Below are 57671 nucleotides of genomic sequence, written 5' to 3'. Positions count from 1 at the left end.
TTTTCTCGACATGCAGGTTGAACAGCTTGATGACGGCTTCCGGATGGGCGGCGCCCTTGCGGACGGCAAAAAACCTCGTCGTGCTGAACTTGAGCGGAACCTTGGCCGGACCGCCGGACTCCGAGACGATCGGGAACGCGCGCCACTGCGCGTCCGGATCGCGGTCGATATTTAATTGGAGCGGCCAGATCGAGTTCCATTGCTGTCCGTACTCCATCCCGATCTTGCCGCTTGCGATAGTTTCCGATACTTTGCTGCCTTCCTTGACGCCGAATTCCGGATCGAGCTCCCCGTTTTTGTACATCGTTTGCAGCGCCTGCAGCGCTTTTTTGATCTCAGGCTGGACGCTGCCGTACTTCAGCTTGCCCGACGGGTCCTCCAGCCATATATTCGGATACGCCCCGTAGCCGGCCATAAAACCTTCCAGCCCCATCGAGCCTCCCCACAGATCCTTCGTGATCGCGAGGCCGAACGTGTCGTTTTTATGATTGCCGTCCGGGTCCCGCTCGGCGAAGGCTTGGGATATCGCCAGCACATCGTCCATCGTATTCGGCGGCTTCAGGCCCAGCCGATTCAGCCAGTCCGTGCGGATCCAGACGAACTGCGCCTGCTCGATCGCCGAACCGGTCTGGGGCACGGCCATCAGCTTGCCGCCGAACGTGGCGGCGTTGAACGGTCCCAAGCCGCCCTCGGATAGAATCTCCTTTAGCAGCGGCGAAGCGTAGGTGTCGTACAAGTCCGTCATATCCTCGATCTGATCTCTGTCGGCCAGCTGCTTGAGCTGGGTGGCGTTGACCGGAATGACGTCCGGCAGATCGCCGGAAGCCAGCATGACGTTCAGCTTCTGTACGTACGGGTCCGATGTGTCGTTGCCTTTGACCACCCAGTTGGACTTGATCTGAATGCCGAGCCGGTCGAAGAATAGCCGGGACCAGCGATTATCCTCGAACTTCTCGTCCTTCAGTACGCCCAGGACGTTGCTCTCGACGATATCGCTCAGATTGCGCACGGTCGTGAGCTCGATCGGCGGGTCGTACTTGCCCAGCGGATCGGCCGACTCCTTCACTGCGCCTCCCGACGGAGGGGGGCCGGACGGGCCGGTGGCCGTATGAACGCCGCCGCCATCGTTGCCGTCGCAGGCGGCCAGCGCGGCTGTGAGCATGATGGCCAAACCCCAGGCCAAGATCGCTTGCACCTTGCTGTTGTTCATCGCCAACCCCTCTTTTTATCGACTTTGCCGCCGCTGCCGCAGCAGCGTTGTCCTTGCTAGTGAACGGTCGTGAGCGGACCGCGCTTATGCCATTGCGAACGAGGCGAGGCTCGCGCCGCCCTCCCCCGTATACGTCAAATAAATCGCCTGAATGCCATCCGGGACGAGGAGATCCGCCGCATATTCCTTCCAGACGTTCGTGAAGTCCACCGGAATTGCGGCGAGCGCCGGGCCGTCCCGCGATATCCTGACCTCGAAGGCGCCTCGGCAGTAGCCGCGCACCCGGATGCGGACATTCCGGATGCCGTCGCAGCGAAAATACTTGAAGCCGGCTGTCGCTCCGTCTCTCATATTGGCAATATAGCCGGGTTCCTCGTCTCCGTCCCTGCCGTCCTGCGTGATCTTCGGGAAGCGGCTGTCCATCCACTCCCCGGGCGCGCCCGTATACAGCGCCTCGTCCCTGCAGAACAGATTGCAGGCGATATACGCCGGATGCTCTCCGCGGCCTTCGAGCGGTCCGCCGTTCGGACCGCAGGAGGTCATCTCCGCTTGGGCGATCGTGCCGTCGGCCCGGAATTCGAGCGGCTCGATGCAGCCCTGCCGGCTGAAGTTCGTTCCGTTTGTGTGCCGATGATAAAAAACGTACCATTTTCCGCGAATTTCTACAATGCTGCCGTGATTGTTGCCGCCGTAATACATCGGCTTGTCCGCCGGCTTGTAAGAGTCGATATGCAGATCGTTATTGCTGACGACGACCCCTCGATAAACAAAGCCGCGAGTCGGGAATCGGCTGGTGGCGTAGCAGAGCTCGTGCATGACGACGGAGGAATAGATCAGGTAATACGTATCGCCCCGTCTCCGGATCGAAGGCGCCTCGAAAAACGCATGGCCTTCAAAGCCGCTCCCCTGGCTGTAGGGCCCGCTCGGCAAGGCGAAAGCCGGCTCCTCGACGATCGTGAGCATATCCGGACCGAGCACCGTCGCCATGGCGCCGTGCCTCGAACGGTCCTCGGGCGCGCAGAAGCCGGTATAGAGATAGGTCCGCTCTCCTTCCGTCAGCACGCCCGGATCGAATTGAGGCTCGTCGCCTTGCCGCTCGCCCAGACGCGTGCCGTCGGCATAGCGGACATAGCCGTAAAATTCGTACTGGCCCGCCGGCCTGTCGCAGACCGCAACCGACACGACAGACACCTTGTCGAGCACGTAATAAAGATAGTAGCGTCCGTCGGGGCCGACCGTGACATCCGGCGCATACAGACACATGCTGCCGTCCGGATTCAGCGGATCGTCCGTCTTGCTGTAGATGACGCCTTCGCAGCGCCAATCCGTCAGATCCTCCGCCGGCGCCGACCAGCAGACATAGTCGTTCAGGCAATACGCATGTCCGTTGAACCGGTCGTGCGAGCCGTATACATACGCTCTGCCTTCAAAAACATAAGGCTCGCCGTCGGGAATGTACTCCCAGGACGGCAAATACGGGTTCCAGCCTTGTTTCTTTTTCATTCCGTCTCCGCTCCTCATGGTTGTAATCCTGTGTCTCTCCTGCCGTACGCGTCGTAGATGCGGTTCCTCGCAGTCCGCTCCTGGGGATCGAGCCGCTGCGCAGCCGCGATCTCATAGACGCCGAACGTGTCATACAGCCGCGATGCGGGATCGACCTCCACGTAGGTGCACCAGGGCAGCCAGTGATAGTGGCTGTGCAGCGTCTGGCTGGAGAAGTTGCCGCTCTCGTGTCCAAGACCGGGCATCACATAGCCGATGCTGCCGTCGGCATCGGTGGACTGCCTCGTATTGTTGTGGATGAACTCGGCAAAATCGAGATAGTGCTCGTCTCCCGTAATGACGTACAGTCTGTAATACGTATACGAGCAGGCGGCCATATACGCATCGGCGCCGCCGCCGATCGTGATGATGCTCTGTCCGCTGATCGAGAACTTGTTGAACGGATGCTTGGGCCATAGCGTGCGCACCGGGAACGTCCAGGCATAGGTCCACGTCTCGGTATAGTCCGCGGCGCCGATCGCCCCTTCGAGCCACCGCTCCTCGCCGGTCAGATCGTACAGCGCCAGGAAGCCGAACATCGCATAGATGCCCGCCTCTTTGTCCTGGATATCCGCATTGTCGCAGGTGCCGCCCCGGTATTCCAGACCGCGGAAATTATGTTCGAACGCCCATCCGCCGGCCCGGATGGCGGCTGATTTATAGCGTTCTTCGCCGGACGCAAGATAGAATTGGACCAGAAAGCGGATCACGCTCGGCGTGTTGGACTTCGAGTCCATGCGGATCGAGCCGTCCGCATGGTACGCCCGGCAGAAGCTGCCGTCTTCGTTCTGGATGTTTACGAGCCAATCGGCCGTACGCTGGCAGAACGCCAGCCATTCGGGCCGCTCGTCGCCTCGGCTGGCCATGAACAAATAGGCGTCCAGGATGGCTTCCATGCCGTCCGCCAGCATTCGGATATAGTGCGGATACGGCTCGAAGCCCCGGAGCGTCGGATTGTAGCACATTCGCGGCAGCCCGGATTCGGTCATCGCCGTCCTCACCCAAAACGCGATGACGCCGAGCCCTTTCTCATAGGCTTCGGGCACGTTGTCCTTGGCGCCGTACCTGAGCAGCTGGTAGCCGATGCCCGGCTGCTGGCCGACGAAGCCGAACTGGAAGGACACGCTTGAGATGTCCATGTCGGGCAGCTGGCAGGCAAAGGGCAGTCCGTACGAATCGCCGTAAGCCCGCGTATATCGGTTCAGAATGTTCATGCCGTGACGGTAATGCCGCTCGTTGTCCACTTCGAACAGCTTGTCGCGCAGCCGGTCGTAGGTGATCCGCCAGAGCGCTCTCATCATCGGCTGGAAGCCGTCGAACCGGCCGCAGTGAATGGCGACGGCGTAGCGCTGCTCGAAGCCGACCGTGACCGGATGATTGATGCGCTGGAATGCTTTCGGCTTCTCCCGGTAATCGAGGCCGGCATACGGATGCTGAACGGGCTTCTGGCCCTCGCTGCCCGGATATACATAATCGATCGACAGGCCGGCCGGCTCGGTCTCGAGCGCTTTGCGGATGCCGTAGCCGTAATACATATAGTTCAGCGTCCTGCTCTCGGGCCGGCTCATGCCGAGCGAGCCGACAGTGCATTTCGGATCTGTAATATTTTCCGACCTGACGATATCGACAGACGGCAGCGTGGCATCGGCGGCCCAGCGCGACAATGCCGCCGTTTCTCCCGTCGCGATCCGCTGCATCGCGAACAGCGGCAGGGCGCACCGGGTTTCCATCAGCCAGAAATATTCGTTATCCAAATCTTTGCCGATCGCGGAGTCGGGCGCAAATTCATTTTGCTTGTACCAGACGCCCGGCGCGAAGCAGTCGTATTCGCGGACGTCATCCGATTGCGCCATCGCCAAAGAAACCTTGGTAGAAAAGCCCAGGTCGTCTCCCGCTTGCACCACCTTGACGCGCCGGCTCACGCTGAACCCGGAGCCGACGCTTTCATATACGTCCGTGAAGGCAAACGCCGTGCCCGAGGGCACGGTCAAGGTGCCACGAGCCGTGATTTTCCCGTCGGACGCGGCGAGCTCGGCATAGGCGCCGTCGTAAAACTCGCTGATCGCGAACGCAGTCTTGACCGTCGCGAACATCGGCCGCCGGTTGACGTACAGGAGAGCGCCGTCTTTAAAAACTTCGATGCCTCCCTCGCTGAACTGCATGATGTAATCGCCGCATGCCAGTCTCATGGAACGTCCTCCCTTTGTCGTCCGTGTCGCCGGTTACGGCTGCGGCTGCGGCTGCGGCTGCGGCGGATTCCTTTTGAAGTATTGCTGCAGCAGAAACCGCATCAGCTCGCCCGGCTGTTCTGCGGCGAACGCTGCCCGGTCCGCAAACCGCATGCCGTAAGGCGCCTCCGGCGTATAAGTCTCCCAGCGCGGCAGGTCTTCCCCTGTCGCATCCTGCCCGTTCGGATCGCCGCTGCGAATGAAATTCGCCCAATAATTGCACATCTGCCGCGCAAGATCGTAATGTCTGCCGACGAACGGCCGCCAGCATTTGGCGAGCGTCTCGAAAAAAAACCAGAGATCGACCGAATGAAACGTGCCAGGATTGTCCCAGCCCGGAATGTCCGCATCGAAGCTGTAGTAGTAGAGCGGAAGGTTGGCGCCCGTATCGGCATTGGCCTGCCCGGCAATGCGGATCGCATATTCAATGCCGCTCGCCGAGGCCCGCTGCAGCACCTGGTCCAGACTGCCTGACAACGCCCCGGTCAGGGCCAGGAACGTCCGCGCATCATCGCCGAACAGCTCCGCCGCCATGCGCTTGATATCGTCAAGCGTACCGGCCTCGGGAACGCTGAAAAATTCGGAGGAGGTGTGGCCGAACAGCACGGGGACCGGCCAGCGCTTGTTCTGAAGAAACAGCTCGAACGCGTCGCCTACGCTGAACCTGCCGTCGACGACGGCGCCCCAGAACGCTCCTGATTCCAAATATTTGTCCCGCACGAACGCCGCATCGAGCTTGCGGGCTTCCGCGAGCGTAGTCACGCCGAGCGCTTCAAAAAAGCGAACGCCGTCCGCCTCGGCTGCCGCCAGATCGCGAAGAAGCCCGGGTCCGCCGGCGCCCGGATACAGCTTCGTAAACATGCCGCTCTGAATGATCGCCCGCTGGCACAGACCTTCGTTCTGCGGCGAGGCGAGCTGGTTCATCACGCTGAAGCCGCCTGCCGACTGCCCGCCGATCGTCAGGCTGTCCGGATCGCCGCCGAAGGCGGCGATGTTGCGCTTGACCCATCGCGTGGCGGCTTGCTGGTCGAGATGGCCAAAGTTCGCGGGCGCCTCCGGCGCTTCGGCCGTCAGCTCGGGATGGGCCAAAAATCCGAACGCGTTCAGCCGGTAGGCGATTGTGACGACCACGATGCCTCTGCGCGCGATGCGCTCGCCGTCGAACTCCATCTCGGCCGTATGGCCGACCTGCAGGCCGCCGCCGAAATACCAGACGAATACCGGCAGCTTCTCGTCTGTATGCTTGGCCGGCGTCCATATGTTCAGGTATAGACAATCTTCATCCATGGCGATGTCGGGCTCAACGGCCCATTCCCTGGTGTAGATGTTGCCCTCGTCGATTTCTTGCCGCACCTGCATCGGGACCGGCGCGAATTCGTACGCCTTAAGCACGCCCTCCCAATCCGCGGCCGGCTGCGGGGCGCGCCAGCGGTTGTCCCCGACGGGCGGCGCGGCGAACGGAATGCCCTTGAAGCTCGTAATCCGCGGATCGGCGGCCGGCAGCCCCTGCACGGCGCCATTTTCGACCTTCACGACTCTTAGCATCGCACAGTCTCCCTTCATTTTTGGCGCTCAATAAAATGCGGAGGAAGGATATCCCGTGGATATCCATCCCCCTTCAGCATGGCGAAACAAATCGATTTTACTTGCCGGCAGTCGCCTCGGCGCGCATTTTAACAATCTTCTCCGCCTTGGCCGTGTCCGCAGCCAGAACGTCCTTCCAGCCGAGGCCTTCCACATCCTTCTGCATCTTCGTCCACAGCTGATCGAATTCCGCCTGATTTTTCGCGAATACCATCTTCCAGGACGTATTCTTCACATAGTCCGAGATTTGGCTGCGCTTGTTTTTAATATCCGAGGAATCGGATCCCAGGCTCGTATTGATGTTCGGCACGACATCGATCATATTGTTTTTGAGGTAGTAGTCCGTCGCGTTCTCGGCATTGTACGTCTTCTGCCAATCCGTCGTCAGCGCCGTCTTGTTCGCCTCGATCGTCGCGCTCCAATAGTTGCTGTTGTAGAATTCTCCCGTATCCGGATCGATGACGAAGTCGCTCATGATCATCGAGTTGATCTTGCTCTGACCGTCCTGGTAGCCGCCGCCGCCGTACTCGTCCGGCACGGGCGTATTTTTCTGGAAGGCCGTCTGTCCGACTTCGGTCAGCTGGTACTTGCCGTCCGCCGTCTTCTCGTAGTTGAAGCCTTCAAAGCCGTTCGTGTAGTAGCGCAGTCCTTCGGGCGAGTTGAGCCAATCCATGAATTCCATGATGCGGTCGGGATTTTTAGCCTTCGCGCCGATGGCGAATACGCGTCCGTTGCCGTAGTAGGCGTCGCTGTTCTGAATGATATGCGAATCGGCGATCGGCACCGCTACGTTGCCGTCCCCGTTCCGGCCGCGCTCGATGGAGTTGTAGAAGCCGCGCTGCCAGGAGTACCACAGGAGCAGCACCTGCTTGTTGGTCAGCTTCTCGGCGACTTTGTTCCAGTCCTGGGTAGGCGAGTCGGGATCGACCAGGCCCATCTGATTGGCGTCGAAATAGAACTGCAAGATCTTCTTGTACATGCTGTTGTCGTCGATGATCGGTACGATATCGCCCTTCGCGTTCAACTGGATCGTCGTCGTGCTGTCCGGCTTCTCATAGCCGTACCAGTTGCTGAGCCAGCGCACGTTCTCCATCGCGCCGGTGCCGCCGTCCCAATCCTTCCAGAGCGTGATCGGCACGATCGGCTTGCCGTCCGGCGTCTTCGGATACTTCGCCTGCATCTGCTTGAGCACGTTCAGCAGATCCTGCAGATTGTTGAGCTTCGGAGCCCCGACGCCCTTGTAGTAGTCCCAGGGCATGATCGGGCTGGAATACGGAATCTCCTCCGAGAAGGTCGTCGGCGACGTGTCGGCTTCGAACGTCGGCAGCCCGTAAATCTTGCCCTCCGGATTAACCTTGTCGAAGGCGGCGTTGAACGGCTTGAAGTGCTTGTCGACGTATTGGGACAAATATTTCGTGTTCTTGAGCTTGTCCGTCATATCCATGACGAGACCGGCCGGAATCAATTCCTCCAACTGGCTGTTGTCGATGATCAGGAGATCGCCCAGATCGCCGGCCGCGGTGCGGGTCTTGTACAGCTGATCGCCGGCCACCTGCGGAGCGAGGATGTTCAAGGTGATGTTGAACTTGTCCTTGACCAGCTTGCCGTACCAGCCCGTCTGCTCGCCCTGGTAGTTGGCCGCATTGTCGAATACGGTGATCGTGATCGGCTTGCTGTGGTCGATCGCGCCGGCAGTCTGGGATGCGCCTGCGCTTGCGCCGGAGCCGGCAGGCTCGCTGGACGACGATGTGTTTTTTGAATTGCTGCTGCACCCGCTCAGTGCGGCGGATGCCAGAATCAAACCTGCCAGAGACACGGTCAACGATCGCTTCGCGACTTTCCTGCTGTAGCTCATATGAAACCCCCGTTTGGTCAATTTATTATAATGGCGCAAGCGCAGGTCAGCCCTTTACCGCGCCGATCATAATCCCTTTTACGAAAAACCGCTGGAAAATCGGATACACCAGCAAAATGGGCGCTACGACGATGATCGTGACCGTCATGCGGATCGAAGTTGTCGTCTGCTTGGTGGACAGACTGGCCATCGCCGTCGAACCGGCATTTTGCAGATTGACCATCGTGGAAAGAGAGCTCGCCTGGTTGATGTAGTTGTACAAAATGAACTGCAGGCTGTAGAGCTGGCTGTCCGTCACCAGGAGCAGCGTATCCTGAAAAGAATTCCATTGGTCCACGGCTGCGAAGATCGCGACCGTCGCCAGTATCGGCTTGCAGATGGGCAGCATGACACGAAAGAAGATGGTCATAACCCCCGCTCCGTCGATGCTGGCCGCCTGCTGCAGCTCCTTCGGCGTCGATTCCACGAACGTCTTGACCAGAATAATGAAGAAAGGAGCGACGATCACCGGCAAAATATAGGCGAGAAAGTTGTTGGTCAGGTGAAGCGACCGCATGGTCAAATACCAGGGGATAATCCCGGCGTTAAAAAACATCGTGATTATCGTAAACCGGTACCAGAATCTGCGCCCCCACATATCCTCCTGGGAAAACATGAAGCCCAGGAAAGCCGATGCCCCTACCGTCAGCGACGTCCCGATGACCGTCCTGCCCACGGAGATAAGCGCCGCATGGCCGAGCCCCGGAATCTTGAACACGTCGAGGTAGTTCTGGAAATGAATATGCTTCGGGAAAAAGACGACGTCGCCTCTGGCGCTAATATCGTTGGCGCTGATGGTGTTGATGATGATCGAGTAAAAGGGGTACACGCATATGAGCGCGAACAGAGAAAACAGCGTATAGATCAGAACGGAAATGAACTTGTCCGTCGCGCTCAGCTTGAAGCCCGACTTTTTGTCGACCCGGCTTTGATGCACCGGCTCGTGTACCGCCTCTGCCGTGTTGCGGCTCATACGATGCCCTCCCCTCTCAGCATTTTGGACAGGCCGTTCACCGAAAAGAGAAGCACGACGCTGATCAAGCTCTTCAGCATGCTGATCGCGACCGATACGGAATAGCTGCCGCCGCCCATGGCCAGGTTGTACACATACAAGTCCAGCACCTGAATGTGCTCCTTGTTGAAGGCGTTCTGGAACACGAAGTATTGCTCCAGCCCATTGTTCAGGAAGCTCGCGATCTGCAGCATCAGCAGCACGAAGTACGTCGGCAGCATGCTCGGCAGAATGACGTGCCGGATGACCTGCATGCGGGTCGCGCCGTCCACATGAGCCGCTTCATACAACGAATCGTCGATCCCCATGATCGCGGCGATATACAGGATGGCCGCCCAGCCCAGCGTCTTCCACGTCGTCCACATCCACATCGTGAGCCACACATGGTCCGCATTCTGGAGGAAGAGGATCGGCGAATCGGTCAAGCCCAGCTGCCGGAGCATGCCGTTGACGATGCCTTCGCTGGAGAACATGGAGAAGGCCAGCGAGTAGACCAGCACCCAGCTGATAAAGTTCGGAAGCGTCGTGACCGTCTGGATGAACTTGCGGAAGCGGACGGCCTTGATCTCCGTCAGGAAAATGGCGAAAATCATCGGAAGCCACGAGAAAAGCAGGCTGAGGCCGCTGAGGCCGAACGTGTTTTTGATAACCTGCAGCACCTGATCGACCTTGACCTGGTTCTCGACCAGGGATCGGAACCACTGGAGTCCGACGAACGGCGATTTGGACAGCGGGATTGGCGGCGTGTAATCGAAGAAGGCGTACACCCAGCCGTACAGCGGATAGTAAGAGAAGATAAACAGCAGAAGCATGAATGGGGATATATAGAGAAATTTCCGAAATGCAAGACCCCTGACACCGTATTTTTGCATGCGCGCTCTGTCTCCTATTCTGCAATGGGATTATGCCCTGCGGCATTCCGGCTCCCGGCGCGACTGTCGCGCATGCCGACCGTGAAGGCGGATGTAACGGGCCTTTATTTATCTGTCAGCCATCCCCCTTTAAAAGCAGCTCCCGAAACTGTTGACGCTTTCATTATAGGCAGCGGGCAATGCTCCCAACTACATGCATCTTTTTACTTGCTTAACGATCGTTTACGCATTTGTAAGCGCTATATTATCCATTCGTCCTCCGTTCAAAAAAAAGAGAGAATCCGATGGATTCTCCCTGATCAGAAATAATATGGATGAAGGCTTCGGCTTGGCGCTGCGGGCAGGGATCGCTCAGCCGCCCTTGCGATAGCGGAAATAATCGAAGTCCGCGAAGCCGCCGCGCTCGCGGGTCGCGTAGTTGAACAAGCCGATCCGGTAGCCCATAAAATGGTCCAGCGTGTACTTCAGCTTCAGCGGACTGCCGATCGTCCTCCACGCTTCGCCGTCGGCGGCATAAGCGAAGACTGCCGTATCCCGGCCGTCTCTGAAGTCAAATTGTATTCTGAGGCGGATGACCTCGCCAGCGAACGGCAGGCTGTCGACGATCCGCTCGCTGCCGTCCTCTCCCCGTACGCACATCGCGACGCGACGCTCGCCGCGCTCGCCGGCCCAGACACCGACCGTGCCGAAGCCGCTCTGCAGCGCGACCAGGCCGGCGCGGTCGCCCGGCTTCATCCCCGACGCGTCCAGCAGCGTCTCTCCCGCGCAGACCGGACCTTCCGTCCGCTGCGTCAGCGTGTTGCGGGCCCGCTCGATCCGGTCGGCGATCGCCCCCGTCGCCAGCCGCAGCCAGCCCGGGCGCTCCGTCACCGACCATAGCCGGTCGTCCGGATTATGGTTCCACTGCCAGTTCAATGCCAGTCGATTATCGGTATAATCGAATTCGTCGCCGATGACGAGCGGCTTCGACGCCGAGCCCGGCAGCGTCACCTCGAACGACTCGGGCACCCGTCCGTCCGCGCCCAGCACGGGCCAGTCGTCCTCCCAGCGCATCGGCACGACGCACGGCACCCGGCCGACGGCGTCGCGGTCCTGGAACAGCACCGCGTACCATTCGCCTGCGGGCGTATCGACGATGCCGCCTTGAGCGACGCCGTTGTTGCGGCAGCCCATGTCGTCGTCGAGCACGATCCGGCGCTCGTAGGGACCGAGCAGCGCCCGCGAACGGTAGACGAGCTGCCGCCGGCGACGATTGCCGCTGTTCGGCCATTCGATGAAGAACAGATAATAATAGCCGTTCAGCCTGTAAGCATGACAGCCCTCGCAGCGCAGGCCGATCCCTGCGCGCTCCGTCTCGAACAGCAGCCGGTCGACGCCCCCCTCCAGGGGAGCCGCTGCGCACGCCGTCAGCTCCCGGATGCGGATGTCCCCGTTGCCGTAGATGACGTAGACGCGGCCGTCCTCGTCGAACAGCAGGCCCGGATCGTGGTGCAGCCCCTCGATGACGGTACGCTCCCAAGGTCCGCGCTCGATATCCGTCGTGCGGTACACGTAAAACCGGTTCATATCGTTGCAGCTGAAGGCGACGTAGAACACGCCTTGGTGGTGCCGCAGGCTCGCCGCCCAGGAGCCGTTGCCGTAGATGCCCTTGCCGTCATTCAGCCGATGGGCGTCGTTGTCCTCCAGCTTGTCGAAGACGTAGCCGACTAGTTCCCAATGCATCAGATTCACGGACCGCATGATCGGACAGCCGGGCATCATATGCATGCTGGTGCTGACCATGTAGTAGACGGAGCCGACCCGAATGACGCTAACGTCCGGCACGTCGGCCCAGAGGATCGGGTTGACGACGGTTGTATGCATGGCAATCCTCCTCTGCCTTTATTTACGGATGAATGGCCGACGAGCTGCCTCTCACTTTGAAGTAGATCTGGAACGGCTCGTACCCGATATCCCGAATCCGCCTCATTTGAATCGCGGGGTCCTGATTTACCGTTTTAAAAAAGTAGCGCCAGCTTCCCCACTCGCGTTCATTCTCCAGCTCGATCTCGCAGTCGATGTCGTCCTGATGCGCACGCAAGATTCGCTCGGTCTCGCCGATGCCCGCCAGCACCTCCGGCCCGTACCGGAATGCTCCGACGCTGCTGTCGTCCGGCAGCGGCACGAAGCGGATTCCGATCGGAAAAATGACGCTGAAGCTATCCCCATCCTGCCAGACTCGGCGAATCGTATGGAACCGGCCGCTCTCCGCCGTCCGTCCCTGCACGCTGCCGTTGACGCAGATCGTCGCCTCCGCCATGAGCCATTCGGGAATCCGGCAGTGGATGGCGAATTCCCGAGGCGCGGACAAGCGCACAACAAAATCATGCTTGCGATAAGACGGCATATTCTCATGCAATACGGTCGTCTCATGAATGCCCTGAAAACCTGCCGTTATCGAGGAGCTCATCGTACTCCCGCTCATGCGATCCTGCGTTTGAACGATCCGCGCGGCGTCTCCTCCGATATCTGAGGTCAGCTCGGAATCGAAATATTGGCAAATGTACAGGTCGTCGTTCGCGTCCTGATAATACCCCCCTCGATTCCAAGCCGCGTTCGCCTGCACCATCGTGCCGTGGCAGCAGAAGAAGCTGTCCGTCTCCTTGCTCCAATCCTTGCGCAGACCCGCCTTCATCGGCAGAAAATACGTGAGCAGGCCGGTCGAAGGCGCGCCCTGCTGGCTGCCGGTCAACGAGTATTCCTGATAATACGCCTGCGCCATGATGCCGTTGTACAGATTGTACTCGATATATTGCGCATAGGCCGGATCGCCCGAATGCCGGAGCAGGAACTCAGCCAGACGATTCATATTGTAAACCGTGCAGTGCTCCTGGTTTTTGTCGCCCAGACGCGCCTTCATCTTGTGCTTGGGCATCCACACCTCGCCGGACGTCTGTCCGCCCGTCGCCAGACAGCCTCGCTCCGTCACCGCACACTTCCAATAGGCATTTACGATATCCATCCACCGCTGTTCGCCTGTAACCTCGTAAGCGCGCGCGCAGCCGAGCACCTCCGGAATCGTCGTATTCGCATGCATATTCGTCAGCGGGTCCTGGCCTGCGAGCAGGGGCTGGAACAGACGGCTGCGATAATACCGCCCGAGCAGCGTCCTGTATTTTTCCTTGCCGGTAATATGCAGCAAGTCTGCCCACACCTCCAGCATCCCGCCGGTTTCCACATCCAGAATGTCGTCGAAGCGCTCCCTTGAAAATCGGCCGCTCCAGTCCGCGAACCAGTCCGCGAACGAATCTGCGATGCCGAGCGCCGTCTCGTTGCGGCCGTATCGATAGGCGTCGACAAGGCCCATGAGCAGCTTGTGGAGATTGTACTGCGGCGCCCAGATCTGCTTGCCCTCGGCGATCCAGTGCAAGTATTTCTCCGGAATGGCGCCTACCCACTGGCCTCCGTTGTCCTGCTGGCACGCCGCCAACTCGTCCACGATAACATCCATCTTCGCCTTCAGCTCGGCATCCCCGGTCTCGTCGACATGCATGGCTGCCGCCGACAGCCAGTGGCCGAGGAAATGCCCCCGCAGCTGGCAGACCGGCGACTCCCATCCGCCGTGCGCGTCGTGCGGGATGCCGCGGCCCGCGTAGCGGCCTGCCTCCAGCCGGTAATTAAACAGCAGATGATCGCTGTCCAGCTTCATCAGGTAGACACGGTTCGCCGCTTGTCTTCGCCTGATCTCCTCGTCGCGCATGAGGACATTTTTTCCCTTCAGTGCTCCCAAGAGCCGATACCCCCTCCAAAAAGCGAATCAAATGCCTCCGCCGGTCCCCTGCGCAAAGGGTGCCGTCAGCTTATAGCTCCGCCCCGCCTCGACGGGCAGCTCGAGCATGTCCGCGCCAAGTCCCCGGATGCGGCAGACGCCGGTCCGGGCGGCGGCGATGACGACCCGGCTCGGGCGGCCCTTCGCCCACTCCATATCCACCGTGTAGCCGCCCCGGGCCCGAAGCCCGCGCACCCGTCCGCCGCCCCAGGCCGCCGGCCAGGCAGGCAGCAGATGCAGCACGCCCCGATGGCTCTGCAGCAGCATCTCGGCGATGCCCGCCGTCCCGCCGAAGTTCCCGTCTATCTGAAACGGCGGATGGTTGTCCAGCAGGTTCGGCAGGGTGGAGTGGCCGAGCAGCGCGAGCACGTTCTCGCGGGCCTTGTCCGCGTCCTGCAGGCGCGCCCAGAAGTTGATGATCCACGCCCGGCTCCAGCCGGTATGTCCCCCGCCGCTGGCGAGGCGCCGCTCCAGCGTGACTCTGGCCGCATCGGCGAGCTCCGGCGTCTCCTCGGGGGTGAACTGCTCGCCGGGATACAGACCGAACAGATGGGAGATATGCCGATGGCCCGGCTCCGCCTCCTCGTAGTCCTCCATCCACTCCTGAATCTGGCCGTGCTTGCCGATGTTCGTGCCGGGCAGCCGGCGCAGGGCGTCGGACAGCGTCCCTCCGAACGCCTCGTCGGTCCCGAGCAGGCGGGCGCTCTCGAGGCAGGCCTCGAACAAGGCGCGGATGATCTGAAAATCCATGGAAGCGCCGGCGCACAGCACGCCGGATTCGCCGCCCGGGACAATGTACGTATTTTCCGGAGAGATCGAAGGGCAGGTGATCAGCCGCCCGTCCTCCCCTTCGATCAGGTAATCCAGCACAAACTGCGCCGCTTCCTTCATCGTCGGATACGCCTGCGCCAGGAACGCTTCGTCTCCGCCGAACGCATAATGCTCCCAAAGATGGAGACAGAGCCATGCCGCGCCAAGCGGCCAGAACGTCGACGGGGGCCACCCGTCCTGGGGCGCCGTATCCGCCCAGATGTCCGTGTTGTGATGGGCGGTGAAGCCGCGGCAGCCGTACATGACTTCCGCCGTCCGCCGACCCGGCTCCCGCATTCGTTCGATCAGCTCGAACAGTGGCAGATGGCATTCGGCCAGATTGCAATTCTCCGCAGGCCAGTAGTTCATCTGAGTATTGATGTTGATCGTGTATTTGCTATCCCACGGCGGCAGGAAATGCGGGTTCCAGATCCCCTGCAAATTCGCGGGCAGCGAGCCCGGGCGGCTGGAGGAAAGCAGCAAATAGCGGCCGTAATGGAAATACAAGGAGACGAGCCCCGGATCGTCCTCCCCCCGCTCGACCGCGGCCAGCCGCTCGTCCGTCGGCCGGCCAGCCTTGTCGCCGCCCGGATCGTCGATCTCCAGCCGCACGCGGTCGAAAAGAGCACGGTAGTCCGATTCGTGGCGCCCGAGCAGTTCCTCGTAGGTGCGGCCTGCCGCCGCGTCGATGGCCGCCCGGCAGGCTTGCTCCGGGTCCGGCGAGCGGAACGACGTGCCGGCCGCGATATACAGGATCGCCTCATCCGCCTGTTCGATCAACAGGTATTCCCCGATCGTGTGGCTGCTGCCGCCTTTTACGTCTGCCTTCACCGCCGCGCGGAAGTCCACCCCGCCTTCGCCGCCGGCGCTGCCTGCCATCACGAGCCCGTCCGTCCCCCATGCGCGGATGCCGTCCACGTATCTCCACTGCTGACGGTTCCACCGGGCCCGCACGTTCAGGCTCCCCGGCTTGTCCGCCGCTAGCCGGACTACGATGACCTGATCCGGGCAGCTGGCGAACGCTTCGCGGGTATAGCGAATCCCGTCCTGCACATAGCTGACGCTCACCACGCCCCGGCTCAGATCCAGCTCCCGCACGTATTGCTCCGCGGGGCCTCCGGGCGCCGCGCCGTGCAGCTCCAGGTCGCCCAGCGGCACATAATGCCGCTGCGACTCCGGGACGCCCGTCAGAGCCATCAGAGCCAAGTCCTGCGCTTCGCGCAGCCTACCGGCCAGGATCAGCTCCCGGACACGCGGCAGATTCGACAGCGCATCGGGATTGTTGCGATCCCGCGGACCGCCGTACCACAGCGAATCCTCGTTCATTTGAAGACGCTCGTCGTTCACGTCTCCGAACACCATCGCTCCCAGTCGTCCGTTGCCGATCGGCAGCGCTTCGTTCCAGTCCCGGGCCGGCTGTCTGTACCACAGCTTCCCGTCGGTCGGGCTTTCGGTCATGACTCATGCCACCTTCTTCTATATGTTTGATTCAGCCAAGCCAAGCCGGATCGGGAATACCGCTCCCCTCCGAGGCCGCCTTCTTCATAAAGAGGACACGCTTGATTGCGCTTTCAAACTAGTATATGGCTTTTAAAATTTCATCCGCAATGGGCAAGTTTTTACTTCGTTCTCCCTCGTTTACGTATTCGCGCCTTCCGACAGCAGGCACCGACGGGCCTGTAGCGGACTTTGGCCGTCGCGTTATGGCCCGCACATCGGGCGCAAACCGGACAAGCCTTGCAATCCTTCAGCGAAGGTTGCAAGGCTTGTTCTCGTCAAGGCGGGAAAATCAGCCGAATCCGTAAAATGCCGCCGTGTTGGCGTCTATCGCCCGCTCGGCCGCCTCCGGCGCAAGCCCGCGCAGCGCGGCGATCTCGCGGACGACGGCGCGCGTCATGACGGGCGTTGTCTCCCGCCCTGCGAACGGCCCCTCGAACGGCCAGGGTCCGTCCGTCTCGGCCATGAGCTGCCCGAGCGGGAATGTCGCAGCCAGCTCCCGGATCTCCGGCTCGTAGAGCACGTCCGGCGTCACGGAGATCATATATCCGCCCGCCGCGATGCGCGCCGTCGTCTCCGGCGCTCCCTTGTACCAGTGGAAATGCGCCCGGCGCACGCCATGACGCATCAGCACATCAAGCGCCTTGTCCGCGTCCTCGTATACGGCGTGGAGCGCGATCGGGCGGTCCAGCTCGGCCGCCAGGCGCACGAAAACTTCGAGCTGCGCCAGATAAGGCGCCTCGTCGAACGGCTCGCCGCGCGACTGGGCCTCGGTCCGCGTATAATACGGCAGCCCGACCTCGCCTACGGCGAAGCGCTCGCCGTCCGCCGCAAGCCGCCGCATCCGGCCGCACAGGCGCTCCAGCTCCGCCGGGCCGAGCGGCGGCTGCTCGGGATGGTGGCCGTAGGCCGGCATGACGAGCCCGGGCCAGGCGGCCGCGAGCCGGCGGGTCTGCTCGCAGGAGGCCGGGTGCATCGAGACGGCGACGACGCCGCGGATGCCCGCGGCGAACGTCTCCGCAAGCAGCGCCTCGCGTCTCCCGGGCGGATATTGGTCGGCATGAAGATGCACGTCATACGCCATCGCCGACACCCCTATCTATCGCCTCGGCGCCGCGACCGCCTGGGGACTTCCACACCCAAGACGTTGGTGCGGACAAGAAGCGGCGAGCCCGGATGCCCGCCGCAGGCAGCATCGCCTCCGCCATCATCCGCGCCCCTCTCCGCGCTCGAGCAGCGCCAGTATGTCTTCCTTCAGCGCCACGAAGGCAGGCTCCTTCCACACATCCGCCCTGCGCGGCCGCTCGAACGGCACTTCGATCTCGCGCAGCACGGTAGCCGGCGCCCTGGACAGCACATAGATGCGGTCCGACAGCGTCAGCGCCTCCTCGATGCTGTGCGTGACGAACAGCACGGAGCGCCGCTCCTCCTCCCACAGCCGCAGCAGCCAGGCCTGCATCTCCGCTCGCGTGAGCGCATCGAGCGCGGCGAACGGCTCGTCGAGGCACATGACGCTACGCGGCATGAGCAGCGCCCGCAGGAACGACACCCGCTGCTGCATCCCGCCCGACAGCACCTGCGGATACTCGTCCGCCACCTCGCCGAGCCCGATGCGCTCCAGCCACTCCGCTGCCAGCGCGGCTGCCCTGCGCCGCTCGATGCCTGCCGTCGCGAGCGCCGAAGCGATGTTGCCGGCGACCGACTGCCACGGGAACAGCGACGCCTGCTGCGGCATGTAGCTGATATGCCCCCGCTGTCCGGTTGTGTCCGCCCCCCCGATGAGGACGGTCCCGCCGTCGGGGCGCTCGACGCCGCCGATCAGCCTGAAGAGCGTCGACTTGCCGCTGCCCGACGGACCGAGCAGGGTGACGAATTCGCCCTCCCTCACGGTCAGCGAGATGCTGGCCAGCACGGGATGGCGCTTTTTGCCGCGCGCGTAGCTCTTATGAACATCGATCAGCTCGAGCTTCGCCTGTCCGCTCATCGCGCTCCCCCTTCCCGGCCCGCCGGCCGCCAGCGCACGACGAGTCGCTCGAGCAGCACCGCGATCCCGTAGAAGGCCAGCGCCATCCCGACGATACAGACGATTGCGCCGAATACGCTCGTCGTATCGTAGCCCTTGGACTTGAGCACCAGGTAGTAGCCGATGCCCTCGCTCGCGCCGAGCCACTCCGCCACGATCGCGGCCGTAATGCTGTACGTCGCCGTAATCTTGAGCCCCGAGAAAAAGTACGGCAGCGAAGCCGGCAGCTCCAGCCGCCGCAGCACCGTGAACCGGTCCGCCCCGATCATCGCCAGATACTCCCGCAGATGCGGATCGGCCTGCCCGAGACCGGACAGCATCGACCAGGCGATCGGGAAGTAGCAGACGAGCGCCAGCAGCACGAGCTTGGGCGCCAGGCCGAAGCCGAGCCAGATGATGAGCAGCGGCCCCAAGGCGATCAGCGGGATGTTCTGCGTGATGATGATGATCGGCGAGAGCGCCGCGCGGACGACGGGAATCAGATGGAAGACGATCGCCGACAGCACGCCGAGTCCGATGCCGAGCCCGACGCCCTTGAGCGCGAGCCGCAGCGTGGAGCCGCTCTGGACCAGCAGCCGGTCACGCTGATCCCACATCCGCTCGCCGATGGCGAGCGGCGACGGCAGCTTGTAGGGCTTGATATGCCACAGCTCGACGCTGAGCTGCCAGAGGATCAGCGCGCCGAGCAGCGTACCGATGGGCAGCAGCCACCTGCCTGTCCTACTGTCCATCGGGGTATTTGCGCAGCAGATGCGCCATCGAGGCGCCGTCCGAGCCGTGGACGAGCAGCTTGATCTGGGACAGCACCGACGGGCTGCCCTTCTCGAACATCGCCCGGTTCATGTCCTTGACGATATCGAGCAATTGATCGAGGTCGCCCTCCATCGTCGTCTCCAGCGGGCCGACCCGGTAGTCGACGCCAGACGCCTTGATGATCTCGATCGCGCGGTCGACGTACAGATGCGTATCATCCTCGTGGTTTGCGGCCTTCGGCAATATTTGAATGCTCAGCAGCGCTTGCGCCATGTCCGTATCCTCCTCGTGCGGGGCGGACCTACGCGCCCGTCCCGCTATCTTTTATTTATTGCGGCAAAAATTCGTTCGTAAACATCGCGTCGTAGTCGAGATCCTTCGTCAGCAGCTTGTGCTCCTTCAGGAACTCGGCGTAGCCCGACCATACTTCCTTTTTCTGTTCGCCCCAGCGCGGCGCGTCGTCCTTGTACTTCGGACTGAGCCATGCCTGGCTTGCCTTGACGAGCTCCGCGTTCAGATCGGGATTGGCCTTCAGCAGCATATCCGCCGCTTCGGCCGGGTGGTCGATCGCGTACTGGTAGCCCTCCGAGGCGCCTTCCACGAACGCGCGGACGACGTCCGGCTTGTTCTTGATCATCTTCTCGCTCGTCGTCAGCACCGGCGTATAGTAGTCGAGGCGCTTGTCGAAGTCGGACAAATATACCATGTTCAGGCTGATGCCCCGCTGCTCGGCCTCGACGCCGGTCCAGCCGTAGAAGATCCATTCGAAGTCGATGTCCTTCTGGACGGCGGTGAAAAAGTCGGCGCTGCCCGCATTGACGAACTTGACCTTCTTCACGTCGGCTCCCTGCTTCTGCATCATCGAGCCGATGACGGCTTCTTCGGCCGGCGAGCCCCAGCCGCCGTAGCTATGGCCTTCGAAGTCCTTGGGCTCCTTGATGCTCTTGTCCGCGGGCGAAGCGAAGCCCGACGTATTGTGCTGTATGATGGCCGCGAGCGAGACGATCGGCATGTCGTTCTCTCTCGCCAGCGTCAAGCCCTCCTGCGCGCCGACGCCGAAGTCCGCCGCGCCCGTCGCGACCATCTGATCCGCGCCGCTCTCCGGCGGCAGCACGATCTCGACGTCGAGGCCGCGTTTTTTCCAGTAGCCCTGGTTGGCCGCGACGTACAGCCCCGTATGGTTCGTGTTCGGCGTCCAGTCGAGCACGACTTTGACCTTGCCGAGATCGGCCGCCTGCCCGCCCGAGGCGGATGCCGACGCCGATGCCCCGGCGCCGGACGAACCCGTCGCCGCCGGGCTGCCGCCCCCTTCGTTCCCGCCGCCATTTCCGCAGCCCGCCACGATCAGCAGCGCCGCGACCGCGGCCGCTCCTTTAACCTTCCAGCCTTTGACCCGCAATCCCATCTGTCTTCTGCTCCCTCTCCTGCGCCTTGCCTGCGACAAATCAAAAAACGCCCCCCGTATACGGAGGGCGTCCTAAATAAGCATGGACAATATGCGCGAAAAAAATCGCGCTTCCCGCCTCCCTACGCTGGTCCTAACCAGATCAGGTTCAAGGGTCTGCATCGTCGTAGCGGGATGCACTCTCAGCCGGCCTAGCCCAGCTCCCCCGGGGTTTGTTCGATTGTCGACAAACATCGGTCGTCGTTGATATCGCTTCTCATTATAGCAGAACGCCCGCATCTGTCCAGCATGAAAAAGCCGGCGCCGCGCTCGTTCGTGCCGCAGAACGCATAATGGACGGAGCTTTCTTCAATCCGTCTCCGGGGCGAATGCGGCATCCGCAGCCGGCAGCAGCCCGCGCTTCTCCAGCTCCGCCAGCCGCTCGAACAGGAACACGCCGCTAAGCTGTGCGCTGAGCGAGACCTTGCCTGCCGGTGCGGAGCGCCAATCCGTACCGAATAAATGACGGCCCTCGTCATGCGTTGCATGCGCCGCCGACCATAGCGACTCCCCGTTGCGGAGCAGCCAGGCAGCCGACGCGGACGACGCTCCCCGCGACTCCGCAGCAAGATCGGCCAGGTACCGGACGAGTATACCTTTGAACAGACCGCCGTCGCCGTCGCCTTCGTCCGGAAGAATGCCGCCGGCCCATTCGTCGGACGCGGCCTGTGCGGTCCGGTTCGCGTCGGCGAGATATGCCTCATCTCCCGTCGCCCGGAACAGCTCGACCGCGGCGCCGATATAGACGCCCTGGCAGTACGTGAAGCGCCATGCCTTGTCGATCGCGCCGTCGCCCAGGCGATTCATCCCGTCCCACACGAAGCCGGTCTCCGGATCGACGAGCTGCCGCTTGAGCCAATCGTAGATCCGGACTGCCCAAGTCAAGTCCTCCTCCCGGCCGAAGCGCCGATAGAGCCGGACGGCCACAATCGCGGCAGGTCCGTTGGCCGGCGTGTTTTTGTATCCGAGCTGCTCCTTGTGCCACGCGATGCCGCCGCCCATCGTATCGTTCCATCCGGTCCGGATATCGTCCCAGAGCGACAGCGCCGTCTGCTTGTACCGCTCCTCGCCGGTCGCGTCGTATGCGCGCAGCCAGGCGATCGCCATCCACTCCATATCGTCATACAGCAGATTGGGGAAATCGCCGCCGTTTTTCGTGCGGATGCCCTCGTGAAGCTCGGCCAGCCGGTCGGCATATCGGTCGTCGCCCGTGCGCAGCAGGCCGTCCGCCAGGCCGTCCGCGGCATGCGCCATCCACCAGTAATGAAAAATCGTGTTGCACATGCCGTCCGGACACGGCGTCTCGATATCGTACATCCGAATGGATGCGTTCCAAAATTCCTTGTCCAACGTTTGCTGCGCTTTTTCGGCCCGTTCGTTCCACAACATGTCGCTCACGCTCCCTATCCCTCTATGCTGTCTTTATTTTCGCAGCGCTGCGTCGCCGATACGCGGACGCAGCGCCGAGCGTTATTTCAGCAGGCCCGCCCGCTCCAGGCGGGCGACCGTCTCGAGCAGCATCACGCCGCTCAGATCGGCGCTCAGCTCGACGACCGTCTCGGGCGGCTGCGACCAGGCCGGTCCGAACAATGCGTTCCTTTTGGTGTCGCCTTCGCTCCCGCCGTTCGACTTGTTGGCGGACTCGCCCTCCGAACGCCCCGCCGCCTGTCCGTCCGTCCACAGACGGCTCGCGTTCGCCAGGAGCAGCTTCGCCCGCCCGGACGACGCGCCGTCCGCCTCGATCAGCTCGCCCATATAACGGACGAATACGCCCTTGAACAAGGCGCCGTCGCCATCGCCTTCGGACGGCAGCAAGCCCGCCGGGCCGCCGGCCAGCACCGCTGCCGCCGCATCGGCCGTCCGCCTGGCCGACACCAGGTACGCTTCATCGTTCGTCGCGCGGTACAGCTCCACAGCGGCGCCGATATAGACGCCTTGGTTGTACGAGAATTGCCACGCCTCGTCGATCGCGCCGTCGCCCGTCCGGTTGATGCCGTCCCAGACGAAGCCGGTGTCGGGATCGACCAGTGTACGGCTTTCCCATTCGTAGATGCGCCTGGCCCAGCTCAGATCCTCGGGATCATGGAAACGCTCGTACAAGCGGGCCGCAAGTATGACGGACGGCGCATTCGCGGGCGTGTTTTTGTAGTCCGTCTGCTCCTTGCGCCAGGCGATGCCGCCGCCGGTCTCGTCGTTCCAGCCGCCCCGGATATCCGCCCACAGCGTCAGCGCGGCGTCCTTGTAGCGCGGCTCGCCGGTGGCGTCGAACGCACGCAGCCAGGCCAGCCCCATCCAAGCCATATCGTCGTAATAATCGTTCGGCCATACCTCCGCGTTGCGCGCGAGCAGGCCGTCGTACAGGGAAGCGAGCCGCTCCGCGTATTTGGCTTCGCCGGTCCGCTCGTACCCGTCCTTCAATACGTCCGCTGCATGCGCCAGCCACCAGTAATTAAACGGGTCCGTGCACATCTGCAAAATGCAAGGCGCAGCGTTGTTGTACAGCCTGCGCTTGGGGTCCCAGAAAGCCCCGTCCAGCGCGGTCTGCGCAGCCTCCGCCCGCGCCGCCCACACGCCCGCGCGGGAGCCGTCCGTACCGGCGGCTCCGTGCAGCGCTCCGGCCCGCCACGCCCAGCCTGCGGCCGCCAGCAGCAAGGCGGCGACGGCAATCCATGTCCAGCCGGCCTTCCTCGTCATCCGCACGCCTTACCCCTTCGTGCCGCTGAACGCGATGCCTTGCACGAAGTACTTTTGCAGGGCGAGAAACAGCACCAGAATCGGCAGAATCGCGATCAGCGCCCCCGCCATCATCGGACCGAAGTCGGTCTGATGGTTGTAGGAGAACGCCTGCAGTCCCATCTGGATCGTCGCCTTGTCCGGATCGTTGAGAATAATCATCGGCCACAGGAAGCTGTTCCAGCCCGCCTGGAAGGTGAAGATGCCGAGCGTGGCCAGCGCCGGCTTCGTCAGCGGCCAATAGATGTTCCAGAAAATCCGGAATTCGCCCGCCCCCTCGATCCGGGCCATCTCCATCATGTCGGACGGCAGGGTGAGGAAAAATTGACGCATGAAAAATACCGCGAACGAGCCGGAGGCGCCGGGCAGGATAATGCCCCAGAACGAGTTGAGGAACCCGTTGCCTCCGGCTCCGTACCAATCGTTGCCCCCGGCGAACGGGAAGTGCTTCAGTACGTAGAAGCTCGGAATCATCGTCACGATGCCCGGTATCATCATCGCGGCGAGCAGCACGCGGAACAGCGGCTTGTTCAGCCTGAAGTTCAGCTTCGCGAACGCGAACCCGCTGAGCGAGCCGAAAAACAAGTTCGCCGCCACGCCCGATGCGGCAAGCACGAGCGAGTTCCAGAAGTACAGGCCGAACGGCACGGTCGTGAACGCTGCGCGGTAGTGCTCCAGCGTCAGCCGCGACGGCAGCCATCGGATCGGCATGGAGAAGATCTCGTCGCTCGGCTTGAGCGAGGTAATCAGGCTCCAGAAAAACGGAAGGAACATAAACACCGAGATCGCGATGCTGACTGCGTAAAAAACGATCCGCCAAAACAAACGCGAAGCAGACGCCGAGACAGCGGGCCTGCGGCTTGCGCGAGCGGCCCCTGCGGCCGCAGATTTGACACTCATATCCGCATCCCCCTCACACGACCGATTCTTCGGATTTGTTGACGCGCATGTTGACGATCGAGAAGATCAGAATCGCGAGCGCCAGAATGAACGCCTGCGCCGAAGCGTAGCCCATTTGCAGTTGGTTGAAGCCTTGCTGATAGATCAGGTAGACCGGCGTCTTCGTGACGTTGCCCGGACCGCCCTGGGTGAGCACGAATGCCTGGTCGAACAATTGCAGCGCGCCGATGATCGACATCGTGCTCACGAGAAACGTCGTCGGCCGCAGCTGCGGCCAGGTAATATAGCGGAACCGCTGGAGCGCATTCGCGCCGTCGAGCTTGGCGGACTCGTAGAGATAATCCGGCACGCCCTGGAGGCCCGCGATATAGATGATCATATTCGAGCCGATCGACTGCCAGAGCGTCACGAGAATGATCGACAGCATCGCCGTCTCCGTCTGCGCGAGCCAGGCGGGACCGGTAATGCCGATATATCCGAGCAAGGTGTTGACGAGGCCGTACTCCGGATGAAGCAGCCATACCCATACCGTGGCCGCGGCGACCGCGGATGTGAGCGTCGGCATATAGTTCATCGTGCGGAACAGCCGGACGCCGAAGCGCCGGAAGTTGAGCAGCATCGCGATGCCGAGCGAGATCAAAATATTGAGCGGCACGAAAATAACCGTATAATACGCGACATTTTTGAAGGTGGTCCAATAGAGGTCGTCGTGCAGCAGTCGCTTGTAGTTGTCGAAATTTACCCAATCGCGGTTTTTGACGACGTCATAGTTGGTAAAGCTGAAATAAAACGCCATGACGACGGGAACGACAGTGAAAATCACAAACAAGAGAATCGTCGGCGTGATGAACATGTATGCGGTTCTGGCTTGATGGCGGTTCAGCTTGCTGATGGAAGCCATGGGCGCTCCTCCTTTCGGATCGGTCGGTCAAGTTCGCGCGGGCCGCATCGTCCGCGACAGAGAAAAGGGAGGTCGCCCTCCCTCCTTTTCACTCGACGACCGCGTTGTCCTGCAGCAGCTTGTCGCCCTGCTGCTGCGCTTTTTTCAGCGTATCCTCCGCGCTCTGCTTGCCTTGCTGGAACAGCTGCACGTTCGGAACGAGCGCGTCGCCCTCCATCACGGAATAGCCCGGATGCGTCGGACGGATCTTCGCGATCTCCAGCGTCTCGAGGAACGGCTTCCAGAACGGATCGTCCTGGAAGAACGGGTCCTCGATCGCCGGCTTGAAGCCGGGAATGTTCAAGCTCGTCTTGGCCCACAGGAGCGCATTGTCCTTGTTCGCCGTCCACCACTTGACGAATTCCCACGCCTCCTGCTGATGCTTGGAGCCTTCCGGAATGACGAGTCCGAAGCCGCCCATGACGCTTCCCTTGTCTCCGTTCGGGCCGGCCGGCGGCGGCACGACGCCGAAGTCGAGATCCTTGCCGTATTTTTTGTACGTCGTCAGCATCCAAGGCCCGTTGTAGGTCATCGCGAGCTTGCCTGTCGCGAATGCGTCGGTCGATTCGCCGAGGCCTTGCTCGAAGCCGATTTTATACACCTTGTCCTGGTTCAGCAGACGATCCCAATAGTCGAGTACGGCTTTGCCCTTGTCGTTGTTGAAATTTGTTTTGCCGTCGTCGGTCAGCATCGTGCCGCCCGCCTGCTGGAGGTACATATTGAACAGACCCGCGTCGCCCAGCGAAAAGCCCGCAACCTGAAGCTTGCTGCCGTTCCACTTCGTCGTCTTGATCGCGGCGTCCTCCAGCTCCTGCCAGTTCGTGGGCGGATTGGCTACGCCTGCGTCGGCGAGCAGCTTCTTGTTGTAGAACAGCGCGCGCGCATCGACGGTAAGCGGCAGACCGTACAATTGATCCTTGTAGGTCAGCTCCTTCAGCGCTTCGCCGTAGAAATCGTCCTTGCTGATGCCGTCCTTGGCGAGATAATCGTCAAGCGGATGCAGCACGTTTTTCGGCGCGTAGAGCGATGTGCGCCAGCGGTCCCAGAACAGGATATCGGGCGAGCCGCCGGAGGTGGCCGCGGTCAAAAACTTTGTAATCATGTCCTGCTGGAGCACATATTTCACTTTGATGCGGTCTTGGGATTTGTTGAAGGCGTCGACCATCGTCTCGAACTGCTTCTGGCCTTCGCCGCTCCAGTCGCCCCAGAAGGTCAGCTCGACGGGTTTGCCCGAGGACTTGCCGGACGATTCGCTGGCGGACGAAGCTGCGGTAGAGGAAGGGCTGGCGTTGCCTTTGCCGGACGAGCCGCCGCTGCAGCCTGCGAGCGCTGCGGTGGAGATGCTGGCGATTGCCATAAGCGAGATCCATTTTTTCATGCGTGAAGCCTCCCTTTTTTATGTTCGAGCTTGTTATTTCAATACGGGGACGTCTGTCCTGCCCGTCTGAAACCGTTGGCCGTCAAACGCGCGCCTCGCGGCGGTGCGCGGCGACGCGAATGCCGCAATAATCCATAAGCAACTCGCAAAACATCATGTTCGCCCAGGAGAACCAGGGCCTCGAATAAACCGTCGGATCGTCCGCCGAGAAGCCTTCGTGCATCATCTCCGTACCGGCATCGGTGCCGGCCATCAGGAGCAGCAGCCGCATCTTTTCCGCCCGGTCCGTCGCGGTGAGACCCTGCATCGCAAGCGCGATATGCCAGATATAGCCGTCCGGCGTATGCGGACTGCCGACTCCCCGGGCCGCAGTTCCTTCATAATAATAAGGATTGGCGGCACTCAGCACGAAGCGGCGCGTATTCGCATAAACCGGGTCCTCCGCGGAGACGTAGCCGAGATACGGAATGGAGAGCAGGCTCGGCACATTGGCGTCGTCCATTAACAGATGCGCGCCGAGGCCGTCCGTCTCGTAGGCGAAAATGCGGCCATGCTCCGGATGCTCCACAATTCCGTGCGCGCGGATGCCTCCGTCGATCTCGGCGAGCAGGGCGTCGGCTTCCTCGGCCAGCCGCTCGTCGCCGAGCACCTGTCTCGCCATCTCGGCGAGCTGCCCCAGCGCGACGACTGCGAACATATTCGCCGGCACCAGATAGCCGTAGGTGCAGGCGTCGTCGCTCGGGCGAAAGCCGGACCAGGTCATCCCGGTGAAGCCGACCCCCGCGCCCCGGCCGTCCCGGGTCAACGTATCGGTGGGCGGACAATCGGTTCGTTCGAAGCGGTAGGAGGACCGCGCTTCGTGATGCTGCTCCGTGCGCCAGGTTGCGATGATGCGTCTGGCCGCCTCCGCGAACGTCGGCGTGAGATGGGCGGTCCGCCCGGTGTTTTTCCATTGCAGATAGGCCAATTGAATCGGATAGCAGAGCGAGTCGATCTCGTACTTGCGCTCCCACAGCCACGGGCTCATCTCGGTGCGGTCGGCCTGATGGCCCTTGCCCGTCGGGCCTTCATTGAACGCATTCGCATAAGGGTCCTGCAATATGCAGTCGGTCTGTCTGCGCACGAGCCCTTCGATCATATCGGCAAGCTCGGGCGCCTCGGCCGCCAGCGCGAGGAACGGCCGGACCTGCGCGGCAGAATCCCGCAGCCACATCGCGGGAATGTCGCCGGTAATGACGAAGGTCGTGCCGTCCGCCATCCGCTGCACCGTCGTCTGCAGCGTGTTCAGCAGCGCATTGTGAAAAATGCGGGCCAGCTTAGGATGCGCTTGTGTCGCGGCTGCGACGCGGTCCACCAGCTTTGTTAACGCTTGCTTCGTTGCGGGCGATAGTTCCATCTGCCAGCCTCCTCTCTAGTTGTCGTCAAGCATTCGTCTTGTCCTGGTCCGCACGGATGCTGACCGCGGGCAGCGCGGCGGCCATCTCGAGCAGCATCAGCCCGCTCAGTTGGGCGCAGAGCTGAACCTTCGGCTCCACCGGCGCCGTCCAAGAGCGGCTGATCAGCCCCCGCTCGCTTCGTCCGGTGTCCCACAGCGCATTCGCGTTGCGCAGCAGCAGCTCGCGGATGTCGCGGCGCTCCGGGCGAAGCTTCAGAAGCTCGTGCAGGTAGCGGACGAAGATGCCTTTGAACAATCCGCAGTCGTCCTCACCTTCGTTCGGGAGAAGCCCAGTATCCGGGTGCGCGAACCGCTCGATCGCGGTGTCGGCCGTACGGACGGCGTCGTGCAGGTAGTCCGGGTTCCCGGTGCAGCGGTACAGCTCCAGACCCGCTCCGATAAACACGCCCTGGCAGTATGTATAATGCCAGTCGTAGTCGATCTTCCCGTCGCCGAGCCGATTCATGCCGTCCCAGACGAAGCCGGTGCCGGGATCGACGAGGTTGGCTTTGTTCCATTCATAGATCCGCACGGCCCAATCCAGATCCGCCGGGTCCTCGAACCGCTGGTAGAGGCGGGCGGCCAGGATCGCTGCCGGAGCATTGGCCGGCGTGTTTTTGTAATCCAGTTGATCCTTTTTCCAGGCCATGCCGCCGCCCATATGTCCGTTCCAGGCGGTCCGGATGCTGGACCAGAGCACGCCGGCGTCCGTCCGGTACCGCGCCTGCCTGGTCGCGTCATACACGCGGAGCAGCGCCAGCGCCATCCATTCCATATCGTCATAGTAATTGTGCAGGAGCGTGCTCCCGTTCAATCGGCGGACCCCTTCGACGACCCGATCGATCCGCGCCAGGTAGGCGGCGTCGCGCGTGCGCTCGTAGCCGTCTGCGAGCGCGTCGATGACATGCGCATGCCACCAGTAAATGAAGTGATCGTTGCAATCCGGTTCGAACGGAGCCAGCTGATTCATAATTCCGAGCTGCTCGTTCCAAAAGTTGTATAGCAGCTCTTCCTGGGCGGCCTCGGCGCGGGCTTGCCGCTGTCCGACTGTCGTGACTTCGATCGGGAGCTTCACATCATTCATGCCCCATTGTTCCCTCCCCGCTTATGAAACGCTTACAAAACCGAGTATAATATCATGCAAATAATATGTCAATATATAATATAATCAAAAATAATGATTAAAATTTATATTGATATATTAATGTCGTGAAATAACAATTGCGCTTCCGCCTTCACGCAAACACAAAAAAACGTCAGGCACGGTCTTCCTGACGATTGTTTGCTTTGTATTCGATTGCTGCCGCCCAACTGCAGCCCGTAGCTTGACTATAGCTGCCCGATCCGGGAGGGCGACAACACAGCCGTGGATTTGCCTACGATCAGCTCCGCCTCGAGCGCGATCTTGTGCGGAACCGTCTTGCCGTCGCGCAGCTGCAGCACGTTCTCGAATGCCGCGCGCCCCATTTCTTCCTGGTTTTGGCGCAGATGGGTGAAGGAAAATCCGCTTCCGTTGTCCGGACAATCGAAGCAGACGATCGACAGATCCCGCGGTACGTCCAGGCCGAGCTGCCGCGCCGCTTCTCTGGCGAGCAGGGCGATATTGTATTCCATCGCGAAGAAGGCGGAGATCTCCGGGTGCTCGAGCAGGTGGCGCTTGATCTTTTCGATATCTTTGGCTTTGTTCTCCTCCGTGTAGGCGTTCGGCAGCGTGGAGGTGACGCTGAGCCAGAGCTCGCGGTCGACGACGATTCCTTTCTCCGCATGCGCCTGCACATATCCCTCGATCCTGTCCTCGACCGCCGTCGTATCCGTCGGAGGGGGCGTAATAATCGCGACATGCTTGTGCCCCAGCTCGAACAAATAATCGGTCCCGCGCTTTGCCCCGGACACGTTGTCCGAGCTGATGGAGCCGGCGGATATCCCCTTGAGATGCCGATCGACGAGCACGAACGGGAACTTGTCGATGACGAGCTTCAGAATCTCCGCATTAAAGTACTCGCCCTGCGCCGGGAAGATGATCAGTCCGTCGACGCCGAGCTCCAGCATGCTCTTGATCGCTTGCTCCTCGAGAGACGGGATGCCGAACGAACGGCGGAGCACGAGAAACGCATCATGCTGCCTCGACGCCTCCTCCATCCCATAAACGAGACCGGTGCCGTAGCTGTCGCTGAAATCGGTCATGACCAATCCGATCATTGGCCTGGCGGCCGGTCCCGCGCCCCGGCCGCCGCTCTTGCCCGGCGCGGCCGCAGCCGATGCGCCCATCGACGCAGGATCGGCCACGAATGAGCCGCGCCCCGGCCGCCGGACGATCAGCCCGCCGTCGGCGAGCAGCTCGAGCGCCTTCTTGCTTGTGATGCGGCTGACGCTGTAGGCTTCCGCCAGCTCCTTCTCCGACGGGACGCGCTCCCCGACCTTGTATTGCCCCGATCGGATCTCTTCGCGCAGCTTATCGTATATTTGTTCATACATAGAGCTCGACATCGTTTTTTCCCCTTTCCAGCGGCACCTCAATATCTTATATATAACAATATATCATGATATATAATGCTTGTGAAGGACATGCGGACACTCGGTTGCGACCGGAGCTTCGGACAGAGAAAGACCGTCGAGACAATCTCGACCGTCCGCGGCGGCGACCTCCTCCTCGAGCTTGGCCGCAATCGGGATGCTTGACGCGCAAAAAAACGCCTTGCGGTCATCTCGTCGATGGCCGGCAAGGCGTGTGGGTGGCGGCGGCTGGAGCCGCCGCTGCGTTATTGTTGCTCGAACAGCCGGTAGATCGCCGTCGCAGCCTGCGCTCTCGTCGCAGAAGCCGCCGGTGTGAAGGCGCCTGCGCCGGTGCCTTGCAGGATGCCCGCGCGCTGCATGGCAGCCGCCGCTTCCTGCGCATACGGCGCGATGGCGTCCGCGTCCGTGAACATCGCGGCTTGCGCAGCAGACGAAGCTGTCAGGTCAAGCTGCAACTGGTTTGCCGCGCGGTACAGCATGGCGGCCATCTCTTGGCGCGTGATCGGCGCGTTGAGACCGAAGGTACCGTCCGGCCGCCCGGTCACGATGCCGAGCTTCGCCGCCGAGGCGACGGCGTCCGTATACCACTGGCCTGCGGCGACATCCGTGAATGCGGGCGCATCCGCGCTCGCTCCGGACGCCAGCTCGAAGGCGTTCGCCAGCATCGTGACGAATTCTGCCCGCGTCACGATGCCGTTCGGACGGAACATGCCGTTGCCGTCCCCGCGAACCGCGCCCCGCGCAGCCAGCGCTTCGACGGCGGGCGCCGCCCAGGCATGCTGCTGCAAGTCGGTGAAGAGCGTCTTCGCGGAAGCCGCCGCATACAGGCTGAAGTGCGCCGGCGCGAACCGGACCGTGCCTGTCGCCGCATCGTATCGGCTGTTCACGACCGGCATCATACGTCCTTCGTCGTCGATGGAATAGACGATGGCCTGCCCGGCCTGCTGGCCTGCGCCCAGCGAATAAGGCACAGCGACATGTACAGCGCCGCGCTTGCCGAACTGCTCTACGCTGCGCCCGCCAACTTCAAGCTTGAAGTCGTAGACGGGACGTCCGGCCAATTGATCCTGCGTCGCCTGCGGCAGCTTCGATACGTCCGCCTTGGCGACCGTCAGCGTGACGGTGTCGCCGGCCTTGGCCTGCGTCGCCAGCCACTGGGCGTCGATCGTCACCGGCGCCAGTCCGTTGTCGATGACGATCGACGACAGCTTGCCTGCGGCCGACGCCGCGAGCAAGGCGTCGCTCGGCAGCGCGACACGCACGCCGGCAGCCGCGGCATTTGGCTTCACCGCAATGCGCAGCTCGGCGCCCGCCAGCGCCTTGATCGCGCCCTCGAGATCCGCCGCGCCGAGCGCGACGCTCGCCAGACCGGAGGCGTCCGCGCTCGCTTCGACCGCGATCCCGCGGCTGTCGATGACCGGCTTCGAAGGATCGGTCACCGGCGTGACCGGCGGATTCGGAATGTACGGCGCGCTCGGCGTCCCTTGGACGGTCACGGCCTCGGATTCATGCCCGGCCGCATCGACTGCCGTCAGGGTCACGCTGTAGCTGACGCCGTTCGTCAAGCCGTCCAGCTCGGCCCGGCGCACGCCCGCGTCCACCTGGCGCCCGGCGATCGGCTGACCGCCCTCGGACTTGCCGGCGATGCGAATGTAGGCCAGATCCGTATCGGCCGGATCGTTCCAGGTCAGGATCAGCTTGCCGTCCGCGGATGTGACACCCACGGCCGATACTTGGCCCGGCGCCTCGTCGTCGCCGGTGCCCGGATCGGTCGCTTCCTTCACGACGAACCGATATTCGGCCGTCGCGCCGCCGTCCCGCGCGGTCGCGGTCACGATGCCGTCGCCGGCCTGCAAGCCGGTGATCCTGGCGCTCGTCGTTCCCGTCGCTGCGTCGTACTTCACATCGCTCACCGATGCGACCTTGTCGTTGCCGGAGGTGAATACGACGGATTTGATCGCCGCATCCGCCGGGCTCAGCGCCGCCGTCAGGCGGAACGATTGTCCGGCTTCGACCGACGCTTCCTGCGCGTCGGACGTCAGCGTGAGACCCGTGACGGGCGGCACGCCCTTAAGCACCAGATCCGCGAGATATTTCGGGTTTTTGTCGCCGCCGATGCCCTCCATATACTGGATCCAGCCGCGGCGCGCCCCGCCGTCGCTATCGTTGATCAGGAACGAGAATCCGATGTCCGTGCCCGACTTGGGAGTCATGCCTTCGGGCATGATCTCCGCCCACGGAATCGCCGCCTCATAGCTGGTCGTCTTGTCTGCTTCATTGCGCTTGATGGCGACCTTCATATGGTCGAACGCGCCCGAGAATTGGCCGGGGACGGCAATCCAGCGATACTTTTGGACCGTGCCGTCGTCGTTCAAGGCGAAGCCGATCTCATTGTAGCCGCGGGAGCCGGCACCGTACACTCTGCCCGGATCGATCGCGAGCTGAATGCCGTCCGCCTGCCAGGTGCTGCCGTCCGTATAAGGCTGATGATGAACGTTATCGGTCGCTTTGATCGCCAGGTACAGGTAGTCGTCGTCCCACATCGTGCGGAACTCCGCGCTCAGGTCCTCCGCTCCGCCCCAGTCGGAGATGCCGACCACCTGCGAAGCCTGATCGATCACCGTTGCCTGGGCATTGCCCCATTCGCCGTCCGTAATATCCCCGTCCACGGTCATCTGCCCCTGTGCGTACATCGCCATCGACAGATCGTTGATGATCTGATCGATATAGATCGCATCTCCGGTATCGGGCTGGATGGTCAGCTTGACATGTGTGCCTTCCTTAATGGCGCCTGCCGGAATCGGCAGCTTGATGACGCGCGACTGGCCCGGATCGATCGCGTCATACTTCACGGCTTCCGTATTATTCGCCCAGTCCGCGGGCTCCGTCACGCTCAGCTTGCCGGCCGGCAAGCTCAGCTTCGAATAATTGTTCTCAATCTCCACCAACAGCTCCCAATCTTGGCGGGCGTCGGCCGGATTCACCGGATTGGCGGCGACAGATACGACGATCGGATTCACCATCTTGACGTCGATCTTCATCTCGCCGACTTTGTTCCCGCTGCGGTCGAATGCGACGATCGCGATCGTATCCGAATCGTGCGCATATCCGTCCGGCACCGTGAACGTCAGCGTATCGATACTTTGCCCTGCCCGGAACGAAGCGTCGCCTTCCAGGCGCCATCCTTCCGGCAAGCTCACGCGATATTCGCCGGACATGGCGGCAGCGGCAGCCGAACGGCTGATATTCACCGTGACAGTATCTCCCGCCGCGACGTTAAGCGCTTCGCTTTGCGCTTTAAAGTTCGGCGCCGCCAGCGACAGTTGATCGCTAAAATTGCCTACATAGTAAACGGGAGTACCCGTTACTGTGGTCGACAGAATGTTGTGGGCCGCTGTCGTATCCGTTCCGTTGCCGAACAGATCGACGGTCGTCAGCTTGTCGGTTCCGAGATTCAAGCCAATCGTTTGCGATTTGTTTTTGGTCCACACGGCGAGGATATCCTTGCCCTTGGACGCGCTGTGGAACTTCAGGATGCGGACATTGTCGTCCAGCTTGTATTCCTTGACGAAGCTCGCGTCGCCAAGCAGGTTCTCGTTGGCCGAGAGCGCGACGTACGCCGGCTTCGCCGAATACGGCCCTCTTTGGCTGAGCAAGCCGAAGTTGCTCTCGTAATCCTCTTTGTCCATGCCGTCGTTCAGCGAGTCGTACCAGAGAACTTTGTCGAGCACGCCGGGATTGGCGAGCACCAGCGTCTTGATCTGTGTCGCGAACGCGGCCTGCTCGACTTCGGAATGGTTGCCCGAGCTCCAGCCGATCTCCGTCGCCCACATCGGCTTGTCGAAGCCGAGCTTTTTGAACGATTCCTTGACGCGAACCATCGTCTCTGCAAACTTCGCGCCCTCCGGACCGGAAGTCGTATACGGATGGAAGGAAATCGCGTCCATGTAATCCCCGCCGCCGGCCTTCAGCAGCGACTCGAGCCAGCCGTAATCGGAAGCGGCGACCGCGCCGCCCATGACGACGGTATCCGGGTTGACCGTTTTGATCGCCGTATAGGCTGCTTGAAGGAGCGCGTTGTATTCCTTGACGCCGAGCCCGTCGCCGAAGCTCCCGTTCCACTCGTTCCAGATCTCGAAGTACTTTACCTTGCCCTTCAGATGCTCGACGACCGCCTTGCAGTAGTTCGCATAGGCTGCGACGGCTTCCGGCGTACGAGGCGCTTTGCCTCCATCGTAAAAACTGTTGCCGAAGTTCAGCTCGACCAACGGCACGATGCCGTTTTGGATTAACGTATCGATGTATTGATCGTAGCCTGCGGGGAACGTATAGACCCCTTTGGTTGTTTCAACATTGCTCCAGTAATATTCGTCCCGCGCATACTTGGCCCCGATATCCTTGAAGAGGGGGGCGATTTTCTCCGCGTTGTACATGCCTCCCCAGGCCAAGTGCGTTTGTGCGCCGAACACGCTGTTAGCGAGCGTATTGGCCGGGTCCAGCTTCTGAATGACGCTGAACGGAATATCCTGCTGGATATCGGTCGTACCGTCCGCATCCTTCGCATTGACGATCAGCGTATAGACGCCTTTCTCCTTGATGTCCAGCTTCAGCTTTTCTATCGTCTTTGCGCCATTGGGAGCCGCTTCTACCGAGACCGAGCCGGTCTTCAGCAATCGGCCGTAGGCGGCGTCGAACACCTGATAGTCAACCGACAGCATATCCGGTTGGCTGTGTTCATTGACGAATTCAAGATTGATCGCGGGCTCCTCGTTCACGTCAAAAATATTGCCGACTTTATCGGATGTGCCGGTCATCGACACTCGCTTCAGCTTCTCGACGGAGATGGAGCCGATCGTGACCGGCTTCGGGGACTCTCCCATCTTCTGTGCCCAGAAGGCAACCCGGAAGTCGCTGCCTTCGGATTCGTTGGCAAACTTGGCATCCTCCAGGACGAACTTATGCACCATCCACTTGTTCGTTCCCGTCAACTGGACGGTCTCCGCTTCCTTCCAGGTCGCCTCTATCGAATTGTAGGCGATCGTGAACTTGCCTAGCTTGCCGTCGTCGGATGACTCGTCGAAGTACTCGACGTCCACCTCTACCCGGTTGTTGCCGCCATAGATATAGGAGTCGTCGACGTTGACCCGAATAAATCCGGGCCATGACTGCGGATTGATCTCCCAGCCCCCCATGCCGTCTTTGGTGACGACCTTGCCCAGTACCCCCTGTTCATACGCTACGGACTGTACGCTCATCAGCTTCGTCTCAAGATTGGAGCCCAACAACGCATAGCTGGACGCTGTCGGAATCGGCCTCAGCTTCTGGACGGAGACGGCTCCGATCGCGACCGGCTTCGGACTCTCGCCCATATTCTGTGCCCAGAAGGCAACCCGGAAGTCGCTGCCTTCGGATTCGTTGGCGAACTTGGCATCCTCCAGGATGAACTTGTGCACCAGCCACTTGTTCGTACCCGTCAACTGGACGGTCTCCGCTTCCTTCCAGGCCGCATCTACCGAATTGTAGGCGATCGTAAACTTCCCTAACACGCCGTCGTCGGAAGCTTCGTCGAAATACTTGACATCCACCTCAACCCGGTTTTTGCCGCCGAAGATATAGGAGTCGTCGACGTTGACCCGAATAAATCCGGGCCATCCGTCCGGGTTGATCTCCCAGCCGTCTGTTCCGTCCTTGGTGACAACCTTGGCCTTGCCCGCGTCATAGGGTACTGCCTGTACGCTCATTAGCTTCGTCTCGACATTGGACCCGAGTATCGCATAGCTGGGCGCTGTCCGGATGTTATCGGCAGTGCTATCGGCAGCAAAGGACGCCAGTGGAAAAAGAGAGGTTATCAGCGTCGTGGCAATGATGCCGGCAATGCTCTTTTTGACGATTTTCGCAATCGATTTTTTCATTCCCGTTGATCCTCCTTTAAAGTCGTGTGCGGCTGCTGTTTTTGCGCCAGGTTCGGCGATTTTATGTGGAGGCCGTCTTCATTCCCTATCCCCTTTCTCTCGCCATCCGGCGTCGCGGCCGATGCTCTACGACACTTTGGCGGCCTGAATGTTAGCGCTTTCATTCAAGCGGGTATTGCTAGTGCGAACATGCCGTCGCGCCCTCGCGATGCCGCCGTCGCATCGAAGATTCAAGCCTCGGCTCCGGCGACAGGCTTATCCGCGGCCCATATTTATACTACTGTCAGTTCCGCAGCCCTGTCGATGACCGATCGACCGATCATGATGACGTTTCCGACGATATGCCGGCAAAAAAAAAGAGCGCTCAGCCTTTCTCAGCGCCCGACGAACCGTAAATCATGCTAGGCGTACCGGGAAATTCATTGTCCCCCAGGTACATTCGGGAAAAATCCCGCTGAATTCGAAAACCATGCTTTTCCATCATCTGCATGCCTTCGGCATTGGGACAAGGCAGGTCTAAAAAAACGCGGCCGCCGTCGAGCTTCGACAGCAAGGCCGCCAGCAGCGCTTCTGCCGTCTGTGCGTCCGATGCCGCCCAAGGGCCGATTTGAACAGCTTCGTATCCTTGATGCGCCATTATATACCCCGTAATTCCCCGCGCGTTGTGCGCATAGAAGGAATAACGTTCGTCTCTTTTAGAGAGCTGCGCGAGGACAGACCTTCGATTTGCGCCAAAAATCAATTCGTCGTACGCGGCGATCCCGCTCAGCTGCTGCACGGTCAATGGCTCGACCCGTCCGTCTTGCCAGAGCCCGGATGATGTCTTCGAGCGTCCCGAGGACGGCGCAATACGCTTCTCATGCCTGCTAACGGCGTACTCTTCCTGAAATCCCAGCGGAACATATACTTTTTTCCCCATAGCCGTGGCATCCAGCTTAATGCAGCGCACCCCGCTGCCCTGCAAATATCGAATACCCAGCTGCAGCAGCGCTGTTGCGATTCCTTTTCCCCGAAAGACGGGATGCACAAGCACCATGCCGATCCATCCGATACGGTTGCCGTAGCGGATGGTCGTCATCGTGCCTGCCCTCTCTCCATCAAACTCGGCAAGGAAGCAGCCTTCGCGGTCGAACGAGAGGTAGCCATGCCAGTCCTGCTCCGTCTGATTCCAGCCTGCGATATTTTTAAGCTCCATCGCGAAGGGGATATCGTGCTCCATCAGCCGCCGGATCCGCATCCCTGTCATTGTCCGGCCTCTCGGGCATGCCTCGCCTTCACCTGATGGGTGCAGCGCTCCACTTCATCCAAGTATTTTATGCCTTCCTGCAGCATGAGCTCAACGACCTTGCGACCCTTCTCCGCGGTAGCCTCCGCAGGGAAGCCCCAGTACCCGTCCTCCGTAATGTCGCATACGTCGAAGTAATCCATGAACGCTTGGGGCACAAAAACCGGGTCCGCCTGCACTTGGATATCGGACACATACTCCGGATGAAGATGGAGCATCAACGATGTCTCCATTTCTCCGGCATGAACGTCGTTTTGAACATGGTCGAATATTTCGTGATATTTGGGCCTTGCCACCTCTCCCGCATACAGGAGGACAACCTGGAAATCTTTCAGCTCCCGATTCAAATTCCGGACCGCAGGCTTGATGATCCAGTTGCCGCCATGGAAATTGGCTATAATCAGCTTGCGGAAGCCGGAAAACTGCAGTGATTCGGCGATATCCCGGAGCACCAGCGCCAATGTGTCTCCCTTTAAGTAAACCGTGCCTCTGCCCTTTCGATGCTCGATGGACGAGGAGATGGCCAGGGCTGGCAGCAAGTAGGCATCCAGCTTTTCCGCCAACCTTTTCGAATAATATTCCGCAAAAATCGTATCCGTCCCTATCGGCAAATGGCTCCCATGCTGCTCGGTAGCGCCTACCGGCAGTACGGCGATTTGGCAATCGGACGCTTCAAAATCTTTTTTAGTATGGAATATAGTCAGCATGAAGACGCCTCCTTTTTATTCCATTATGTGAGAAACAGGCATTGCGACCAATATTGCATTTGTAAAGTTTGATGCGACATTTCTGTCCGGTTTTAATAGCGGTCGGCCGCCGTCCCGCACAAACGATCAAGGAACGATACGTTCGCCGCCAACCGTCCCGCCTTAATAAGTATCCGTCAGACTGGTCACAGTCAGCTCCGCCCGAATCTCGTCCAGAGAGGCGGCCTTGGACAGTTCCGCCTTCGGCAGCCCGATCCGCCTCACCGTGCCCGCAGGCAGATCGAAGTAGTTGTCGTCGAACAAGCCGTCCAGCGTCCAGAACGACAGCTCCACGTAGCGGGCCAGCGACGGCGCGGATAGCTCGACCACGAACCGATCGGCTTCCTCGGTCACATCGGCCCGGATATCCGTGTGCTTAAGCTCCACATACTTGGCCGGAGCGAAGTACGCCGTGCCGAGCGAGGCGGGCGCGCCGTCCGACTCCAGCGCATACTCCAGGTATACGCGCCGCCGGACGTCCGGCGACGCCAGCCGCTCCGCGAAATCCAGCTCCGCGACGCAGATCGCGCTAAGCGGGTCTGCCTTGAACTCGGCGCCGCCGCTCTCCAGCACTCCGCCGTCCATATCCTTGAGCGCCCAGCTCACGTTGCCCTGCAGCGCGGTCAGCCGCTCGTTGGCAATATGCAGAGATACGTCGGTCTCCGTCTCGCAGGCGGACAGCAGCACCGGCGCGAAGAACCGCCGCGCGAAGTAATGCAGCGCCTTCCAGCGGCCGAAGTAGTCGATGCTCGCCCACGACAGCGTCGGCCAGCAGTCGTTGAGCTGCCAGTACAGGGCGCCCATGCAGCGGCCGCGATGGCGGCGCCAGTGCTCGACGCCGTAGCGCATCGCCTCGGCCTGCATCAGCTGCGACACGAGTCCGAGCGAACGCAGATCCTTCGGATATCGGAACGTCTCGGCCAGATAGGCTAGAATCTTCTGGTTGCCCGCCGGATTTTTCTGATGGCACTCCATCACGTACGAGAACAGATTGCGGTCCTCCGGCTCGGTGAACGACAGCGTCGTCCGATAATCCGGCAGCGACTCGAATCCAAACTCGGACATGTACCGGAAGTACGTGTTCCGGTAGTCCGTGAACGGCTGGTTGCCGTGCCACACGTCCCAATAGTGGCCGTCCCCGTGGTTCTGCCCGTTCGACTCGAAGAAGTCGCCGCCGGACGACGGGGAGCCGGGCCAGTAAAATGTATCCGGCGCCAGCTCGCCTACGAGCGCGGGCAGCCGCTCCTCGAAGAAGGAGACGTATGCGCGGCGGTTCTCCTCCGTATTCGCGATGCGTCCGTCCTCGAAAAACATCTCGATCTCGTTGTTGCCGCAGATCAGGCCGATCGAGGCGTGATGGCGAATTCGCTTCACGTTGTCCGCGAGCTCCGCCACCGCATTGTCGATGAACGCCCCGTCATCGAGCGGATAGACGCCGCAGGCGAACATGAAGTCCTGCCAGACGATCAGGCCGTACTCGTCACATAGGTCGTAGAAATAATCGTCCGGATAAAAGCCGCCGCCCCATACGCGGATCGTATTGAAGTTGGCGCGGACGCAATCGCGGACCAGCCGCTCCGAGCGCTCCCGCGACAGCCGGCCGAGCACATTGTCCTCCGGGATGTAGTCCGCGCCCATGGAGAAGATGTCGACGCCGTTGATCTGGAAGGCGAAGGCGCTGCCCCACTCGTCCGGCTCGGTGTTCACCGTCAGCTCGCGAAGTCCGACCCGCAGCGAGCGCTGATCGAGCGTGCTGCCGGATGCGTCCAGCAGCGCGGCCTCGACCCGATAGAGCGGTTGTTCGCCGAAGCCGTTCGGCCACCACAGCTGCGGGTTGTCGATCTCCACGTCGACGGAGGCGGATTCGTTCAGCTGCACGGTTCGGACCTGACGGAAGCCGTCAGGCCCTTCGACGGTTACCTGGGCCCGATACGCGTCTTCGGCGATGCGGTCCGCGCGCAGCGCGACGTTCAACTGCACCCGGCCCAACTCATGCCGCTGGCGGACCAGCACGTCGTCCCAACGCGCACCTGCGACCGACAGCAGCTTCACGCTGCGCCAGATGCCGCAGTCCGGCAGCTTGGGTCCCCAGTCCCAGCCGGACATATGGTGAGCCTTGCGCAGATACGTATAGCCCTCTACGACCATCGGGATGCCAAAAAGCGCATACTCGGCCTGCCGCTTCCTCATATAGGCGACCGAAGACCGGAAAACGACGCGCAGCTCGTTGCTCCCCTGCACGAGCAGATCCCCGACTTCGACCTCGTAGGTGCGGAACATATTGTCGGATGCGAACAACGGCCGTCCGTTCAGCTCGACCTCGGCGAGCGTATCGAGTCCTTCGAACCGGAGCAGTCTTCTCGTCCGGGACTCCGCCTTCCCGGTCTCCCAGGCGAATGTCCGGCGGTATTCGTAATCGTGATCGAACAGCGGCAGCACCCGCGCCTCGTTGTCGCGATAGAACGGGTCCTCGACCTCGCCGCCGCGCAGCATATCGCCGAGCAGCGTGCCGGGCACGAGCCCCTCCCGCCATTGTCCTTCGCCGAGCCTGCGGTACTGCCATTTGCCATCAAGCGTCAAGATTTGCATGTTCAGTTATCCTCCCGTTTCCTATCCGAGTCGTCGGATGCTATCGTCTCTATGCGCTATGATCGACGCTCATTCGGTAGGAGTGACCGCGATCGTCTGCACCGACGTATAAAACTCGATCGCCGCTCTTCCCTGCTCCCGCGAGTGCGAGCTCGACTGCTTGATGCCGCCGAACGGAGCATGCGGCTCCACGCCCGCCGTCTCTCCGTTGATCTTGAGCATACCAGCCTGCGCCGTCCGCAAGAAGCGGAACATCCGGTCCAGATCCTTCGTAAAAATCGCGGCGCTGAGCCCGTACTTCACGTCGTTCGCGATCGCCAGCGCCTGCTCCAGCCCGTCGGCCGCCACGATGGCCAGCACGGGCCCGAACAGCTCTTGCTGCGATAGCTCCGAACCGGGATCGACCCGGTCGAACAGCGTCGGCTCGATGTAATAACCGCTTGCCAGCGCCTGCGTCCGCGGTGGTCCGCCGCCCGTCAGCAGCCTGGCGCCGTCCGCTGTCCCGCGCCGGATCGCCGCGACGATCGATTCGTTCTGACGGCCGTTGACGACCGGGCCGAGCACGCAGTCCCGCGCCAGCGGATTCGACAGCTTCAGACTGCGGGCTTTGGCAACCAGCAGCTCGGTGAAGACGGGTACGATCTCCCGCTCGACGATCACGCGGCTCGTCGCCGTGCACTTCTGCCCGGCCGATCGCATCGCCGCGCTCAGCGTCAGCTCCGCCGCCAGCTCCAGATCGGCGTCGGCCGCCACGATGGACGGATTTTTGCCGCCCATCTCCAGCTGATACTTGGCGCCCCGTCCGACCGCCTCGAGCGCGACCCGCTTCCCGACCGCGTTCGAGCCCGTGAACGTCAGGGCGTCTACGCCGGGATGCGCGACCAGCGCTTCTCCGGCTTCGCCGCCGGCGCCGGTAACGAAGTTGACGACGCCCTCGGGCAACCCGGCCTCCGCCAGTATCCGCATCAGCCGGTAACCCGTAATGCCGGCATCCTCCGCCGGCTTCCAGACGACGGTATTGCCGTAGGCGAGCGCCGGCGCGATCTTCCATAGGGGAATCGCGACGGGAAAGTTCCAAGGCGTCACGACGCCGACCACACCGATCGGCACCCGGTTCGTGTACAGCAGCGACCGGCCGTCGGAGGCCGGGTACACCTCGCCGACCGCCCGCATGCCCTCGCCGGCATAATAGCGCAGCAGCGCCGCGCCCCGCTTCAGCTCGCCCTCCGCCTCGCCGATCGGCTTGCCCATCTCCCGGGTCAGCAGCTCGGCGATCGCGCCGGCCTCCCGCTCCAGCAGCCCGGCGGCGCGAAAGAGCAGCTCCCCTCGGGCCGGCGCGGCCATCGCCCGCCACGCCGGCAGCGCGGCCCGAGCCGCACGGACCGCCGCATCCACGTCCGCCGCGCCGGCCAGCGGGTATGTCCCGACCGTCTCCGACAGATCCGCCGGATTCAGCCGGGTCGCCGTCTCCCGTGCTTGACCTTCCGTCCAAGTCCCGCCGATATAACAATGTGCCGCAATCATTCGATCCCTCCGTTCGTCGTAGCCGCCGCGGCTCCGGTGCCCGTAGCGGAGCGGGAGCCCCATCCGTCTGCCGGTCCGTCCGGCACCGGAACTGCAATACCCGCCGCGCCGAGCGCAGACGGGACGGCGTCGGGACAATAGCGTCCGATCATCTGCATACCGAGAGCGGCCCGGCGCACGCGCTCGACGCAGAGGGCGACGTTCGCCCCTTCCAGATGCGCCCCGGACGGGTAGACGTCCGGATGATTGCGCAGTCCGAACTTGATATACACCGGCGACATCAGCCGGATCAGCTCTGCAATCTCATAGTGACGGACGAATCCGCCGAGCGTGTCCGGAGCTTCGACGTAGATGTCAAGCGGCATGTCCACGGCCTGCCGGATCGCCGCCAGCTTCGGCAGCGTCAGCCCGGTCGGCAAGTTGTACGTATCCGCGCCGAGGTCCTGCATGATCCGCGCCGATACCGGATTCGACGCCATCATCTGCACCGAGCACTTCACGACAAAGTCGGGCGGCAGCTCACCGCTCTCCTTCATCCGCCGCGTGAGCCAGAGCAGCCCTTCGTCGGCCACGAGCGCGCCGCGCAGGCCGAGCGATGCGCCCCGCTTCAAGTCCTCCATCGCATAGACGAGCTGGTCCGCGCCTTCATGGCGCAGACCGGCCGCTCTGCCTCCCGGCGTCAGCGGCATCGCGGAGATGTCCCACGTCCCGCGCGGTCCGACGAACAGGCTGAGCTCCATGCCCCGCTCCGCGCACATGGTGACCATGTCGCGGATCTCCCCGTCGGTCAGCAGCATGATGCCGCTGCCCTGGGACACGCGGTGCACGGTCAGCCCGTAGCGGTCGGCCTCCCGCAGCGTCGCCTCGAGCGCAGCCGGCCCTTCGACGCTCGGCAGCTCCACCCGGTATTGCGCGCCGTCGGGGAACCGCTTCGCCGAAGTCGGCAGCTCGTACAGATCCCCGCCGGCAAATCCCAGCGATCGTAAAAATGCTCTCGTCGATTCCATGATTCCGCTCCCTTCCTTCTTAAAACACCTATACGGCAAGGCCGTCGATCGCTCGACAGCCCCGCCGGTCATGCCGCCGGGCCAGGCGGCCCGCCGCAGGTGCACCCCTTGCGAATGCCTTCTTCTTACTGCTGCGCTTGCCAGGCGTCGAACTGCTTCTGGTATCCGGCGACACCCATCTTGAGCGGATAAAAGATTCGCCGCATTGACGGCCTTGTCGCTCAACGACTGCGTACCTGGCGCGGACGCCGAGCGGCCGCAAACGAGCCGATCGCGCAGGGCTAGCCTCTCGACTGCCTCCACGGCAGACGCATGATCGCTTCGAAGCCGGACGGATCCGGCTCGAAGCCCAGACCCGGCGTCTGCGGGACCCCCACGCAGCCGTCCGGACCAAGCTCGAACGGCGCCTTCATGTAGCCGGCGCCGATACGCGTCACCCCGCCCTCCCTGCTGTCGTTCACTTCGTTGTGCTCCTGGATCAGAAAGTTCGGCACGGCGGCGCCGAACTGGATGCTCGCCGCGAAGCTGAGCGGACTGAGCGGACAATGAGGCGCGACGGACGCGTAGGAGGCTTCCGCCATCGCGGCGATCTTGCGCAGCTCGGTGAATCCGCCCGCATGCGCCAGATCCGGCTGCAGCACGGCCGCCCCGGCTTCGAGCGCCTCGCGGAACGCCCACTTGCCCATCCAGCGCTCGCCCGCCGCCACCGGTACCGGCGCGGCGTCGACGACGCGCCGGAGCAGATCGATGCGTTCGGGCGGCAGCGGCTCCTCCACGAACAGGAGGCCGAGCGGCTCGAACCGGCGGATCAGCTGCTGCGCCCGCGACAGATGCGTATTGTGGATGTCGACCGCGAGCCCGATCTCCCGGCCGACCGCCCTGCGCACTGCTTCGACGCATTCGACGATCCCGTCCAGGTCGGCGTCGCGCTCCAGCGTATCGGCGGGGCCGAAGTGCAGCTTCAGGCAGCGAAAATCCCAGCCGAGCAGCGTCTCGGCGGCACGGGCCATCCGCTCCGGGGCCCGGCCGGACGCCTCCTCCGGCGCGAGCCGGTGCGGAGACGGCCGGTACGGCATGCCGGGCGCCACCGTGTAGGGCTGCTCGTCGTGGCAGGCCCGGTACACCTTCACCCGGCCGCGGTACGACCCGCCGAGCAGCTTGTGGACCGGCAGTCCGTAGGCTTTGCCCGTCAAGTCCCAGAGCGCCATATCGATGCCGCTGATCGCGCTCATCTTGACAGGCCCGCCCCGGTAGCCGTTGCCGGACTCGTACATCTTCTTCCACAGGTGTTCGAGCCGCGTCGGATCTTCGCCGATCAGCAGCGGAGCGAGGCGGTTCACCTCCGCGATCACGACCTCGGGATGGTCCTCCAGGTACGGCTCGCCGAGTCCGTATAGGCCCCGATCGGTATGGATGCGGACCCATACCCAGGAGGGCGGCACTTTCAACAGCTCGAGCCTGGTGATTCTCATTGACTCCCACCTCCGCGGAGAAGCTTTTTCATAGTATTATTGTAGAAACAGCCAAGCCTTCTGTATTTGGCGCATAGGCGCAAAAGAGTATCCGTTATTACGAATTTTAAACTTTTAGGATAGGAGCGTGCCTGCCGTGACCGAAATGGACCTCGCCGCCCTGCACCCGCAGGAGACGCTCGAGGCGCTCAGCGACTTTCGCTTCCCGCCGTATATCTCGCTTGCCCATATTTTCCACGCACCGCGCGACTGGGGCTTCGCCGGACGCACGCTCAAGCAGTATGCGCTCAATTACGTCATCGGCGGACGCGGCGAGTTTACCGTCGAAGACAACGTCCATCCGGTAGAGAAGGGAGACGTTTTCTTTTACCGCCCTTATGAAACGCATGGGTTGCGCGCGCTCCCCGGCCGGCCGTTCATCTCGATTACCGTCGTCTTTCACTTCGCCCATATGCCGTGTCCCGCCGAGGAGCTGCTGGAGGGCGCGCATATGCTCGGCCGCTTCGACGGGCATGCGGTGGAGCACCAATTCGCCGAGCTCGTCGCCAAATACCGGCAGCCGGGCCTTGAGAACGGACTGCTATGCCAGTCTCTCCTGCTGTCCATTCTGGCGGAGACATCCCGCCGGGTGGCGGAGGGCCGGCAGGACGCCGCCGTCTCCCGCAAAAATCTGGCGCGGCTCGTGCTCGTGAAAAATCATATCGAGAGCCGTCTCGACACGGGATTGAACGTCGAGGAGATCGAACGGCTGTCCGGACTTACCTGGAATTATGTGATCGCCGAGTTCAAAAAGGCGTTCGGCATCACGCCGATGCAGTTTCTCATCTGGGCACGCGTCACCAAAGCCAAGGAGCTGGCGCTGCAGTCCCCGCTCTCGTTCGGAGAGATCGCCGCGCGTGTCGGCTATAACGACATTCATGCCTTCGGCAAAATGTTCAAAAAAAAGACCGGGATGAGCCTCAGCGACTTTTGTTCCTCCCTGTATGATGCCGATCATCATATCCGGTGGCCGAAGGCGGTTCACGATGCGGCCGCCGACGAGCCGGCAGACCGGAAAATTCGAAAATCGCGATAATGGATACTCAATTCCCCGTCCGGGCTACTTACTTTTCCTGGCTGCGCTTCTATACTGAGAGCGACAACAATCGCGAAGGGAATGAGCGCTCATGATCGAAGGAGCCGTGAACACCGTCTTGACCGCAACGGCGGACGGCATGAAGCTGGAGTGGGACGTATCGCGGGACGAGGCGCGACTGCTGAGGGAAAATCCGGGTACCGGCGCGGCGCAGCCGGAAGCGGGAGGCAACCCGGTCTGGACAGGCAGTCTGCTGCCCGCCTTCGAGCTCGATGCCGACGGGACTGCGGTGTATGTCAAAGCGGTCGCGAAAAGCTGCGTGGCCGGGCAAAACGGGGAATGGCGGATCGGTCTCGACCTCGGCGAGCACGGCTCGGGTGCGATCGTCTGCGATATGCCGGGCTGGGGATTCCGGATCAAGCGGCTGGACGTGACATGGTCCCGCACGCCCCGCATCGTATCGCTGCAATTCGGCACCCGGCCGCTGACGGCGGCCGAGCGCCGCCGCACACCCAGCGCGGCCAGCGTCCACTGGCCGGATTGGGAGGCGGAGGGCTACTGCGTGCCCGCGGCAGGCTCCTCTCCTACGCATTCCTTCTGGCGCTCGTGGGATATGGGCGACGCGCGGCTGCCGCTCGGCAGCTTCGGCGACGCCATGGGGACGCCCTATGCGGCGGCCTTCCCCCGCCCGCTCTATGCGGCTGCGATGGGCGGACGGCACGGCTGGCTGGCGTTCGGTCCCGGCGAAGTGCCGGATGCGCCGCTGACGCTGAGGCTGCAGTCGTCCACGGCCTGCGTTCATTATGCCTACCGCGAGGATCTGTGGGGACCGGTGGATGCGGACACCCGCGTATGGACCGAGCCCCTGCGGCTGGCATGGGGCGGGTCGGGCTACGAGGCGCTCGCCGCTCTTTTCGACAGCTTTGGCCCGTTCGAGCCCAAGTCCCCCCGCCATCTCCGTTCGTTCGTATGCACATGGGGCGACTTCAAGGAAGGACGCTTCGATCTGAAAAAATTCGTCAACCGGATATCCGGCGCTACGCAGTCGGATATGGTCATTCTGGACGATTCTTGGGAAACGTTCAACGGCAGTGCGGAGCCGGACTATGCGCTGTTCCCGGACTTCGACGCCGACATGGCGAACATCCGGGCGCATGGCTACGAGCTCGCGTTCTGGCAGAGCGTCGGCTGGACGGACGATCCCGAGGCGCAGGGGCTGACGAAGGAAGATCTGCTGTGCGGTCCCGACGGCGAGCCGCGCGAGTGGCGATGGTCCGGCAGTCCGTTCGGCGCCAAGTTCCATTATTTGCTCGATCCGAGCTCCGAGCGGACGAGACGGCTGATCGCGGAGCGCACGGAGCGCCTGGTAGCGCGCTGGAAGCCGGCCGCGCTGAAGCTCGACTTCGCTTACGGCTATCCCGGTCCCGATGCGGCCGTGCCCCGCGACCCGGCCTATCGCGGCGAGAAGCTGGCCTTCTCGCTGCTGAAGCTGATCCATGACGCCGCCAAGTCCGTCGATCCGGACATCACGATTATTTATTACGGCATTCATCCGCTGATGCGCACCGTCTCCGACCTCATCAATATCGACGATCTCGGAGATGCCGGAGACAGCGCCGCGCACGAGATATCCGGCCACAATCAGCGCTGCCTGTGGGCATCGCTCGCGGCAAGGCACGGCATGGCGGTCAATACGTCGACCGGCTATTATTACGGCGCGCTCGGACCGATCCTGCTCGACACGGCCGTCGTCGGCGTCAACGGCCTCACGCTAGGGGAGAACGACAATGACGGCAAGCAGATGGAGCCCGCCGATCTCAACCGTTGGGCCGCGCTGCAAACCTGGCGCCGGCGCACCTGCGGCTGGAAGCCGCTATGGCTCGACGCCGACACCGGCAGCCTCAAGGGCGAGCCGCGGCTCGCTTCATGGGGACGGCTGGAAGCCGGTCCCGACGGCGGCGAGCCGAACCTGCTGACGGCGCTGGCGCTTCGCGGCGAAGGACAGGACGCCGTCTCCTATCCGGTCGCCGGCACGGTCTCGTTCACCGGCCGCTGGGCGCTCATCGCGCAGGACGACCGCGACATCGCCGATGCGCAGCAGGTCGCCTGCATTCCGTTCGCTGCCGGCGAGCTGCTGCTCGGCCGCCCGTTCGGCCGGGTGCGCGTCTACGCGGCGGACGGCGGCAAGACCGTGCCGGTGCGCACGATTGAAGCCGCCGATCTGCCCGGACGGAAGCTCGTCGTGACCGAGGGCGAGCTCGCTTCGATCGCAGGCTTCGTGATCGAGCGCTAATCCGCTCTATCGAATGCCAAATAAACCGGCTGCTCGCGCGAAAGCGCGGACAGCCCGTTATTTAAATCCACATCCACGCTTGGAACGCCATTGCCCTGCAGACACGCCAATTGTCGACCTACGCTCGCACTTCGAGCGCCGCTCCCGCGGGACCGATCTCGCCCGCGCCTTCGATATTGCCGTGTTGGATGAAGCCGTGCCCTAACGGCGCGATCGCTTCCCGGGCTTCGAGCGTCACGTTGCCCGCATACAGCGCCGCGCCCTCCACGCCTTCCGCGCGCAGGAAGCAGGATGTGCCCGGCGCCGCAATGCTGTTGCGGACGACCGCACCCCGGCCGCCGCGAAGCACGATGGCCGTGCCGTCCGCCTGCGGCTGGCGCCCGCGGAAGCCGTCGATCTCGAGCTCCGCGAACGCCTCGATCTCGATGCCGCTGCGGCAATAGTCCGGCATCCCGTCGGCCCATTCGAGCTCGAAGCCGCGCAGCTTCAGCCGCTTCACATGCTTCGCGTACAGTGCCGGGATGTCGTGCCCGAACACGTTCAGCTCCCCGTCCAGCGTCGGCCGGCAGTCGAAGTTGCCGCCGAACGTCTCCATCAGCGGCCCGCTTGTCATCTGCATCCGGATGTTGTCGAAGGTTATATCCTCAAGCGGCGTATGCTCGCTGCCGTACAGCACGATGCCCTGTTCGCCACGGATCGTGACGTTCGAGAACGTCACGCCGCGCACGCGGCCCGGCTTCACATGACGATCCACGATCCGTCCCGCATGCTCAAGTCCCGGCAGCGCGGAGATATGGATCGGCTCCGCCTTGCCCCACCATTTGCCCTTGTGCAGCCGGGTCTCGATCGTGATATTGCTGAACACCACATTCTCGATCGATTCCCCTTCGCGCAGGAACAGACCGATGCCCCGGTTGGAGTCGCGGATGACGATATTATGGAACAGAAAATTGCGGAAATCGTACGCGTCCCATCCGATCCGGATGCCCGCCGATCTGGACTGGATCGTGCAGTTCTGCACGACGATGTTCTCGTTGGCCCCGCCGCCGAAGCCTTCGGCGCAAGGGCTGAAGGCCAGACCGTCGTCCCCCGCCTCGATATTGCAGTCGCTGATGCGAACGTTGCGGCTGCGGCTCACGTCGATGCCGTCCGCGTTCGGCACGAGCAGGCTGTTCTTGATATCGAGCCCGGTCAGCAGCGCGCCGTCCGTGCCGGCCACGTGGAGGCACCAGTTCGGCGCGTTGCGGATATGGACGCGGCTCACTTGAGCATCCCGGCCGTTTAAAATGAGGATCAGAATGCCGGGCCTGCTCTTCATCTCGACCGGACCGTCCTCCGCCTTGTCGTTTTCCCGAAAATAAGCTTCGCCCTGCCGCGTGAACGACGCGTCGAAGTCGCGCAGCAGATCGGCCCGCTCGTAAAGAGCATAAGCATCGCCGTTGCCGTCGATGGTGCCGCGGCCTTCGATCGAGAAGCGCTCGGCCCCGATCGCTGCGATAAGCGCCGTATTCCGATGTTCGCTCGTGTACGGCAGCTTCGGATAATCGTCCACGTTCGGACTGCCGAGCAGCACGGCCCCCGCCTCCAGGTACAGCGTCACATCGCTCCGCATGAACACGGTACCCGACAGATAGACGCCCGCAGACAGCCGTACCGTGCCCCCGCCGCGCTCGTGGCATCGCGCGATCGCGCGGTTGATCGCGTTCGTGTCCAGCGCGTTCCCGTCCCCTGCCGCACCGTAGTCGCGAACGTCGTACATCGAATGATTGACTGCCGTCATGCCGCGGCCTCCTCTCTTTTCCCCTGTCCGTTTTCCAGCTCTATCTCAAGCGAGGCCGCCGTCCGCCGAACGCCCCAAGCGCGCCTCAGGATCAAGAGAGACGGTAAAGTTCCACCGGTTGACGCCGTACGGCGGGACGGTTTTCACCTTTTTCAGCAGATGCGCCGCGTACACATCGTCCAAATAGCCGGTCGCCGGCTCCAGCGCCGCCGTATAGTCGCCTTTGAAGACGCCGTAATTGGCCCAGACCGCAAGGTAAGGCACATCGGCCGGATCGTACAGATAGGTCAGCGCCTCCCCCGTCGCCGGATCGAAGATGCCTGCTTTGCCCGTCGTCACGTCGCCTTCGAACCAATATTTCTCGGCATGCTCGCCGAGCTTGTCCCCGATCGCCGCCAGATCGATCTGCGGATCGCCGGCAAGCGGGTACGCGGTGCGCCCGTAGGGCTTGGGCGTCATGCGATCGCCGTGGGAATATTGGAATACGACCGCGTCCAGCTTCGAATCCGTGACCCAGCGCATCCCCGGCCGGATCGCCAGCAAATTGTGCGCGCACCACATATAGGAGAATGGAAAAGGCGCAGGGTTGCGCACCTCGTACGTCGTGATCAGATCCGGTCCCGAGAGCGTTAGCGTTTTGCCGAATATATAAGGGACCATCACCCCGTGCACCCGCAAGCAAACGGACGATGCCGCTAGCTCGCAGTCCCACGGCAGCGTCCACACCTCGCCATGATCCGGGTATACCGCGTGACGCCACGGCTCATCCGGGCACGGGCAGGCCAGTATGGTGGGGAACATCTCGTCCCAGCCGCTGCGGTCGCCGTCCTCCCACTGCATGCCGTATCGCAGCGGCGACCACGCGGCATCGCTCCGGAACACCCATTCCCGTCCGGTTGCCCGATCGAGCAAAGAGACGAGCTTGCCGCCCCGTTCCGGGACGAGCTCCACCCGAATCGACTCGTTCTCTCCGACTACGCTCGCATATCCTTCGAATTCCGACCTGCGCCATGTTCCTGCCGACATTTTGTTCATCTCCTTGTTCGATCCCGACGATCGGCGCCGGGCGCCCGCTTCGGCGAAGGTCGACTCCTCGCTGCCCATTGCCGCGGCGCGCTAGCGGCTCTCTACCAGAACAGCGCGGCGCCGCCTCTTAACTTGAACAGCGCTTCCGCGAAGAAGTAGTCGCCGTAAATAATCGGCACGTCCACGTTGGAATCCTTCGCATAATATCCGGTCGCATGCAGCAGCAGCCCCTGCTCCGCAAGCGCCCATGCCCCGTACTTCTCGTCCAGCGCCCGTACGATGTCCGCAGCGGCCGTGCGGTAGAAGCCGCCGTCCGTCTCGATGCAATGTGCCGCGATCTCCAGCAGACCGGCAGCCGCGATGGCCGCGGCCGACGTATCCCTCGGCATGTCCGCCGTATCCGGCAGCAGGAAATCCCAATAAGGAGCCTTGTCCGACGGCAGACGGGATACGAAGTAGTGGGCCGCCCGCTTCGCGGCGTCCAGATACCGCTCCTGCGCCGTATATCGGTAGCTGAGCGCAAAGCCGTACAGCGCCCATGCCGTCCCTCTGGCCCACGCCGAATCCGCGGCATAGCCTTGTCCGGCGATCGCCCCTTGGCGCGCCCCGGTCTCGGGGTCGAAGCAGACGATATGATAGGCCGATCCGTCCGGACGCATGAACTCGCGGAGCGCCATATCCGCATGCCGCATCGCGATCTGCTTGTACCTGGGATCCCCGATCTCCTCGGATGCCCAATAAAGCAGCGGCAGGTTCATCATGCAGTCGATAATCGCCCACCCGCTATGGTCTTCTCCGTCCCAGTCGGGCCATGCCCGGATAAAGCTCCCGTTCACGTTGAAGCGCCCCGCCAGCAGGTTGGCAGCCATCAAGCCATGACGCTTCGCAACCGGATCGCCCACCAGCTTGTATTGGGCCACGCTGCTCAGGCTGAACATGAAGCCGACGTCGTGATGCAGCTCATCGTACGCGGTGAGCGTCTCCCCCAGTCTGGCCTCCAGTTGCTCGGCCGTCTGCCTGAGCAGCTCGTCGCCCGTCTCCCGATAAACCAGCCAGAGCAGGCCGGGCCAGAAGCCCGCTCCCCAATCGTGCGGAGGACATGAATTGTAGACGCCGTTAAATGAAGCATGCGGGAAATGCGCGCCGATCTCCGCCGCATTCCGGGCGATTTTCGCCGCCGTCCGCTCCCATGCCGCATCGACCCACGATCCCGTTTCATGAACTGACATCGCTGTCATCTCCTTTCTGACCAAGCGTTGAACCGTCGTGCTTGTCTGCTTGCCGGTAGATCCGGATCGTCCGCGTCCCCGCGGCGACCGGCTCCTTCTCGCGCAGCACGATCCTGTTCATCCGCTCGCCCCAGTTGCGGATCAGTCTCGACTCCATGTTGGCGATGACTTCGACGGAGGCTTCAAGATGAGCCTCATCGAATTCGAGCACCGCCCATGCGCCCGGCGCGTATTCGAAGCGGATCGTACCGTCCGCAGCCGGGACCGGTTCGCAGGGCGTCATCAGGCTGTAGAAGATGTCCGCCGTCTCTCCGCTGAGTTCGAACCGATCCGTCACCTCGACCTGCGGGCGATCCGCGCGCGCCAGCTCGAATGTGCGGCGCCAAGCGCGGATGCCCGCCGCTTCCGGATAGGCGTCGGCTATGTCCAGCGACAGCCGGGACGCGCCGCCTGCCGCCGCCGCCGCTTCGGCCTCGTAGGCGGAATCCTTCGCGCGGTATGCTGCGCCGTTGCGCTGGAGGACACCGCGTACGGTAGGCAGATTGTGATACTGCGATTGCAGGTACCACAGCTCGTAGCGGTCCGGCCCGAACGTCTGCGCCGTATATTCCTCGGTGCCGACATCGACGAACAGCGGACGGCCGTCGACGAACACCATGAAGCTGCCGACATCGTTATGATTGTGGGATTCGAGATTATGTCCTCCCTTGGCGGCCAGGAACAGCCCCTGCTCGCTGCCCTCCCGCTGCCGGGCGGTCATGACCTGGGCGGACGGCAGCCAGGCATCCCGGACATAAGGCGCCTTGGCACCCGCTTCGAGCCGCTCCCGTTCCTGGAACAGCGCATGCAGCTGCGCGTACATCTCGAACCAAATATGGATGACGGGCTCGCCCTCCGGCAGGCTGGCGCCGAGATTTTGCAAGCGGATGTCGCCGGTGCTCTTGCCGTACCGGTACATGACGGCGCCTCCGATGAGCGGCTTGACGTCGCCGTCGGCAAAATCGACGAAGTAGCGTTCGTGAATATGCGCTTTGTAAATGTAGTTGCCGATATCGCCGATGAGCGGCTCGTCGAACACGTCGACGGCGCCGCCGGTGGCTGCGGCCAACAGCTCGAGCGCGACGTACAGGCCTCCGCCGGAAGGCCCCCAATACCCCGGCCCTTCATCGCAGCAGCCGTCCGGCGAATACGTATGGATGAATGCGTCCAGGCTGCGCATGATCTTGTGCACCGCCGCCGCACGCACATCCGGGTCTTCCTCGAGCAGCAGGAAGCCCATCAATGCGCTGCTGTTGCACCACGGATTCCAGTTGTTGACGCGGACGCCCTCCAGAAAGCCCATCCACCAATAGTCGTCCTTTTTCATGTAGGGAACGAGCAGACGCTCCCTCACCTCGGCCGCGATCCGCCGGCAGATGCGGGGGCTGACCGCATCGAGCCACTGCCGCATCGTATAACGAATCCAGATCAGCAGGTCCGAGGTCGCGCTGGTTACGAGCTCCACGATATGATCCGAAGCGTCCGGCATGCATTCCTGCATATTTTCCTTCGCGTGCAGCCGGTGAAGCGGCGGCACCCAGGTCGTCTCTTCGCAGATGACGAATATGCCGTTGATCACCTGGTCCAGAAATCTCCCCTTGCCTTCGATGCACTCCGCCAGCGCCAAAATGCCGAGCACGCTGCGGCGTTCGAACACCGACCTCGAACGCGTATCCAGCTCGCCGGACCTCCAGTACGCCATATAATGCTCGACCTTCAAGGCCGGCCAGACGTAATCCTTGTACTGCTCGGCCAGCGCGATCCACCGCTCTCGGGTTTCGGGCAGCAGCGCTTCCCAGGCGGGTCTGTCCTCCGCTGTTGGAAACGGGGTGATCCGGTTCGGCGGCAGAAGCGCCGCCTTCACATTCGACAATTCGTAACGGTCGGCCAGCATCCGGTTGTTCCTCTCCCTTCGAATCTTGCATGCGCTTGCATGCCCTGATCTTCAACTGTTCGTTGTCGTTCATTGTCTGCGGCTGTCAAAAGAACGTGAACCCGCTCGCCGATGCGTCCAGCCATACCGCCGTGCGCTGGCGGCCGGTATCATCGCCTTCGATGACGTTGCCGACGAATGCGTTGTCCGCCGAAGCGCCGTTGACATAGACGCCGAAGCCCGCCTTCTCCTCGCTGCCGTTGCCGGCAATGACGTTCCGCGACCACCGGTTGCCGACCGAGCCGTTCCCTTGTTTTTCCTCGCGGAAGTGGACGCCGCTCGCGCCGTTGTCCGAGATCACGTTGTCGTCGAACCGATTGTACGAATCCTTGTGGCCAATTGAGATGCCGAAGCTGCCGTTCCTACATATCCGGTTGTGGCTGAATTCGCCGTGCTGCACCCGCCAGCAGATGAACAGGCCGGCCAGCGCGTTGCCCTCGAGCGTGCAGTCCGTGACGATGCTGCGGACAGAGCCCGCGCCCGGGTGGAGACCCGACCCGGCGCAGCCGGTGACGGTGCAGGCGCGGACGGCGATGTCCTCGGTAATTTGCCACGATATGCCGTCCCCGTTGAAGTCTCTGACCTGCACGTTCTCGATGCGGCACGCTCCTGCCTTATACAAATAAATGCCTGCGCCCCTGCAGCCGCCGATCGGGTAATTGTCGGCTCCGGCGCCGTCCACGACCAGATCGCGAATTCGCGCGTGGCGGACGCCGCAGGCTTCAATGATCGAGCAGGCATTCGTCACCGTGCCGCCGTCGTCCGATCTGTAGTCCCGCTCCAGGTGGCGGTCGAAGTGAAGCACATTCCCCTCGATGCGCGTAATGGTCGCCGTGCTCTCGTCCCAGCCCCATCTCTGGGATTCGTCGAACAGCTGCAGCCCCATGCCGGGCTCGAACATCGCGGCATCCTCCACTTCGGCTTGCAGCTCTCCGTAATCGGCGTCTACCGTGAAGCGTGTCTTCACCCCGCCCGTCTTGCGCAAAATGGTGTCCGCGCCCGCTCCCTGCAGCGTGATCCCGTCGTACAGCCGGATTGGACCGGCGATGCGGAACACTCCCCGATCCAGCCGGACCGTCCCGCCTTCTCCGCCGCGGCGCAGCCGCTCGACCGCCGTCTGCACGGCATTCGACGTGAAGCCCTCGATGTCGCAGCCGGGTCCGCCCACCGTAATCGTGCTTCCTGTTTCCATCAGCATATTCGCCTGTTTCATCGGAATTTTCCTTTCCAGAGGTCAGCGGTTCAGCCCGTAGCGGTCCAGCAGCTCGGGATGATGCGCCTGCATCCGCAGATAGCCTTCCGCTGCCGCGCCGCTGCCCCAATCGAAGATTGCGAACAGTCCCATGCCGCCTCCGTTGTCGTCGGCGACGCCGTCATGGCCGTAATTTTCCATCATGAAGCCGTAATCCTGCTCGCCAAAAAACGGATGCGCCTTCTCCCACTGCGCCTTGGACCGCGAATTTTCCGGACAGTACATCATGACGAACGAGCACCGGAGCGCGGCAATCCCCCGCTGGATGTATTCCTCCCGGTTCAGCTCCAGCCCGTATTCGACGATGAGCTCGGCGAACAGGCTCTGGCGCGCGTCGTTCCACTCGCCGTCGCAGTTCATGACGCCGAAGCCGCCCAAGGCGCCGACATGGATGTACGGCGGCTGCCAGGAAGCCTGCGTCATGAGCAGCTCATCCAGACAACGCTCGCCGAGCTTCAGATACGCCGCTTCGCCCGTCTGCCGGTAGCAGGCCAGGAAGGCTTCCGCCGTCCAGAACATCGAGAAGTTGCATTGCTTGTACATATCGTTGCGGGCAACCTTTCGCCCGACCAGCTCCTCGCTGCCGTAGCGGCAGCAGGACCAATAGGTCTCGAAGTCCTCCCAGCGGCCGCTCGGCACGATGTACTGGGCGATCGCGTCCGCGGCCTTCAGCGCGGACTGCAGATACCTCGCTTTGCCGGTCAGTCGATGCAGCGTCAGCAGGAAGGTCGCCGACATGGCGCTCTCGGGAGAATCGTCCAGTATGCCCAGCGGCGCCAGCGTATCGCTATCCAGCCATGCCGGATAAAAGCCGCGCGCGTCCTGAAGCTCCACGAGCGCGTCCGCATATCGCACCGCATATTCGATCAGGCGTTGATCCTGCTCCAACTCGTCGTACCACCGGAGCATGAGCAGCGCCGTCCAGCTCATATCCAGAATATGATAAGGCGCCGTCCGCACCGGATGCCGGTCATGCGCGGGATTCCGGTTCGAATTGCCCCAATAGGCCGTCTCCCAGCCCAGCGAACGATTGACCGTCTCTCCGTCTATCGTCACCTGCTCCATATCCGTCGCAAGCACCGACGGGAACAGTCCGTTCCGCTGCGGAGCGGAGAGCGCCAGCTCCTTCGTCAGGCGCGCTCTGCGGAGCAGGTCCGGATCGCCGGTGGCCAGACCCTGCCGGTATACGCCCTGTGCCGAGCGCAGCGAGCTGAACCAGGCCTGATTCCAGACGGACCGGAATTCCCGTTCGTTGACGGGGCCCGGATAATTGGGACTCTGCGTCACATTGACGATAAAGACGGCAGCACCGACCGTCCGGCCGTCCAGCTCGAACTGCTGCCAGACGCTGTCCTGCCAGCTGTCGAACGCCCAGTCGTACGTGCGGCGGACCAGCCGCCCAAGCGGCAGCTCTGCCGGCGCGCCCTGCCGGAAGAGCGGTCCGCCCCACCGTGCCCACAGCAAGTCCAGCGCCGGCCGCCAGGGATTGGCCAGCGTGTCCGCGTCGTCGAATACCATGAGATAGCAGCCGACCTGCACCGTGCCCGCCGGATAGACGGCGCCGGGCGCCCGCTCGTACAGCACATGCTCCCGCACCCGGTACTCCGACATCCCCAGCGTCAAGCGATTCCGTCCGGCATCGTTGTCCATATACCAGCGGACGGGCGTCCCCGGGATCATCAGATCCAGATCCGGCACCAGGATGAGCACTTTGCCGTCGCCGCAGGCGATCAGCGCCGGAGAACGAAAGCTGTGCTGGTCGATAATGTGGCGATCCTCGGGGGTAAGATGCGGCGCCCAATGGAACGACGGCGCGAATGCCGGCTCGATCGCCAGCTGCCAGTCGTCCTGCCTGACTGTCGTCTCCAGCCGGAACGTCAGCGTCATGCGGACGACAGCGTCGGAGATCCGGCGAACGGCAACGTCCGGCCG

Annotated in this window: 38 protein-coding genes and 1 riboswitch (2 of these 39 running past the window's edge); of the genes, 2 read left to right on the top strand and 36 right to left on the bottom strand. The window is 62.3% G+C overall.

Translation table 11 applies throughout. The annotated features are described in order from the left end of the window. The 30 genes from VQ071_RS05430 to VQ071_RS05285 form a co-directional block, all read right to left on the bottom strand. Positions 1–1210, bottom strand: partial view of an extracellular solute-binding protein gene (locus tag VQ071_RS05430; protein ID WP_340512843.1) — the 5' portion only. It extends 518 nt beyond the left edge of the window; the window shows 1210 of its 1728 coding nt (coding positions 1–1210); the start codon lies at positions 1208–1210; its stop codon lies off the left edge, out of view. An 84-nt stretch (positions 1211–1294) separates the two neighbouring features. Further along, a complete protein-coding gene (locus tag VQ071_RS05425) occupies positions 1295–2713 on the bottom strand; it encodes a family 43 glycosylhydrolase (protein WP_340512842.1) in 1419 nt (472 codons plus the stop codon). A gap of 14 nt (positions 2714–2727) precedes the next feature. Continuing rightward, positions 2728–4941, bottom strand: coding sequence for a hypothetical protein (locus tag VQ071_RS05420; protein WP_340512841.1), 2214 nt, complete (start codon positions 4939–4941; stop codon positions 2728–2730). A 33-nt stretch (positions 4942–4974) separates the two neighbouring features. Next, complete coding sequence (locus VQ071_RS05415; RefSeq protein WP_340512840.1) at positions 4975–6525, bottom strand: carboxylesterase/lipase family protein; 1551 nt, start codon at positions 6523–6525, stop codon at positions 4975–4977. Between the two features lie 97 nt (positions 6526–6622). Further along, complete coding sequence (locus tag VQ071_RS05410; RefSeq protein WP_340512839.1) at positions 6623–8419, bottom strand: hypothetical protein; 1797 nt, start codon at positions 8417–8419, stop codon at positions 6623–6625. A 46-nt stretch (positions 8420–8465) separates the two neighbouring features. After that, the gene (locus tag VQ071_RS05405; RefSeq protein ID WP_340512838.1) at positions 8466–9431 is read right to left on the bottom strand and encodes a carbohydrate ABC transporter permease; all 966 of its coding nucleotides are present in this window, start codon (positions 9429–9431) and stop codon (positions 8466–8468) included. Next, complete coding sequence (locus VQ071_RS05400; RefSeq protein ID WP_340512837.1) at positions 9428–10342, bottom strand: ABC transporter permease subunit; 915 nt, start codon at positions 10340–10342, stop codon at positions 9428–9430. Before VQ071_RS05400 ends, VQ071_RS05405 begins: the two co-directional genes overlap by 4 nt. A 351-nt stretch (positions 10343–10693) precedes the next feature. After that, positions 10694–12205 (bottom strand): glycoside hydrolase family 43 protein, encoded by a 1512-nt coding sequence (locus tag VQ071_RS05395; protein ID WP_340512836.1) that lies wholly within the window; start codon positions 12203–12205, stop codon positions 10694–10696. Positions 12206–12227: 22 nt separating this feature from the next. Then, positions 12228–14111, bottom strand: a complete 1884-nt coding sequence (locus VQ071_RS05390) for a beta-L-arabinofuranosidase domain-containing protein (RefSeq protein ID WP_340512835.1) — start codon at positions 14109–14111, stop codon at positions 12228–12230. Positions 14112–14138: 27 nt separating this feature from the next. Further along, positions 14139–16418, bottom strand: coding sequence for a glycoside hydrolase family 95 protein (locus VQ071_RS05385; protein ID WP_340512834.1), 2280 nt, complete (start codon positions 16416–16418; stop codon positions 14139–14141). Between the two features lie 331 nt (positions 16419–16749). Next, positions 16750–17541, bottom strand: a complete 792-nt coding sequence (locus VQ071_RS05380) for a TatD family hydrolase (RefSeq protein ID WP_340512833.1) — start codon at positions 17539–17541, stop codon at positions 16750–16752. A gap of 123 nt (positions 17542–17664) precedes the next feature. After that, a complete protein-coding gene (locus tag VQ071_RS05375) occupies positions 17665–18441 on the bottom strand; it encodes an ABC transporter ATP-binding protein (protein ID WP_340512832.1) in 777 nt (258 codons plus the stop codon). Next, complete coding sequence (locus VQ071_RS05370; protein ID WP_340512831.1) at positions 18438–19211, bottom strand: ABC transporter permease; 774 nt, start codon at positions 19209–19211, stop codon at positions 18438–18440. The genes VQ071_RS05375 and VQ071_RS05370 overlap by 4 nt, the downstream gene beginning before the upstream one ends. Beyond that, positions 19201–19506: a thiamine-binding protein gene (locus VQ071_RS05365; protein WP_340512830.1), complete on the bottom strand. Its 306-nt coding sequence runs from the start codon at positions 19504–19506 to the stop codon at positions 19201–19203. Before VQ071_RS05365 ends, VQ071_RS05370 begins: the two co-directional genes overlap by 11 nt. Positions 19507–19561: 55 nt before the next feature. Continuing rightward, on the bottom strand, positions 19562–20638 hold the full coding sequence (locus VQ071_RS05360) for an ABC transporter substrate-binding protein (RefSeq protein ID WP_340512829.1): 1077 nt from the start codon (positions 20636–20638) through the stop codon (positions 19562–19564). 102 nt (positions 20639–20740) lie between these two features. Next, positions 20741–20855, bottom strand: a riboswitch (TPP riboswitch). 131 nt (positions 20856–20986) lie between these two features. Beyond that, on the bottom strand, positions 20987–22066 hold the full coding sequence (locus tag VQ071_RS05355; protein WP_340512927.1) for a glycoside hydrolase family 76 protein: 1080 nt from the start codon (positions 22064–22066) through the stop codon (positions 20987–20989). Between the two features lie 81 nt (positions 22067–22147). Continuing rightward, entirely contained in the window at positions 22148–23371 is a 1224-nt protein-coding gene (locus VQ071_RS05350; protein WP_340512828.1) for a glycoside hydrolase family 76 protein, read from the bottom strand. A gap of 9 nt (positions 23372–23380) precedes the next feature. After that, entirely contained in the window at positions 23381–24310 is a 930-nt protein-coding gene (locus VQ071_RS05345; protein WP_340512827.1) for a carbohydrate ABC transporter permease, read from the bottom strand. Between the two features lie 13 nt (positions 24311–24323). Beyond that, positions 24324–25211 (bottom strand): carbohydrate ABC transporter permease, encoded by an 888-nt coding sequence (locus VQ071_RS05340; RefSeq protein ID WP_340512826.1) that lies wholly within the window; start codon positions 25209–25211, stop codon positions 24324–24326. Positions 25212–25299: 88 nt separating this feature from the next. Then, the gene (locus VQ071_RS05335; RefSeq protein WP_340512824.1) at positions 25300–26628 is read right to left on the bottom strand and encodes an ABC transporter substrate-binding protein; all 1329 of its coding nucleotides are present in this window, start codon (positions 26626–26628) and stop codon (positions 25300–25302) included. Between the two features lie 82 nt (positions 26629–26710). Beyond that, positions 26711–28024, bottom strand: a complete 1314-nt coding sequence (locus VQ071_RS05330; RefSeq protein ID WP_340512823.1) for a glycoside hydrolase family 125 protein — start codon at positions 28022–28024, stop codon at positions 26711–26713. 25 nt (positions 28025–28049) lie between these two features. Next, on the bottom strand, positions 28050–29147 hold the full coding sequence (locus tag VQ071_RS05325) for a glycoside hydrolase family 76 protein (protein WP_340512822.1): 1098 nt from the start codon (positions 29145–29147) through the stop codon (positions 28050–28052). A gap of 245 nt (positions 29148–29392) precedes the next feature. Beyond that, positions 29393–30550, bottom strand: coding sequence for a GntR family transcriptional regulator (locus VQ071_RS05320; RefSeq protein WP_340512821.1), 1158 nt, complete (start codon positions 30548–30550; stop codon positions 29393–29395). Positions 30551–30822: 272 nt separating this feature from the next. Next, positions 30823–36489, bottom strand: a complete 5667-nt coding sequence (locus tag VQ071_RS05315; protein ID WP_340512820.1) for an S-layer homology domain-containing protein — start codon at positions 36487–36489, stop codon at positions 30823–30825. Positions 36490–36853: 364 nt separating this feature from the next. Further along, the gene (locus VQ071_RS05310) at positions 36854–37708 is read right to left on the bottom strand and encodes a GNAT family N-acetyltransferase (RefSeq protein WP_340512819.1); all 855 of its coding nucleotides are present in this window, start codon (positions 37706–37708) and stop codon (positions 36854–36856) included. 23 nt (positions 37709–37731) lie between these two features. After that, a complete protein-coding gene (locus tag VQ071_RS05305) occupies positions 37732–38481 on the bottom strand; it encodes a creatininase family protein (protein ID WP_340512818.1) in 750 nt (249 codons plus the stop codon). 162 nt (positions 38482–38643) lie between these two features. Then, complete coding sequence (locus VQ071_RS05300; protein ID WP_340512817.1) at positions 38644–41109, bottom strand: beta-mannosidase; 2466 nt, start codon at positions 41107–41109, stop codon at positions 38644–38646. 69 nt (positions 41110–41178) lie between these two features. Next, entirely contained in the window at positions 41179–42633 is a 1455-nt protein-coding gene (locus VQ071_RS05295) for an aldehyde dehydrogenase family protein (RefSeq protein WP_340512816.1), read from the bottom strand. Continuing rightward, the gene (locus VQ071_RS05290) at positions 42630–43640 is read right to left on the bottom strand and encodes a U32 family peptidase (protein WP_340512815.1); all 1011 of its coding nucleotides are present in this window, start codon (positions 43638–43640) and stop codon (positions 42630–42632) included. Before VQ071_RS05290 ends, VQ071_RS05295 begins: the two co-directional genes overlap by 4 nt. Before the next feature lie 281 nt (positions 43641–43921). Further along, the gene (locus tag VQ071_RS05285; protein WP_340512814.1) at positions 43922–45112 is read right to left on the bottom strand and encodes an enolase C-terminal domain-like protein; all 1191 of its coding nucleotides are present in this window, start codon (positions 45110–45112) and stop codon (positions 43922–43924) included. Between the two features lie 145 nt (positions 45113–45257). On the opposite strand from VQ071_RS05285, the gene VQ071_RS05280 reads away from it, so the two are divergent. Continuing rightward, complete coding sequence (locus tag VQ071_RS05280; RefSeq protein ID WP_340512926.1) at positions 45258–46187, top strand: helix-turn-helix domain-containing protein; 930 nt, start codon at positions 45258–45260, stop codon at positions 46185–46187. A 91-nt stretch (positions 46188–46278) separates the two neighbouring features. Next, entirely contained in the window at positions 46279–48480 is a 2202-nt protein-coding gene (locus VQ071_RS05275) for a hypothetical protein (protein ID WP_340512813.1), read from the top strand. A 118-nt stretch (positions 48481–48598) separates the two neighbouring features. On the opposite strand, the gene VQ071_RS05270 is transcribed toward VQ071_RS05275, so the two are convergent. From VQ071_RS05270 to VQ071_RS05245, 6 genes are all read right to left on the bottom strand, one after another. Further along, the gene (locus VQ071_RS05270) at positions 48599–50260 is read right to left on the bottom strand and encodes a glycoside hydrolase family 28 protein (protein ID WP_340512811.1); all 1662 of its coding nucleotides are present in this window, start codon (positions 50258–50260) and stop codon (positions 48599–48601) included. Between the two features lie 45 nt (positions 50261–50305). Beyond that, positions 50306–51286, bottom strand: a complete 981-nt coding sequence (locus VQ071_RS05265; RefSeq protein ID WP_340512810.1) for a hypothetical protein — start codon at positions 51284–51286, stop codon at positions 50306–50308. A gap of 101 nt (positions 51287–51387) precedes the next feature. Further along, positions 51388–52515: a glycoside hydrolase family 88 protein gene (locus tag VQ071_RS05260; RefSeq protein WP_340512809.1), complete on the bottom strand. Its 1128-nt coding sequence runs from the start codon at positions 52513–52515 to the stop codon at positions 51388–51390. Then, positions 52502–54448 (bottom strand): heparinase II/III domain-containing protein, encoded by a 1947-nt coding sequence (locus VQ071_RS05255; protein WP_340512808.1) that lies wholly within the window; start codon positions 54446–54448, stop codon positions 52502–52504. Before VQ071_RS05255 ends, VQ071_RS05260 begins: the two co-directional genes overlap by 14 nt. Before the next feature lie 85 nt (positions 54449–54533). Further along, positions 54534–55679: a right-handed parallel beta-helix repeat-containing protein gene (locus tag VQ071_RS05250; RefSeq protein WP_340512807.1), complete on the bottom strand. Its 1146-nt coding sequence runs from the start codon at positions 55677–55679 to the stop codon at positions 54534–54536. 42 nt (positions 55680–55721) lie between these two features. After that, a protein-coding gene (locus tag VQ071_RS05245) for a hypothetical protein (protein ID WP_340512806.1) crosses the window boundary here: on the bottom strand, positions 55722–57671 show its 3' portion. The gene runs 90 nt beyond the window's last position; only the last 1950 of its 2040 coding nucleotides appear in the window; the start codon falls outside the window, past its right edge — the gene reads right to left on this strand; it ends in the stop codon at positions 55722–55724.

Origin of the sequence: Cohnella sp. 56 (assembly GCF_037963805.1) — a bacterium.
Lineage (GTDB): Bacteria > Bacillota > Bacilli > Paenibacillales > Paenibacillaceae > Cohnella.
This window is presented reverse-complemented; position numbering and strand designations above follow the sequence as displayed.

What these genes read in the sequence shown, in the direction of transcription:
- VQ071_RS05425 (WP_340512842.1), bottom strand. Translation starts at nt 2,713, where the DNA reads ATGAAAAAGAAACAAGGCTGGAACCCGTATTTGCCGTCCTGGGAGTAC.
- VQ071_RS05420 (WP_340512841.1), bottom strand. Translation starts at nt 4,941, where the DNA reads ATGAGACTGGCATGCGGCGATTACATCATGCAGTTCAGCGAGGGAGGC.
- VQ071_RS05415 (WP_340512840.1), bottom strand. Translation starts at nt 6,525, where the DNA reads ATGCTAAGAGTCGTGAAGGTCGAAAATGGCGCCGTGCAGGGGCTGCCG.
- VQ071_RS05410 (WP_340512839.1), bottom strand. Translation starts at nt 8,419, where the DNA reads ATGAGCTACAGCAGGAAAGTCGCGAAGCGATCGTTGACCGTGTCTCTG.
- VQ071_RS05405 (WP_340512838.1), bottom strand. Translation starts at nt 9,431, where the DNA reads ATGAGCCGCAACACGGCAGAGGCGGTACACGAGCCGGTGCATCAAAGC.
- VQ071_RS05400 (WP_340512837.1), bottom strand. Translation starts at nt 10,342, where the DNA reads ATGCAAAAATACGGTGTCAGGGGTCTTGCATTTCGGAAATTTCTCTAT.
- VQ071_RS05395 (WP_340512836.1), bottom strand. Translation starts at nt 12,205, where the DNA reads ATGCATACAACCGTCGTCAACCCGATCCTCTGGGCCGACGTGCCGGAC.
- VQ071_RS05385 (WP_340512834.1), bottom strand. Translation starts at nt 16,418, where the DNA reads ATGACCGAAAGCCCGACCGACGGGAAGCTGTGGTACAGACAGCCGGCC.
- VQ071_RS05380 (WP_340512833.1), bottom strand. Translation starts at nt 17,541, where the DNA reads ATGGCGTATGACGTGCATCTTCATGCCGACCAATATCCGCCCGGGAGA.
- VQ071_RS05375 (WP_340512832.1), bottom strand. Translation starts at nt 18,441, where the DNA reads ATGAGCGGACAGGCGAAGCTCGAGCTGATCGATGTTCATAAGAGCTAC.
- VQ071_RS05370 (WP_340512831.1), bottom strand. Translation starts at nt 19,211, where the DNA reads ATGGACAGTAGGACAGGCAGGTGGCTGCTGCCCATCGGTACGCTGCTC.
- VQ071_RS05365 (WP_340512830.1), bottom strand. Translation starts at nt 19,506, where the DNA reads ATGGCGCAAGCGCTGCTGAGCATTCAAATATTGCCGAAGGCCGCAAAC.
- VQ071_RS05360 (WP_340512829.1), bottom strand. Translation starts at nt 20,638, where the DNA reads ATGGGATTGCGGGTCAAAGGCTGGAAGGTTAAAGGAGCGGCCGCGGTC.
- VQ071_RS05355 (WP_340512927.1), bottom strand. Translation starts at nt 22,066, where the DNA reads ATGTTGTGGAACGAACGGGCCGAAAAAGCGCAGCAAACGTTGGACAAG.
- VQ071_RS05350 (WP_340512828.1), bottom strand. Translation starts at nt 23,371, where the DNA reads ATGACGAGGAAGGCCGGCTGGACATGGATTGCCGTCGCCGCCTTGCTG.
- VQ071_RS05345 (WP_340512827.1), bottom strand. Translation starts at nt 24,310, where the DNA reads ATGAGTGTCAAATCTGCGGCCGCAGGGGCCGCTCGCGCAAGCCGCAGG.
- VQ071_RS05340 (WP_340512826.1), bottom strand. Translation starts at nt 25,211, where the DNA reads ATGGCTTCCATCAGCAAGCTGAACCGCCATCAAGCCAGAACCGCATAC.
- VQ071_RS05335 (WP_340512824.1), bottom strand. Translation starts at nt 26,628, where the DNA reads ATGAAAAAATGGATCTCGCTTATGGCAATCGCCAGCATCTCCACCGCA.
- VQ071_RS05330 (WP_340512823.1), bottom strand. Translation starts at nt 28,024, where the DNA reads ATGGAACTATCGCCCGCAACGAAGCAAGCGTTAACAAAGCTGGTGGAC.
- VQ071_RS05325 (WP_340512822.1), bottom strand. Translation starts at nt 29,147, where the DNA reads ATGAATGATGTGAAGCTCCCGATCGAAGTCACGACAGTCGGACAGCGG.
- VQ071_RS05320 (WP_340512821.1), bottom strand. Translation starts at nt 30,550, where the DNA reads ATGTCGAGCTCTATGTATGAACAAATATACGATAAGCTGCGCGAAGAG.
- VQ071_RS05315 (WP_340512820.1), bottom strand. Translation starts at nt 36,489, where the DNA reads ATGAAAAAATCGATTGCGAAAATCGTCAAAAAGAGCATTGCCGGCATC.
- VQ071_RS05310 (WP_340512819.1), bottom strand. Translation starts at nt 37,708, where the DNA reads ATGGAGCACGATATCCCCTTCGCGATGGAGCTTAAAAATATCGCAGGC.
- VQ071_RS05305 (WP_340512818.1), bottom strand. Translation starts at nt 38,481, where the DNA reads ATGCTGACTATATTCCATACTAAAAAAGATTTTGAAGCGTCCGATTGC.
- VQ071_RS05300 (WP_340512817.1), bottom strand. Translation starts at nt 41,109, where the DNA reads ATGCAAATCTTGACGCTTGATGGCAAATGGCAGTACCGCAGGCTCGGC.
- VQ071_RS05295 (WP_340512816.1), bottom strand. Translation starts at nt 42,633, where the DNA reads ATGATTGCGGCACATTGTTATATCGGCGGGACTTGGACGGAAGGTCAA.
- VQ071_RS05290 (WP_340512815.1), bottom strand. Translation starts at nt 43,640, where the DNA reads ATGGAATCGACGAGAGCATTTTTACGATCGCTGGGATTTGCCGGCGGG.
- VQ071_RS05285 (WP_340512814.1), bottom strand. Translation starts at nt 45,112, where the DNA reads ATGAGAATCACCAGGCTCGAGCTGTTGAAAGTGCCGCCCTCCTGGGTA.
- VQ071_RS05280 (WP_340512926.1), top strand. Translation starts at nt 45,258, where the DNA reads ATGGACCTCGCCGCCCTGCACCCGCAGGAGACGCTCGAGGCGCTCAGC.
- VQ071_RS05275 (WP_340512813.1), top strand. Translation starts at nt 46,279, where the DNA reads ATGATCGAAGGAGCCGTGAACACCGTCTTGACCGCAACGGCGGACGGC.
- VQ071_RS05270 (WP_340512811.1), bottom strand. Translation starts at nt 50,260, where the DNA reads ATGACGGCAGTCAATCATTCGATGTACGACGTTCGCGACTACGGTGCG.
- VQ071_RS05265 (WP_340512810.1), bottom strand. Translation starts at nt 51,286, where the DNA reads ATGTCGGCAGGAACATGGCGCAGGTCGGAATTCGAAGGATATGCGAGC.
- VQ071_RS05260 (WP_340512809.1), bottom strand. Translation starts at nt 52,515, where the DNA reads ATGTCAGTTCATGAAACGGGATCGTGGGTCGATGCGGCATGGGAGCGG.
- VQ071_RS05255 (WP_340512808.1), bottom strand. Translation starts at nt 54,448, where the DNA reads ATGCTGGCCGACCGTTACGAATTGTCGAATGTGAAGGCGGCGCTTCTG.
- VQ071_RS05250 (WP_340512807.1), bottom strand. Translation starts at nt 55,679, where the DNA reads ATGGAAACAGGAAGCACGATTACGGTGGGCGGACCCGGCTGCGACATC.